Raw genomic sequence first — 56754 nt, forward strand, 5'->3', positions numbered from 1 at the left:
CCGCTGCCCGGCGGCTGGCTGGTCCGGCCCCGCTCGGAGGAGTCGGTCACGCCCACGACGGTCACGCTGGAACTGTCCCGGCCGACCTCCCCGGCGGTCACCGTCGCCGGGCCCAGCGGCGAGTGGACCCACCGGCTCACCCCGCGCCACGCCGAACTCCTGCTGATCCTGGCCGTCCACCGTGAGGGGCGCACGGCGGCCCAGCTGTCGGAGGACGTGTTCGGGGCCGCGGGCAACGTGGTGACCGTGCGCGCCGAGCTGTCCCGGCTCCGGCGCCACCTGGGCGGCATCCTGGAGAGCCGCCCCTACCGCTTCAGCGAGGAGGTGCAGGTGCGGGTCGGGTGGCCCAGCGACCGGGCGGACCTGCTGCCCGGGTCGCTCGCCCCCGGGGTGCGCGCCCTGCGGACCGCCGGTCAGGAGCGCTCCGGGGTCGTCGCGACGGGTGGGGGGATCGCAACCTAGTGCAACCGTTGCCTGGTCGGCGGGGATGGTGTGGACTGTTCCCGCACGGTCCGCACAGCCGGTCCTGCCGGGCGTGAGAGGGCGCGGCACGGACACACGGCGTACGCGGCGTTCGCGGCCATCGGAACCTTGAGGGGGGTTGCCAGGCCGAGCCGAACGCGCGGGCGGACCGCAGGTGGTCCGGGGCGACGGGGGGAGCTCCCTGGACACACCGACCGCACGGTGTGCCTCCGAGGTGGCTCCTCGGGGGCACACCGTCGCCTCGCGTCCGGTGTCAGTCGCCGGACACGGGGGCCGGGTCGGGCTCCCCGGCGCCGTCCGGTCCCCGGTCCGTCCCGGCGGGGGCGTGCGCGACCTGGGCGGGCGCGCACTGGAAGCAGTCCATGGCGAAGACCTCCGTGCCGCCGACGCTGCCGCTGAACGCGCCCGGCAACCCCTCGTCGCCCGCCTCCCGTTCGGCCAGGAGCTGTGGGCTGAGGCGCCCCTCGAAGCGCACGCTGCGGCCGTCGCGGGTCGTGCCCGTGCAGTGCACCCGCACGGTCCCGGCGTCGGTCGCGCGGTCCGCCCGTTCGTCGGCCTCCGCCGACAGCCCGTGCGCTCCGCCGTCCGGGGAGGCTCCGTCCGAGGGGTCGGCCGCCGGTCCGTTCGCGCAGGACAGGATCCCCTCGACCGGGTGGCCCGCGCGGGCGAAGGCGCGTTCGGCCGCCGGGCGCAGGGCGGTGACCGACAGCGCGCCGGCGGCCCGTGCCATCTCCTCCCTGGCGGCCTCGGCCCGTTCCACGCGTGCGTCGTCGGTGGCGCAGGCGGTGGTGAGCACACCCGCCAGGGCCATGCAGGCCAACGGCGTGAGGACGGCGGTGGTGCGGACTCCCATGTCTTCTCCCCGGGTCGCCGGACCGGGTGCGCGCGCACCCGGAGGTGTCCCACGAGACCAAGGTCACGCATATTCACTATGTGGCCTATGTCCGACTCGCGGTAATAGGTAAAAAAGTCCCTCATGTTCTGGTTATCGGGGTGCGCCACCCCCGCCCCGCCTGGGTACCTCCCCAAGGCGCGGCTCGAACGAGAGCGCGACCGGACAGGCACCGCACGTGTGGCGAACGGCGTGAAACGGGCGGCCCGTGGCGGGGACGCGACCCCGCTGGGCTACACTCGGTGCATTTACCGGTCCGGGCGCACCCCGGACCACCCGACCGACCGTCGCACGCGCGCCCCGGCACCGCCCGGGGCGCCGTGTGAACCAGGGGGCGGCGTACGGCGTCGAACGGGGGACCGTGATCGGCCCCGCGTTCCACCCGTGGGCCACCCGACCGACCTTCCTTCCGGAGGTGGACCGTGTCCGCTGACCACCGAGAGCAGCAGCCCACCCAGGGTTCGCGTATCGACCCGCACGTCGGCCGCTACGCACACCGAGCACAGGGCATGGTCGCATCGGAGGTCCGCGCACTCTTCGCCGTCGCCTCCCGTCCCGAGGTCGTCTCCCTGGCCGGCGGCATGCCCAACGTCGCGGCGCTCCCCCTCGACCAGATCGGCGAACTCGTCCGCGACGTGGTCGCCGAGGAGGGCCCGGCCGCCCTCCAGTACGGCTCCGCCCAGGGCGACCCCGTCCTGCGCGAGCAGATCTGCGACTACATGACGCTGGAGGGCATCACCGCCAGCCCCGACGACGTCATCGTCACCGTCGGCTCCCAGCAGGCCCTCGACCTCATCACCCGCGTCTTCGTCGACCCCGGCGACGTCGTCCTGTGCGAGGCGCCCACCTACGTCACCGCCATCAACACCTTCGCCGCCTTCCAGGCCGACATCCGCCACGTGGCCGTGGACGAGGACGGCGTGCGGCCCGAGGAGCTCGACGAGGCGCTCAACCGCGCCGCGCGCGAGGGCCGCAGGGTGAAGTTCTTCTACACCATCCCCAACTTCCAGAACCCGGCGGGCATCACCATGACCGCCCAGCGCCGCGCCCGGGTCCTGGAGGTCTGCGAGCGCCACGACGTCCTCGTGGTCGAGGACAACCCCTACGGCCTGCTCCGCTACGACGGCGAGGCCCAGCCCACGCTCTACTCCCAGGGGACGGGCAACGTCATCTACCTCGGGTCGCTGTCCAAGACCCTCTCGCCCGGACTGCGCATCGGCTGGGCGCTGGCCCCCGCGCCCGTGCGCGCCAAACTGGTCCTGGCCGCCGAGTCGGCGATGCTCAGCCACTCCACCTTCAACCAGCTGGTCGTGCGCCGTTACCTGCGGACCTTCCCCTGGCGCGAGCAGATCAAGGCGTTCAACACCATGTACGGCGAGCGCCGCGACGCCATGCTCGGCGCCCTGGAGGCGATGATGCCCGCCGGGTGCACCTGGACCCGCCCCGAGGGCGGCTTCTTCGTCTGGGCCACCCTGCCCGAGGGCATCGACGCCAAGGCCATGCTGCCCCGCGCCGTGGCCGAACGCGTCGCCTACGTGCCCGGAACCGGCTTCTACGCCGACGGACGCGGCCGCGCCGACATGCGGCTGAGCTTCTGCTACCCGACCCCCGAGCAGATCCGCGAGGGCGTACGCCGTCTCGTCGGCGCGATCGAGGGCGAACTCGACCTGCGTGATACCTTCGGCAGCACCCTGGCCCCGCCCGCCGAGGGCCACCAGGCACCCGCCCCCGACCTGCCCTGACACCCCCTTCCGTAAGGGCGCCAGCACCATGTCAGCACCACAAGAGGAGGTCCGCGCCGTGGCAGACCTTGACCGCGTTCTCGTTCTCGCCGGGGGACTGTCCCCCGAACACGAGGTGAGCGTCCACTCCGGGCGGAGCGTCGCCGAGGCGCTGCGCCGACTGGACGTGGAGGTCCAGGTCGCCGACGTCGACGGCACCCTGCTGGACCGGCTGTCCGACGACCCGCCGCAGGTGGTCTTCCCCGTCCTGCACGGCGCGGCGGGTGAGGACGGCGCGATCCGCGAGGTCCTGGAGCTGGTGGGGGCGCCCTACGTGGGGGCGCGTCCGGACGCGTGCCGCCTGGCCTACTCCAAGCCGGCGGCCAAGGCGCTGCTGGCGGCCGAGGGGGTGCGCGTCCCGCGCGGGGCCGCCCTGCCCAAGTCGGCCTTCCACGACCTGGGCGCCCCGGCGCTGCTGTCGCGGATGGCCGACCGCCTGGGCCTGCCGCTGTTCGTCAAGCCCGACCGGGGCGGATCGGCGTTCGGCGCCGCACCGGTCACGACGCTCCAGGACCTGTCGGCCGCCCTGGTGTCCTGCTTCGCCTACGGCGACTCCGCGCTCGTGGAGGAACAGGTCCAGGGCACCGAACTGGCGGTGGGCGTCCTGGACACGGGCGAGGGTCCCGTGGCGCTGCCCCCGGTGGAGATCGTGCCCGACGGCGGGGTCTACGACTACGCGGCGCGCTACACCGCCGGGCGCACCGAGTTCTTCTGCCCGGCCCGCCTGGACGCCGACGCCGTCGCGGCCGCCACCGAGGTCGCCCTGACCGCCCACCGCGTGCTGGGGCTGCGCGACCTGTCGCGCACCGACCTCATCGTCGGCGACGACGGCCGGGTCACCTTCCTGGAGACCAACGTCGCCCCCGGCCTCACCGAGACCTCGACCTTCCCGATGGCGGCCGCCGCCGCGGGGCTGGACTTCGCGGTCGTGTGCCGGGAACTGGCCCACCAGGCGCTCCTGCGCGGCTGACCGGGGGAAGGCCCCGACGTCCCCCCGCCCCACGAGGCGGGAGGTGTCGTTCGTTTGCTGATGGGTCGCAGGATCCGAACCCTTCGGGTGGTAGTGTTCGCGCCGCACGCCCCTCCACGCGGGGACGGCCGAGACGCCGCCGCCACGGCGCGCCCGCCCGGCCCCGCGCACCACCGAAGGACGAGAAGCCGCATGCGCACACGCCAGTTCCACGGGACGCCGGTCGGCCGGGTCGGGCTCGGCCTCATGGGTATGAGCTGGGCCTACTCCGCCTCCGAACGCGACGACACCCGGTCGGTGGAACTCATCCGCGAGGCCGTCGACCTCGGGGTCACCTTCCTGGACACCGCCCAGGTCTACGGCGGCGGCCACAACGAGGAACTGGCGGGCCGCGCGCTCAGGGGCATCCGCGACCGGGTCGTCCTGGCCACCAAGACCGGTCTGGTCATGGACGACGCCGCGACCCTGGCCATGCACCGGGACGGAACACCCGACCACGTCCGCCGCTCCCTCGACGAGAGTCTGCGCCGCCTGGGCACCGACACCGTCGACCTGTACTACCTCCACCGCGTCGACCCCGACGTCACCCTCGCCGAGACCTGGGGCGCCATGGCCGAACTGGTCACCCAGGGCAAGGTCCGCCACCTGGGACTGTCGGAGGTCACCCGGGCCCAGGCCGACGAGGCGCACGCCCTCCACCCCGTGGCGGCGATCCAGTCGGAGCTGTCGCTGTGGACCCGCGACGCCCAGGGCGCCGGGGGCGGCAGCGCGGACGGCGTCGCGGGGGCGGCCGACGGCGGCGAGGGCCCCGGCGACGTCGTCGGCTGGTGCGCCGAACACGGCGCCGCCTTCGTCCCCTTCTCCCCGCTGGGCCGCGGCTTCCTCACCGGAACCGTCACCGCCGACGCCCTGGAGGAGGGCGACCTGCGCGCCCGTCAGCCCCGCTTCCAGGAGGAGGCCATCCGCCGCAACCAGGCCCTGGTGGACGTGGTGCGGCGCGTCGCCGAGCGGCGCGGCACCACGCCCGCCCGCGTCGCGATCGCCTGGACCCTCGCCCAGGGCGACCACGTCATCCCCATCCCCGGCACGAAGAAGTCGGCCTACCTGCGCGACAACGCCGGGGCCGCCGACCTCGACCTGACCGACGAGGACCTGGCCGAACTCGACGACCTGCCCACGGCGGTGGGCACCCGCTACTGACCGCCGCCCGGGCCGGCCCCCGCGGGGACGGGCCCGGGGCAGCGCGCCCCGGTCGGACCGCGCACGGCCCAGGCGCGCGGCTCAGGCGCGCGCGAACCCCAGCGCCCGCTCGACCCCGGCACGTACGGTCTCGCGCAGCAACGCCACCTTGTACCCGGTCGCGGGCAACGGCGAGCACCGGGCGGCCAGCCCGTCCAACGCCGCCGCGAACCCCGCGCCGGGCTCGGCCCCCGGCACCGCGCCCACCAGCGAGGACTCCACCTCCGGCAGCCGCAGGGGGGTGCGGGCCACACCACCGACCGCGACCGCCGCGGAGGCCACCGGGCCCGCACCGCCCTCGGCGCGGACCAGACGCGCCGTCACCTCCACCAGCGGCCACTCGGACCGGGACCGCCCGGTCGCCCGCAGGTAGGCGGCCAGCTCCCCGGGCGCGGGCGCGGGCAGCGACACCGCCGTCACCACCTCCGACGGATCCAGCACGTGGTCACGGCTCGGGTCGGTCCCGTCGTAGAGACCGGCCACCGGACGCTCGGCGACCGCGCCGCCGTCGCCGGACACCTCCACCACGGCGTCGTAGGCCACCAACGCCAGCGCCACCGTCGACGGGTGCGGCGCCACGCACGGGCCCTGGTCCACCACCACCCCGTGCAGGTGGTCGCCCTCCCGCGCCGGACAGGAGCCACCGCCCGTCTGGAAGCAGTCGAAGGCCGGATTGCGCAGGTACCAGCACCGGTTGCGCTGCAACAGGTTGCCGCCCACCGTGGCCGTCCGGCGGATCTGGGGGGTGGCCAGCGCCCCCGCCGTGCGCGCCAGCGCCGGATAGGCCGCCCCCAGCCTGGGGTCGGCGGACACCTCGTGCACGCTCGTCAGCGCGCCCACCCGCGCCGAACCGTCGTCGCGCCAGTCGATCCCGCGCAGCGTCTCGATCCCGGTCAGGTCCACCACCGGCGCCGGGGCGAGCACGCCGTGGGCCACACACGCGGTCAGGTCGGTGCCTCCCGCGCGCGGCCGGGCCCCGGTCCCCGCCAGTTCGGTCAGGGCGGAGCCCAGGTCGGTCGGTCGTGTCGTGGTCATCGCAGCCCCTCGATCAGTCGGTCCGGGCGGATGGGCAGATCGCGCGGGCGCCAGCCGGTGGCGTCGAACACGGCGTTGGCCACGGAGGCCGCCACGCCGACGGTGGACACCTCGCCCAGGCCGACGCCGCCCCCGGGCACGTGCTCGAACCCCTCCTCGTGGAAGTACACCTCGGTCTCGGGCACGTCGCCCAGCCCCGGGATCCGGTAGTCCTCCATGTTGTCGGTCAGCACGGTCCCGGTCACCGGATCGTCGCGCCGCTCCTCGTGCAGCGCGTAGCCCACACCCTGCACCACCGCCCCCTCGCACTGGTTGCGGGCGAGCCGGTCGGAGTAGATCCGACCGGCCGCGATCCCGGCCCAGCAGCGGGTCGGGCGGACCCGGCCGAGCAGGGTGTCGACCTCCACCTCCATGACGTGCACGGCGCCGATGAGACCGCGTCCCACGGCGACGTCCCCGCCGCCGGACAGGAGCGAGGACATCCGCTCCCACCGGCCCAGGGAGCGTCCGCCGACCACCCTCAGCCCCTCGGCGGAGGCGAGCGCCTCCTTCAGGGCGAGTTCCGGGATCGGGCCCGACGCAGGGACCCGGGGCGAGTGCTCGCGCAGGGCGCGGCGCAGCCGGTCGGCGGCCTCGGCGGCGGCCGGGCCCATCGAGTTGGTGGTCCGGCTGCCCCCTGCCCCGGAGCCGTGCACCGACGTGCTGTCCCCGATCCGCACGCTGAGCGACGAGGGGGGCGCGCCGAGCCGGTCGGCGACCACGTCGCGCAGGACGGTGCGGATCCCGGTGCCGATGTCCTGGGTGGCCGAACGGACGACCACCACGCCGTCCTCGACCGTCAGCTCCACCTTCGATCTCGGGCTGACGATGAACAGCCAGTTGCTCGCGGCCAGCCCCACACCGCGCCGGAACCGGCCGGTGCGTTCGCCGCGGGGACGGTCGGTCCACAGCGGCAGGGCGGCGACCCTGTCGTAGAGGGCCCGTCGTCGCGTGTTGCCGTCCCAGCGCCGCCGCAGGCTCAGCGGGTCCTCGCCCAGGCGGTGCGCCATCGTGTCCACCGCCTGCTCCAGGGCGAAGGCCATCGGCGGCGCGCCCGGCCCGCGGAACGGAGCCCCCGGCGGATGGTTGGTGACCACGTCGTAGTCGCGGGTCCGGCGCGGCGTGCGGCCGTACATCAGCGCGGCCAGCGTGGCGGTCATGGACCCGTAGGACACACCGCCGTCGCCGTAGGAGTCCACGCTCATCGCCGCCAGGTCGCCCCTGTCGTCGGCGAGCAGGGCCACGCGGGTGCGGGTGCCGGGGCGGTAGCCGGCGTCGGTCAGCTCCTCGGCGCGGGTCAGCGCGACGCTCACCGGGACCCGGGCCAGCCGGGACAGCTCGGTCGAGGCGACGATGTCCGTCGTCAGCGTCGCCTTGGCGCCGAACCCGCCGCCGACGTACTCCGTGACCACGCGCACCCGGTCGCGGGGCAGGTCCCAGCGTTCGGCGACCGCGTCGGCCATGTCGCTGACGGCCTGGGTGGACATGTACAGCGTCAGCGCGCCCTCCCGCGACCAGTCCGCCACGCACGCGTGCGGCTCCAGCGCGGTGTGCAGCTGGGCGGCGGTGGTGTACTCCTCCGCGACCAGACGGGGATCTGCGGACCGCCCGGCGGCGCGCAGCCGCTTCAGGGCGGTCCCGGCCCGCCAGCGCAGGGTGAACGGCCCCCGGACGTTGCCCCGCCAGGGCGCGGCCGTGGCCGTGCCCTCGGCGTAGCTGGGGGCCGCCCTCCGCTCGTTCCGGCTGGGATAGAGCTCGGGAGCGTTCGGCGCCCGGGCCTCCTCCTGGGTCAGGACCGCGGGCAGCGGCTCGTAGTCCACGCGCACCGCCTCGGCGGCGGCCCGGGCCCGAGCACGGGTCGGCGCGGCCACGGCCGCGATCGGCTGGCCGACGTAGCGCACGACGCGGTTCTCGCCCAGCAGGTCGACGAAGACCGGCGCGGAGTCCGTGCCCGCCCCGGTCCCGGCGTCCACCCGGGCCCCGGCCGGGTCGACGGAGCGGATCCGGGCGTGCGGGTGGGTCGAGCGCACGATCACCCCCTCCCAGCACCCCTCGGGCGCGCGGTCGACGGTGAACATCGCGCGGCCGGTCACCTTGTCGTGGGCGTCGGCGCGCGGCGGCTCCCCCTCCGGTTCGGTGTCGAACTCCCCGGCGCAGGCCGCGGCCACAGCGGCGGCGATGCCCTCGTAGGCCCCGCACCGGCACAGGTGGCCGGCCAGGGCGTCGGCGATGGTGTCGCGGTCGGGGCGCACGTCGCCGTGCTCGGCGCGCCAGGCGTCGGTGAACGCGGCGGCCGTCATGACGAACCCGGGCGTGCAGTAGCCGCACTGGAGGCCGTCGTGGGCGGCGAAGGCGCGCTGGACGGGGTGGGCGCCGCCCAGGCCCTCCACGGTGGTCACCGAGCGACCCGGCAACGCGTCGGCGGGCAGGAGGCAGGAGACGGTGGGGGAGCCGTCGAGCAGCACCGTGCAGGCGCCGCACACACCGTCCCCGCACGCGATCTTGGTGCCGGTCAGACCGAGGCCGTCGCGGATGTGGTCGGCCGCGGTCGCGCCCGGCGTGTCCGGGTCCGGGGCGGGGGCGGGTGAGCCGTTGACTTCCAGGTCCATGTGGCCGTCCCTGGTCGAAACGTAAAGTTGTCAATGACAACTTAAATCGGCGTCCCACCCGTGTCAAAGGAATAGGCGGCACGCGTGCCGACCGTCCGGGCCGACACGCGCGCCGTGTGGTGTGTTGACCGAAACCTGACCGGTCAGTCCCCGGGCACGGGCCAGGACGGCTCGAAGACGGGACCGTCGAACGGGAGCGGCGAGAACTCCACGCCGTCCGTGGGGTCGTCCCCGGGGTCCTCACCTCCGGGCCCGTCTGTCGGATCCTCCCCGGCGCCGTCCCCGGGGTCCGTGCTCGGACCGTCGCCGGGGTCCGTGCCTCCGTCGGCGCCGTCGTCGGTCGGACCGTCGCCGGGCTCCCCGGTGTCCGCGCCGCCCTCGGGACAGCCGTCGGCGACACAGGGCTCCTCCGAGGGGCAGCCCGGCGCGTGGGGGTCGGCGGCGCAGTCCGTGCCGGTGTCCTCGCCCGGTGCGCCCGTACCCTCCTCCACGGGGTCCGGCTCCACGGCCCCCTCGCCGCCCAGCCGGTCCGCCTCCTCCACCGGCTCCTCCCCGGTGGTCCCGGGGGCCCCGGTCGCCGGCGCCTCGGACGGCGGGGCGGAGGGGACGGACCCGGTGGGCACGATCTCGGGGAACGCGCCCTGACGGTAGGCCACCAGCAGCAGGACACCGAGCGCGACCACGACCACCGTGGCGGCGGCCCGGGCCAGGGCCCCGCCGTGCGCCCCGCGCCCGTGCCGACGCCCACCGGGACGCCGGGGGAGCGGCCGGACACCCCGTCCCCCCGCTCCCGGACCGTTCCAGTCCCGATGGGGCGCGCCCTTTTGGACCGGACCCTTCGGGGGCGCTCCGTCCGTCCCCGCGGTGTCGGCGGGCGTGCCCTCCACGAGCGTGTCACGCGGGACGCCCCGCGCCCGGGACCCGTCCTCGGTGTCCTCGTCCACCGCCGCGCCCGCCGGGGCCGTACCCGGCAGGAGCCCGGTGGGGCCGCCTCCCGGCCGGATGACCGCCGTCCCCTCGTCGACCAGTGTGGCCGCCTGCTCCAGGACGGCGGTGGGCGCCAGGGGAGCCGTGGCCGGTCCGGTGCCGAGCAGCGTGCCCAGCACGTCCACGGCCCGGGGACGCGCCGCGGGATCCTTGTCCAGGCACCGTTCCAGCACCGGGCGCAACCGGTCGGGGACGCCCTCCAGGTCCGGCGCCTCACGCAGGACCCGGTCGACCACCTCCATCGTGGTCTCACCGGGGAAGGCGTGCCGCCCCGTGGCCGCGAAGGCGATCACGGCCGCCCAGGAGAACACGTCGCTGGCCGGGCCCACCGACTGACCCCGGACCTGCTCGGGCGACATGTAGGCGGGCGTGCCCACCACGCCCGTGGTGTGCCGGGTGGCGTCGTCCAGACGGGCGATGCCGAAGTCGATCACCCGGGGCCCGTCCGGACCGAGGATCACGTTGCCCGGTTTGACGTCGCGGTGCACCACCCCCGCCTCGTGCACCGCCGTCAGCGCGGTCACCGTGGCGATCGCCAGCCGGTCCAGCGCGGCGCCCTCGCGAGGGCCCCCGTCGCGCACCGCCGAGCGCAGGGTGGGGCCGGGCACGTACTCACTGGCGATGTAGGGCACCGGCCCGTCCACGTCGGCGTCCAGGACCGCCGCGGTGCAGAACGGCGCCACCCGGCGGGCCGCCGCCAACTCCTGGGCGAACCGCGCGCGCTGGCGCGTGTCGTCGCCCCAGGCCGGGGTCAGGACCTTGACGGCCGCGGGGGTGCCGTCCGGGGCGTGGCCTAAGTAGACCATGCCCTGGCCGCCGCCGTCGATGCGGGCCGAGAGCGTGTAGGGACCGATGCGTTCGGGGTCCGAGGAACCGAGCGGAGTGGTCATCGTTCGCGCCTGTCCGAGGGTGGGGGAAGCCGCCGGATCGCGGCCTGTCCCTTCCTGTGACGTCGCCCGGAGCGCTTTGGATCCTTACGCGGGGGTGGCAGTACCGTCACTTTTTCCCGTCAGGGGGGACGTTATCCCCGCATTTCGCCCGGACACGAGCGTCGGGCCGCCGCGTATCCGGTGATACGCGGCGGCCCGAGGCGTCGGGGGAGGGGAGAGGGCTACTCCAGGCCCAGGGCGTGCATCGCGAAGTGGAACGTGAACACCGCCGACAGGACCCACATCAGCCAGTGGACCTCCTTGTACCTGCCCTGGGCGGAGCGGACCACGGTGTAGGCGATGATGCCGATCCCGATCCCGGTCGCGATGTCGAAGGCGAACGGCATCATCGCGATCGTCAGGAAGGCGGGGATCGCGATCGAGATGTCCGACCAGTCGATGTCCCTGATGTGCATCATCATCATGACGCCGACCAGGACCATGGCCACCGAGGCCGCCTGCGTCGGGACGATCGCGAACACCGGAGCGAAGAAGATCGCGCTCAGGAACAGGGACCCCGTGACCACGCTCGCCAGACCGGACCGCGCGCCCTCACTCACACCGGCCGTGGACTCGACGAACACCAGGGTCGCCGAGGAGCTGGTCAGACCACCGACCACGGCGCCGGACCCGTCGGTGACCAGGATCTGGTTGACCCGGGGCATCTGCCCGGTGGAGTCGGCGATGTTGGCCTTGGCGCCGATCGCCAGGATGGTGCCCAGCGCGTCGAAGAACCCGGCCAGCACCATGGTGAAGAGGATGACACCGGCCGTGGTCGGACCGGCCGACGTCCAGGCGCCGAGCATGTCCACCTGGAAGAGCAGACCGAAGTCGGGCAGCGCCACCGGGTTGCCGGGCAGTTCGGGGCTGGAGCCGCCCCAGCCCGCCCCGCCCCAGGCGGAGGCGTCGAGGCCGAAGACGTAGTGGAAGACGATGCCCAGCAGGGTGGCGCCGACGATCCCGTAGAAGATGGCGCCCGTGACGTTGCGGGCCAGGAGTACCGCGGACAGGACCAGCCCGGCCACGAAGACCAGGATCGGCCAGCCGTTCAGGTGGCCGCCGGTGTCGGGGCCGCCGAGCGTCAGCAGCGCGCCGCCCGCGCTGACGAAACCGGCGTTCTTGAGCCCGATGAGGCAGACGAACATGCCGATGCCCACGCCGATGGCGATCTTGAGGTTGTGCGGCAGCGCGTTCATCACCGCCGTCCGGACACCGGTGACCACCATCAGGATGATGACGATCCCCTGCCAGACCACCAGGCCCATGACCTCGGACCAGGTCATGACGGGCGCGGCCACGTAGGCGACCACGGCGCTCACCCCGAGCGCCGCGGCACAGGCGATCGGGGCACGGCCCACCACGCCCATCATGATGGTGACCAGGCCCGCGGACAGCGCCGTCATCGTGGTCAGCTGCGCCGGGTCCAGGGTGTTGCCGGCGGCGTCCTCGACGCCGCTGAGGATGATCGGGTTCAGGACGATGATGTAGGCCATCGCCATGAAGGTGGTGAGCCCGCCGCGGACCTCCTGTCCGATGGTGGAGCCGCGCTCACCGATGAAGAAGAAGCGGTCGAGCCAGGATCGAGCCGGTACGGCCTGCGCGTCGCGCGAGCCGGAGGTGTCGACTTGTGTCATGTCCCCTCCTGGAGGGATATGAGCATGGGAAACACCATGCGTGGGGGGATTGCTACACGATGTAGCCAATCAATGGGAGGTGTAGGACGACGCTGTCCTACCGGGCACCCGCCCCGGGGCCGAGGGCGCCGGCGGATCCGGGGCGGGCGGTTCTGGGGGGCTGGGCGCGGTCGGCGGCCACCGGGCCACCGGCCGCGCCCCCTGAGGGGGCGGCGGGCGCACACCCGCCGCCCGCCTCAGAGCTCGATGCCGACGATGTCCTCCGGGCGCACCGGCGCGTGCGTGAGCGCACGGCCGGTGGCGTCGCGGACCGCGGCCACGATCGCCGGGGTCGAGGACAGGGTGGGCGGCTCACCCGCGCCGCGCAGCCCGTAGGGGGCGTGCGGGTCGGGGTGCTCCAGGACGTCGATCCGCATCGGAGGCGTGTCCAGGATGGTCGGGATCAGGTAGTCCGTGAACGACGGGTTCCGGATCACGCTGTCCTTGACCTGGATCTCCTCCATCAGCGCCAGGCCCAGACCCTGGGTCGAGGCGCCCTGGATCTGACCGGCCAGCTGCTGCGGGTGCAGCACCTTGCCCACGTCCTGCACCGCGTCCAGCGCCACGACCTTGACCAGGCCCAGTTCCACGTCCACGTCCACCACGGCGCGGTGCACGCACATGCCGAACTGGGTGTGGGAGGAACCCTGGCCCAGGACGGGGTCGAGCATCTCGGTCGGACGGTGGTGGTGTTCGCGGGTCTCCTCCACCACGGTGCCGCCGCTGGCGGAGTCGCCGAGCAGGTCGGCCAGCGACGTCAGCACACCGTCGGTCGCCGAGACCAGCTTGCCGCCCACCAGGGACAGGTCCGCGTCGTGCCGGTCGGCCGGGACCACACCGCGTTCGCGGGCGATCGCGAACACCGACGCGCGCACCGCCTCACAGGCCAGCTTCACCGCGCCGCCGGTCATGTACGACTGGCGGGAGGCGGAGGAGGAACCGGCCGAACCCACCCCGGTGTCGGACGGGTTGATGACCACCTTCTCCACACCCAGCTCGGTGCGGGCGATCTGGCCCTTGACGGTGACCAGGCCCTGGCCGACCTCGGCGGCCGCCGTGTGCACGAGCACGATCGGCTCACCGGCCACGATCTCCAGCCGCACCCGCGCGGTGGAGTAGTCGTCGAAGCCCTCCGAGAAGCACAGGTTCTTCAGGCCCACGCCGTAGCCCACACCGCGCACGACACCCTCGCCGTGCGTGGTCCCGGCCACGCCGCCCGGGAGGGTGCGCAGGTCGGCGGGGTCGGGCAGCTCGGAGCGGTCGACCGGCATCGGCAGGTCGCGGGCGCGCTGGAGCATCTCCGCCATCGGCAGCGGGCTGTGCAGCTCCTGGCCCGTGATGATCTTCGAGCCCTGCGACATGGCGTTCTTGATCCGCAGGTCCACCGGGTGCATGCCCAGCTTCTCGGCGAGCTTGTCCATCTGGGACTCGTAGCCGAAGCACGCCTGGACCGCGCCGAAACCGCGCATCGCGCCGCACGGCGGGTTGGTGGTGTACACCCCGTAGGCGTCCACGAGCACGTTCGGCACCTCGTAGGGGCCGATCCCCAGCGAGGAGGCCACACCCACCACGGCGGGCGTCGCCGAGGCGTAGGCGCCGCCGTCCACGATGATCTCCAGGGTGGCGTACAGCAGCGTGCCGTCGGCCTTGGCGCCGTGCTCGAACCGCATCTTGGCCGGGTGCCGGTGCACGTGGCCGTAGAAGGACTCCTCGCGGTTGTACACGATCTTGACCGGCTTGCCGGTGCGCAGGGCGAGCATGGCGCCGTGGATCTGCATCGACAGGTCCTCGCGGCCGCCGAACGCGCCGCCCACACCCGCCATGGTCATCCGCACCTTGTCCTCGGGCAGGCCCAGACAGGGCACGATCTGCCAGAGGTCGTTGTGCAGCCACTGGGTGGCGACGTAGATGTGGACGCCGCCGTCCTCCTCGGGGACGGCCAGACCGGACTCGGGTCCCAGGAACGCCTGGTCCTGCATGCCGACCTCGTACTCGGTCTCCACGACCGCGTCGGCCCGGGCGCGCAGGGTCTCCAGGACCCGCCGCTCCTCCTCCTTGCGCCCGGCCGCGTCCCGGAAGTCGCCGGTGCGGATGGGCTGGTAGCGGACCCGGTTGCCGGACTGGTGGTACTCCTCGTGGATCTTGAGGGTGCCCTCCTCGTGTACCAGCGGGTACTCGGGGTCGAGGGCGGCCCGGCGCGAGTCGCTGACCGGGGGCAGCACCTCGTAGTCGACCTTGATCCGCTCCATGGCGCGCCGGGCGGTCTCCGGGTGGTCGGCGGCCACGAGGGCCACGGGCTCACCCTTGTAGCGCACCTTGTCGAAGGCCAGCACCGGCTGGTCCTTGTACTCCAGGCCGTAGCGCTTGGCCCCGGGAACGTCCTCGTGCGTGAGCACGGCCTCCACCCCGGGGACCTTGAGCGCCTCGGTGATGTCGATGCCCAGGATCCTCGCGTGCGGGTGGGGGCTGCGCAGGGTCATCCCCCACAGCATGTCCTCCATCCACATGTCCGAGGAGTAGGCGAACTCCCCGGTCACCTTCAGGGTGCCGTCGGGGCGGAGCGGGCTGGAGCCCAGCCCGTCCTTGGTGGTGCTGGACAGGTCCGTGACCGTCCGGGTGGTCGTCGTCGCCATCTAAAGGCTCGCCTCCTGAAGCAGGGCGCGGTGCGCGGCTCGACCGCGCGCGGCCGCGGTGTCGGCGGAGAGGGTGCGGAGCTGGCCACGGTCGACGACGGTGTTCCCGCCGACGAGGAGCCGCTCCAGGGGAGGGGTGGGGCCGAAGACCGCGGCCACCACCGGGTCGTCGATCACGTCGTAGCCGAAGCCGTCCACCCGCCACAGGGCGATGTCGGCGACCTTGCCCACGGTGATCGAACCGAGTTCGGCGTCGCGGCCCAGGACGCGGGCGCCGCCCAGGGTCGCCATCTCCAGCGCCTGGCGGGCGCTCAGCGCCTGCGGGCCCCTGCGGGCGCGGGCCATGAGCAGCGCCTGGTGCATCTCACCGGCCAGGCCGGTGAGCTCGCTGGAGGCCGGGCCGTCCACGCCCAGGCCCACCCGGGCCCCCGCCTCCAGCAGCTCGGTCACCCGACAGATCCCCGCGCCCAGACGGGCGTTGGAGGTCGGGCAGTGCGCGACGCCGGTGCCGGTGGCCGCGATGCGGGCGATCGCGGCGTCGGACAGGTGCACCGCGTGGGCGAACCACACGTCCTCACCGAGCCAGCCGAGCTTCTCCGCGTACTCGACGGGGGTGCACCCGAACTCGGCCTGGCACTGGGCCTCCTCGTCGAGGGTCTCGGCGAGGTGGGTGTGCAGCCGCACGCCCTTGGCGCGCGCCAGCTCGGCGGCGCCGACCATCAGCTCCCGGCTCACCGAGAACGGCGAGCACGGAGCCGCGGCCACGCGGGTCATCGACTCCGGGGAGGCGTCGTGGTGGGCGTCGATCGCGGCCGCGGTACCCTCCAGGGCGCCGTCGGTGGTCTCCACGACGCTGTCCGGCGGCAGCCCGCCCGCGCTGTGTCCCCGGTCCATCGACCCGCGGGCCAGATCCAGGCGGATGCCCACCTCCCGGGCGGCCTCGACCTCGGCGGCCACGATGTCACCGCGGCCCGAGGGGTAGATGTAGTGGTGGTCGGAGGCGGTGGTGCACCCGGACAGGGCCAGGTGGGCCATCCCGGCGCTCGTCGTCCCCGACACCACCTCGGCGTCCAGCCGGTGCCAGATCTCGTAGGAACCCACCAGCCACTCGAAGAGCGTGCCGTCGGCGAACAGACCCTGTGTGGCCCACTGGTACAGGTGGTTGTGCGTGTTGACCAGGCCCGGGGTGGCCAGACACCCGCGACCGTCGATCCGCTCGGCCCCCGGGGCCTGGGGCGCCGGCCCCGCGCCGACCGCGCTGATCCGGCCGTCGGTGACCACGACGTGCCCGTCGGCGTACTCCGCGCCGTCCACCGTGACGACGTGGGCCCCCTCGATGACGATCGTGCGGCTCATGCGTTGCTCCCGGAGGCCGCCCGACGCTCGGCGGCCAGGTGCACCGCGTCGATGATCTTCTCGTACCCCGTGCAGCGGCACAGGTTGCCCGCGAGCGCCTCGCGGATCTCCGCGTCGTCCGGGGCGGGCTTGCCCTGGCCCACGGTGCGCTCCAGCAGGTCGTCGGTCTGCACCAGCAGGCCCGGGGTGCAGAAACCGCACTGGACGGCGCCCGCCTCGACGAACGCGTCCTGGACCGTGTCCAGCTTCTTGTCCGAACCCTTGCCCGACTCCTCGGCCAGGCCCTCCACGGTGCGGATCCGGCGGCCCTCGGCCTGCCCGGCGGCGATCATGCACGAGCACGCCGTCACACCGTCGAAGTAGACCGTGCAGGATCCGCACTCGCCCTGCTCGCAGGCGTTCTTGCTGCCCGGCAGGCCCAGTCGCTCACGGAGCACGTACAGCAGGCTCTCGCCCGGCCAGACGTTCTCGGCGGTCATGTCCTCGCCGTTGACGTTGAGGTTCACGCGCATCGCGTGGCTCCCTTCCGGTATTCGGTGACGGACCAGCTCAGCGCGCGGCGCGCCATGACCGACATCGAGTGCTTGCGGTAGTCGGCGCTGCCCCGCTGGTCGTCGATGGGGCGGGCGGCCGAGGCGACGAGCTCGCCGAAGCGCCGCACGGTGGCCTCCGAGGGCACCGAGCCGCTCTCCCAGTCGAACTCGGCGGTCAGGAACTCCTCGGCGGCCTCGGCACGCATCGGCGTCGGGCCGACCGAGCCCAGGCCCGTGCCCACGGTCCGGTTCTCCGCGTCCAGGGACAGGGAGAACCCCGCGACCGAGATCACCATCGCGTTGCGCGTGCCGATCTTGAGGAACTGCTGCGGCCCCTTGGGCGCGGGCAGCAGGATCGCGGTGATCAGCTCGTCGGGCTGCAGGGCGGTCGTACGGAACGACAGGTAGAAGTCGCGGGCGGCGACCGTGCGCCGGCCGCGCACCGACGCCAGTTCGATCACGGCGTCGGTGGCGAGCAGCGGCGGGTGCGTGTCACCGGCGGGGGAGGCGCCCCCGAGGTTGCCGCCGACCGTGCCCCGGTTGCGGATCTGCGGGGAGGCGACCGTCCGGGAGGCCCTGGCCAGGGCCGGGGCCTGCTTCTGCAGGTTCTCGATGATCCTGGTGTAGGGCACGCCCGCACCGAGGCGGGTGTACTCGCCGTCGGGACCCCACTCGGCCAACTCGGGGATCCGGGCCAGGTCGATCAGGGTCTCGGGGCGCCGCTTGTCGAAGTTGAGTTCCACCATGACGTCGGTACCGCCCATGATGGGCACCCCGTCAGGGTGGGCGCTCTTGGCCTCGAGCGCCTCCTCCAGTGTGGAGGGACTCAGGAATTCCATACTTGTCCTCGTTGCTCGCCACGGAGTTGGTTGGACGTCGGAAGGTGTGCACAACTCCTGGGTAATCCGGTAGTGATGTGAAGTACACCACCGACGAGCTGGGCCCTACTAGCACGTAAAGACATGAACTGCCAGTGAAACGGGCCACTATCGTTGGGATTTTCCTACAAGTGACGTCTGGGCGAACACCTCCCGATCTCCGGGTGGCCACCAGGCGGCGCCACTTCCCGGAAAAGATCACGTACCGTCCACTGGGACCACCCGCCCCACAAGCAACAGAGGAACGTTCATGCAGATCAGTGAGCTGCTCGCCGTCAAGCGACTGCACCTGCGGTTTCTGACCGGAGCCGAGCACGCCCACCGCACCGTGCGGTGGTTCTACACCACCGATCTGCTCGAACCCGCCCGCTACCTGCGCGGCGGAGAGTTCATCCTCACCGGCATGATGTGGCGTACCCGCCCAGAGGACTCCGAGACCTTCGTCTCCTCCATCGCCAGCGCGGGCGCCGTCGCCCTCGGCGCCGGAACGGCCCTGGGCGACATCCCGCCCGACCTGGTGGAGGCGTGCCGCGCCCACGACATCCCCCTCATCGAGGTGCCCTCGGAGACCTCCTTCGGAGCGGTCACCGAGGAGGTCCTGCGCGCCCTGACCCAGCACCGGTTCACCACCATCTCCGAGACCCGGGACCGGCACCGCCGCGTCATGGCCGAGGTCGCCGCCGGAGCCGACTTCGCCGAGGTCTTCGCCGGGGCGGCCACCCAGGCCGGGATCACCGCCTGGGTGATCTCCTCCACCGGACGCAGAGTCGCCTCCTCGGGCGCCCCCCTGTCACCCGACGCCAGCGAGTGGCTCGCCGCCAAGGCGCTCACCTGGCCGACCTTCCCCCGCACCGTGCGCCTGCCCGGCGGCGACGGCGCCGTCGTCACCGTCCTGCCCGTCCAGACCAAGGAGGCCCACCCCCTGGCCACCTGGCTGCTCGTGTGCGTGGGAGACCAGGCCGCCTGGACCGAGGAGGAGCACGAGTCGGTCGCCGAACTCGTCTCCGTCGCCGTCCTCGCGCGCAGCCGCAGGGAGGAACGCGCCCTGACCGACGCCCGCCACCTGGAGGGCCTGCCCCGACTGCTGGCCGCCCAGCGCTTCGACGAGGCCGGGGCCCTGCTGAGCGGGCTCGGCCCCGACCAGGACTTCGCCGAGCGCGGCCGCGTCGTGGTCCGGGCCGTCATGATGCCCGAACCCCGCATCCCCGACCTCACCCGCCGGGTGCTCACCGAACTCGTCGCCGACTGGCCCGGCGCCGTGGTCACCGGCGACACCGACTCCCTGGCCGTGGTGCCCGTCCCCGAGGGGGCCGACCCCCGGCGCGGCGGCGAGGAGATCCGCGCCCGCCTCGTCCGCAGGGCCCGCGTCCTGGAGGGCGGCCTGCTCGACTACCGCATCGCCCTCGGCCTCAGCTCCGCCGCCCACGGGGTGTCCGAACTGCGCGGCGCGGCCGTGGAGGCACGCCACGCCCGACGCCTGGCCGAGCTGCGCGGCGGCCGCTCGCGCGTGATCGCCGGAGCCGAGATCGACTCCCACGAACTCCTGCTCGCCTCCGTCCCCGAGGAGGTCCAGTCCTCCTACCGCGAACGCCTGCTGGGCCCGCTCATCGCCTACGACCGCGACCACCGCTCCGAACTCGTCTCCACCCTGGAGCAGTTCCTGGAGCACTCCGGCTCCTGGCAGCGCTGCGCGGCGGCCATGCACGTCCACGTCAACACCCTGCGCTACCGCATCGGCCGGGTCGAGGAACTCACCGGGCGCGACCTGAGCAGCCTGGAGCACCGGGTCGACCTGTTCCTGGCCCTCAAACTCCGCGACTGAGCGCGCCGCCGCGCCGAACGTCACCGGGGGCCGCTAGGGTCCGCGCGATGAGTACCGAACACACCAGCAACGAGATCGTCGACGCCGACCTGTCCGGCGTCGACCGGCGCGCCCTGCCCCAAGCCCGCACGTTCGTCCGCTGCGACCTGACCGAGGCGGACCTGCGTCAGGCCGACTTGGCCGACGCCGTCTTCACCGACTGCCGACTCGACGGCGCCCGGCTCGATCACGCGCTCCTGGACGGGGCCCGCTTCCAGGGCGGCAGCGCCGCCGGGGCGTCGTTCGCCGGGGCGGACGGCCCGGACACCCGCTTCGAGCGCGTGGACCTGGCCAACACCCGCTGGCAGCGCGCGCTGCTCACCGACGCGGTGTTCACCGGCTGCCGGCTGACCGGCGCCGGGCTCACCCCTCTGCGAGGCGTCGGCTACACCTTCGCGCACTGCAACCTGATGCTCGCCCGGTGCAAGGGCATCGACCTGCGCGGACGGACCCTGGAGGGACTGCGCCTGGACGAGGCCGACCTCGCCGCCGCCGACCTGCGCCAGACGGTGTGGGTCGAGTCCCGGCTGCGCGGCGCCGGGCTGGTCGGCGCCAAGCTCACCGGGGCCGACCTGCGCGGCGCCGACCTGGGCGAGCCCACCCTGGACCAAGCCGGTCACCTGCGCGGGGCCACCATCGCCCCCGCGCAGGCCGGGACGATCCTGGCCGCCCTGGGCGTCACCGTCGCCGAGCCGCCGGGCTAGGAGCACCGACCGGGCGGTCAGGCGGTGCGGCTCAACCGCCGCAGGGCCAGCGCGACCTGGAGGCGCAACCGTCCCGCCACGTCCCGCACCGGCCACCCCAACACCCGCTCGGCCCGGGCCACACCCTCCTGAACGGTGGAGTGGTGCATCCCCAGCACGGCGGCGGCCGCCCGCAGGCTGGGCGCCGCCGCCACCGCCTCCAGGACCTCCAACGACGCCGCCCCGCCGTGCGCCACGCGCTCCAGGGCCACCACGTCGGGCACCGGCTCCCACCCCCGGCCGACCGCGTCCGCGAGCACCAGCAGACCCCCCAGCTCCTCGGCGCGGACCACACGCGGCCCAGGATCCACGCCCCTACCCTCGGCGGTGAAGCGCAGCGCCCGCGTGGCGTCCCGCCACGACCCCGGCAGGTCCACCACACCCACCACCGGCCCCACCCCCGCGCGCTCGGCCCCGTCCACGGGCGCCTCGTGCTCGGCCACCACCCGGGCGCGTTCGCCGTACACCGCCACCGCCCGGACCCGGGCGCGTGCGTCGATCCCCGACCTCCTGGCGGCGCGCAGCCGCATCGGTGCGGCCACGCGCTCGTCGACCAGCACCTGGACGAGCGTCTCACGGTCACCGCCCCTCGGACCCGTCAGCTCCAGGTGCAGACGCAGAGCGGCCGCGCCCCGGTCCAGCACCACGGCCTCGACCGGGCCCGGATCGCCGGTGCGCTCCAGCCACAGCGTGCCGCCGCCCTCACCCACCCGGACGGAGCACCAGGACGCGTCGGGTCCGGACACCCCCCGGTCCACCGCGCCGTCCGGGCACACCCGCACGGCGACCGCGCGCTCCGGGTCCACGAACCCGGCGGGCAGACCGGTCAGAACGGCCGCGCCCCGCACGATCGGCTCCACCCCCGCGCCCGCCAGGGAGTCGAAGTAGGTGATCACCCTGACGGCCGCGCCCGCCTCCGGATCCAAGGCCGTGATCCTGCCCAGCAGCTCCCTCATGTGCGTATTCTCCCCCAGTCCTGCTCAGCGGGGTTCAGGTCCCCATGACCCGGCGCAGCCACGGCAGCCGCTGCGCCGCCGCGCTCCGGCTCAACGCCGCCTGGGGCGCGAACCCGTCGAAGCCGTGGAACCCGCCCGGCCACACGTGCAGTTCGGCGGATCCCCCCGCCCGCCACAGGCGTGAGGCGAACTCCACCACCTCGTCTCGGAACGTCTCGGCCGACCCCACGTCCAGGAACGCCGGGGGCAGCCCCGACAGGTCCTCGGCCCGGGCCGGGGCGGCGTAGGGGGGCACGTCCGGTCCGCCCGCGGCCTCGCCGAGCAGCGCACCCCAGCCCGTCTGGTTGGAGACCCGGTCCCACAGGCCCACACCGGCCATCTGGTGGGCGGAGACGGTGTCGTTGCGATCGTCCAGCATCGGGTACAGCAACAGCTGCCCGACCGGCCTGGGTCCGCCGCGGTCACGGGCCAGCAGCGCCGTCGCCGCCGCCAGGCCGCCGCCCGCGCTCGCACCGCCGACCACGACCCGGTCGGGATCGACCCCCAGTTTCTCCGCGTTCTCGGTCACCCACACCAGCCCCGCGTAGCAGTCCTCCACGGGCGCCGGGTGCGGGTTCTCCGGCGCCAGCCGGTAGTCCACCGACACCAGGGCCGCGCCCAGCTCCCGCGCGTACTCCAGCAGCAGGGGGATCTCCTCGCCCCTGTGGGTGCCCAGCACCATGCCGCCGCCGTGGATCCAGTACAGCACCCCGGTGGGGGAGGGGACCCCGGTGGGCCGCCACGCGATCAGGGGCACCTCCGGCGCGCCCTCCGGGCCCGGCGCGGTGTGCGGCTCTTCGGTGAAGGCCCCGCCCAGGGTCAGGTCCGCGGGGACCCGGCCGGGCAGGGCCTCGGCCCTCTGCCGACGAACGGCGGGGATCATGTCGGGCGTGAGGGAGGGCGGGACGTTCTCGTTGATCACGGACAGGGCGGCGGCCAGCTCCGGGTCGAACGGGGGGCGGACGGGGTCCGTCATGGGAGCCTCCGGGTATCGGTGGTGACGTGGGTCACCATTGTGGCGTCCCAGGTCAGCGCGGTACAGCGCCGGACGGCGGGGTCCGCCCGCCACCCGGCGGGGCGCACCCCTCACCCGCTCAGCGCGTCGGCGACGGCGACGTGCGCGTCCGGCAGTCCGTCCTGCTCGTCCTCCACCCACCACACGCACTGCTGGAGCACCCGCACCAGGGTCCACGCCCGGGCGCGGTCACGGTCCAGGACCGCCACCTCCGTCAGCGCGTCGAACCTGCGGCGCGTCTCACGGCGAACGTCACCGGTGGCCACCGTCTCCTCCCACCGATTGAACAGCGCGGGCAGCAACTCGAACGCCGGGTCGCCAGCCAGCGGCTTGGGGTCGATGGCCAGCCACGCGTCCCGCCCCGAACCGGGCAGCGGGGCCAGAACGTTCCCGTGGTGCAGATCCCAGTGCAGGAGCCGGTCACCCGGATCGGCAGCCACCTCCCGCGCCCGCGCGGCCAGGTCCGACAGCCGGTCCCGGTCACCTCCCGCACGCACGGCGGCCAGCCGGTCGGCCCGCTCCGCCAGGTCCAGGGTCACCGGCCCCAGCCCCGGCAGGCCCGCGGGGGCCGGGTGGGCGTTCAGGCGCGCCAGTAGCCTCCCGATCACGGTCGACGCCTCAGGCAGTCCCACGTCCAGCAGGGAGCGGGAGGAGTCGAGGGCCTCCAACAGCATGGCCCCGTTGCCCGAATCGTGCTCCAGGAGCCGGACCGCGCCGTCACCCGCCCAGGCGCGCAGCGCGACGGGCTCACCCGCGGTCTCCTCGTCCACCGGCTGCATCTTGAGCACGGCGGGGGTGCCGTCGGCGCGCCGGACGGGCAGGGCGAGCGCCACCACGCCGTGCATGGCCGGGCCGTCGGGGCGCAGCCCCCACCGGTCGCACTGGCGCGCGGTCAGCTTCGGCAGGGCCGCCGCCCACTCCGGACCGAAGAGGCCGGTGACGCTCTCGGCGAGCGCCGCGGGCACGGCGACGGGCGGTGTGGTCTCGTTCATCTCGGGGTCTCTTCCTCGTCGTGGGGTTTCGTGGACGAAGAAGCGACGGGGGAGCACGGACCTAGGTCATACCGAACACCTCGGGGTCGTTGTCCTGATCTCTCCCCGACCCTACGCCGTCGCGTCGCGCCATGGGAGGTGACCGCGGCCGGCCCCGGAGGAGAGAAGGACGGACGAACCCATCGGAGGGCGGCGCGGCGTCCGCGCGTGCCGCTAACCGGGAAGGGTGAGCGGACCCCCGCCGTACACCAGGGACCACGGCCGTCCCCCGGCCTCCCCGGCCACCGACCCCACCCGGTCGGGGGGATCGGCCAGCACCCGCGCCGCCACCCGCGCGAACACCGACGCCGCCGGGTGGGCGCCCCGGTCGGGACGGACCGCCTCCGTACGCCGGTGCAGCGGCTCCCCCTCCAGGGGACGCCAGGTCAGGCGCGGTTCCCGGGCCGCGGTGGCCTCCGCCGCCAGAGCCACCCCCCGTCCCGCCAGCACCAGCCCCAACAGGAACTCCGCGTCCCCGGCCTCGCGCACGCGGGGAGGCACCCACCCCCGCTCCCGGCACACCGCCAGGATCCGCTCGAACCACTCCGGGGCGTCCGCGCGCGGCTCCACCACCAGATCCGATCCGGCCAGATCCGCCAAGGCCACCGCACCGGCACCCGCCGACGGCGCTCCGCGCGGCACCACCGCGCCCAGCGCCACCCGGTGCACCGGCTCGCTCACCAGCCCCGAACCGTCGAACGGCGCCGTCGCCAGGCCCGTGTCCACCGACCCCTCACCCAGCGACCGCACCAGCTCGGCACCGGCCATCTCACACACGTCCACGTCCAGACCGGACGCCGCCTCGGCCATCCCCTCCAACAACCCGCGCAGCGCCACCGCCGACGTCCCCGGCGGTACGCCCACACGCAGGGTGCCGATCTCGCCGTCGCGCACCCGCCGCATCGTCTCCCGCAGCCGGGTCTCACCGGCGACCACCTCGCGCGCCTGGTCGACCAGCAGCCGCCCGGCCTGGGTCAGCTCGACCCGGCGCCGCGACCGGTCGAAGAGGGTCACCCCCAGCTCCGCCTCCAACCGCCGCACCGACTGGCTGAGCGCGGGTTGGGCGATCCCCAACTCCAGCGCCGCGTCCCCGAAGTGGCCCTCCCGCGCGACCACCAGGAAGTACCGCAGATGACGTCCAAGATCCACGGCCCGACCCTACCTGCGCCCCCGCTACCGTGGCTCGGTGACCACGACCGACACACCCGCCCCACGCCTGCACGTCCGCGAGATCGACGGCACGGCGGAGGTGGCGCACCGCGCGGACGAACCCGTCGTCCTGGCCTCCGTCGCCAAGATCCTCATCGTCCTGGAGTTCGCCCGCCAGGCCGCCACCGGCCGGATCGACCCCGCCGAGCGGGTCGTCGCCCGCCGCGCCGACCGGCTCGGCGGAACCGGCATCGCCGACTTCGCCGACGACGTCGAACTCTCCCTGCGCGACTGCGCGTCCCTGGCCATGACCGTCAGCGACAACACCGCCGCCGACCTGATCGTGGACCGGATCGGCGTGGAACCGGTCCGGCTGCTGACCGAGGAACTCGGCCTGGACCACACCCGCTTCACCGGCGGCCCCCGCAGCCTCCTGCACGTCCTCATGGACGGTTCCGGAACCGGGGACGGCCCCGCCCTCCACCTCCCACGCACCTACGACCCCGCCCGCGCCACCTCAGGCTCCATGCGCGACCTCACCCTCCTGCTCAGCCTGATCTGGACCGACCGGGCCGCGCCCCCCGACGCCTGCGCCTTCGTCCGCGCCCTCATGGCCCGCCAGCTCGTCCGCGCCCGCATCGCCTCGGGCTTTCCGCCTCCCACCCGCGTCAGCGCCAAGTCCGGAACCCTGCCCGGACTGCGCCAGGAGGCGGGCGTGGTCGAGTACCCCGACGGACGGCGCTACGCCGTGGCCGTCTCCGCCACCGTCACCGACCCCGACCACCCTCCCCTGGAGACCGACCTGGCGCTCGGCCGGGCCGCCCGCAGCGCCGTGGAGCGTCTGCGCGACCAATCCCGGACGGACCCTCCCACCACCGCGTCCGTCTGACCGCGACCGATAGGCGTTCGCCTGTCACCGGACGCGTCCCGGTTATTGGACGCCTGGTCGGAGCCCGTGTTCGACTGTGCGCCGTTCGACCGACCCCGGCCAGAGACCAGGAGACGAACATGACGATCGGACGACGGGGATTCCTGCGCGGAGCCGTGGCGGGTGGCGCTCTCACACCCCTGCTGGCGGGCACCACCAGCGCGGCGTCGGCCTCGGCCACCGCCGCACCACCTCGCGGCCAGGGCCCCACCTTCCGCTGGCTGGGCACCAGCGGATGGCGCGTCGACCTGCCCGAGCGCACCATCCTGGTGGACCCCTACCTCACCCGCTTCGAGACCGGCATCTTCCAGGAAGGCCGCAGCTTCGACCCCGCCACCCCGCTCACGGTCGACACCGCCACCGTGGACGAGCACACCGCCGACATCGGCGAGGACGGGCTCATCCTGGTCAGCCACACCCACTGGGACCACTTCGGCGACGTCCCGCACATCGCCACCACCACCGGCGCCCGCGTCCTGGGCACCCTCACCACCTACCACGTCGCCCAGGCGATGGGGGTGCCCGCCGCGCAGCTGTCCCCGGTGCGCGGAGGCGAGGTGCTCGACTTCGGCGGCGACGTCGTGGAGGTGGTCCGCTCACTGCACAGCCGCAACAGGAACCACTCCGTCCTCTTCCCCGGCATCCGCGTCGGCGTCCCGGACACCCCGGCCACCATCGCCGACCTGCCCGAGGGCGACACCCTGGCCTTCCACCTGACCCCCGCCTCGGGCCCCTCCGCCTTCCTCATGGGCGCCAGCGACTTCGACGAACGCGCGGTCCGCGGCCTGGCACCGGACGTGGCCATGATCGCCCTGCCCTCCACCTCCAGCACCCACGACTACGTGCCCCGCCTGCTGGAGGCCCTCGACCGCCCCCGGACCGTGGTCCCCGTCCACTGGGACCACTTCGAGCGGGAGCTGACCAACCCGCCCGTCGACGGCACCGGATCGGGGATGGGCGTCGCGGACTTCACAGCCCTGGTGCGCCGCGTCTCACCCCGCTCGCGCGTCGTCGTCCCCGAGTACCTGACGCCCTCTACCTTCGACTGAACTCCACGGCCCACCGACCACAACGCTCCGGGTATCCGCGCCCCCTCCCGGGGCGCGGGCGCGGCCGTCAGGTCCACACCAGCAGACAGGCCAGCAGCAGGACGAGCGCTCCCGTGTAGGTGGCCGGGATCCGCACCGCGGCCGCGACCGGGGCCTCGCGCCCCCGCAGCGCCCACGCGTGCGCGGTGACGGCGAGCACCGACTGCGCGGTGAGCACCGCGGCGGCGGCCAGGCCGACGGGGGGAAGGCGGGCACCGGCGAGCAGACCCACCGCGCCCGCGACCTCCACCAGTCCCGCCGCGCGCAGGACGCCCGCTCCCACCGGCAGGTAGGAGACCCGGTCGAGCAGCCTTCGCGAACCGATGGCCTTCGCGCCGCCCGTCACGGCGAACGCGACCGCCAGCACCACTGACAGGACCGTCACGACCAGGGGCATGACCATCCCCTCCCCTCAGAGGAACAGTGACGCGTTCTTGGTCAGGAGCACGCTGTCGGCGAGGTAGACGGTCCGCTCCGCCAGCAACAGTCCGTCGGGGCCCCGGCGCAGGACGTCGGCTCGGAACCCGGTGAAGCGGTCGGTGTCGTCGGCGAGCCGGTTGCGGTAGGCGTCCACGACGCTGCGGACCGCGAAGGCGCCGTCGCCGGTCTCGGGCCGCCGCGTGGCCTGGACGTTGGTCACCGCGCGCACGACCCTCGGCGGGGGGTTGTCCGACCAGGCGACCGTCTGCTGCACCCGTGCCACCCTCAGGCGCAGGGTGGCCAGGTCCTCGTCGTAGTGGCCCAGATCCCCGGTGCCGCCCGCCTCCCTGGCCAGGTCGCGGTGCATCCGGTTGCTACGGGAGGGCATCCGATAGCTGACCTCCTCGGCGAGCAGGTCGAGCCAGTCGGAGTAGCGTGCCTCGTCCAGTAGCTGGGCCTCGAAGTACAGGAACTGCTCGATCTCGCGCTGCTCGTCGGCGTTGACGGGGACCGGCCGTTCCACGGCCCCGGCCTCGGGAGGCCGGGGCCGGAAGGACTGCGTGGAGATCGTGGTCGTCATGGGGGCTCCTTAGGGTCCGCTGAGGCGGCGTCAGTGCTGGCTGGGTGCGGGCATGGGGGCGGGGGCGGTCTGGGGCAGCTCCGGGACGGGGCCCTCCATGAGTTCGAGCCACCGCCGGTAGAAGGCCCGGGCGCCGACGTCGTTGAGGATGTGGCCGACGTCGCCGGTGAACCCGGGGACGGCCGGGTCGCCGGTCGTGGTGGTGCCCAACCCCATCTGGTAGTTGAGCGCGGTCCGACCGGTGACGTGGCCGCCGGCCACCGCCTGGATCTCCGACCAGTTCTCGCTGTCGTCGGTCTCGACGATGCCGGTGCTGGAGAAGGTGAGCGTGGCCATCCGCATCGCCTGTCGGCGCTGCTCGACCGACCAACCCGAGTCCACCATCACCCAGGACCAGATCTCCATGTCGTCGACGGACCGGGGGTGCCACACACGCAGGACACGGTCCGCGAGCATGGAGAAGTTGGGGAAGACGGTGCCGTGGATGAGCGCCTGGTGTCCGGGCGCCGCGTCCTCGGGGGTGCGTCCGAAGGTGAAGGCCGTGTAGTTGGGGTCCTCGGGCAGGATGATCGTCCACCCGTGGCCGTAACGGCTGCCCAGCTCCCGGCCCTGGGAGGGCATGTTGACGTCGAGCAGTGAGGTGGCGGACAGATGGGCGGTCTGCGGGTGGTAGGTGTCGTTGGCGAACTGTTCGGCGGCCAGCTTCCAGTTGCCCTGGAGCCGCCACTTGATGGGGCCGACCAGCTCGGGCCGGTCGAGACCGTCCACGGCCCAGTCCAGGACGCCCCGGTAGGCGTCGAGGTAGTCGTGTAGCGTCGGCGCCTCCGCGTCCCAGCAGCCGAAGACGAAGCCGCGGTAGGACTCCACCCGGGTGACCGGGACCAGGCCCCAGCGGTCCAGGGGCAGGCGTCCCTCGTAGCCGTCGTCGTGGTTGGGCACCTCGACCAGCGCGCCTGTGCCGTCGTAGGACCAGCCGTGGTAGGAGCAGGTGAACCGTGGGGTCGATCCCGAGTCGGCGCGGCACACGCGCATGCCGCGGTGGCGGCAGACGTTGAGGAAGGCGCGGATCCGCTCGTCCCGGCCGCGCGTGACGATGACGTGGTCCTGGCCCATGACGGCCGTGATGAAGTCGCCGGGGCGGCGCAGCTGGGACTCGTGTCCCAGGAACAGCCAGCTCCGGGTGAAGACCGTGGCCAGCTCCGTGCGCAGGAGGGGCTCGGACTCGAAGACCTCGCGGTGCAGGGTGCCCGTGTCGAGGTCGATCAGCTCCCCGGGCGCGGTCGAGGGGCCGGTGGAGGACGTGGTGCTCATGTTCGCTCCGATCGTCGTGTTGTTGATGTGGTGGTCAGTCGCGGTTCGTCGGTCTCTCGTCGGGACGGGCGGACCCGGAGTCGTCGAGCACGACGCCGACGGTGTCGCCGCGCACCTCGACTCGGTAGGCGGTCGCGGGCGCGCTGGCGGGGCCGGAGCGCACCTGGCCGGTGCGCACGGAGAAGACGGCCAGGTGGGCGGGGCACTCGACGGTGCCGTCCTCGACCCAGCCCTCGCAGAGTGAGGCCTGGCCGTGCGGACACGTGTCACCGAGGGCGAACAGCCCGTCCGGGGTGTCGAAGACGGCGATCGGTCCGTCGGGTCCCGCGACGCGGACCGCGCCCGCGTCCGCGACGTCCTGGCGGGTACCGACCGGCAGCCAGCCTGTTCCGCGGATCCGTTCGGTCACCGGTGTCCCTCCCCTCGTCCGCCGTGCGGGGCGATCCCGTCCGCGACGAGGGCGGCGAGACCGCTGACGTGCTGCTCGGCCAGGCGGTCCCACCGTTCGTCGTCGCCTCGGTGTTCGAGGAAGAAGAACGACAGGGACGAGGTCACCGCCGAGGCCGCCGCCTCCACGGGTGCGTCGTGGGCCACGGACCCCTGGTCGACGGCGTCGGCGAGCCAGAGAGCCAACTCCGTTCGGAACTCCCCGACCAGCTCCCAGAACAGACCGGCCAGCTCGCCGTCGATCTGACCCTCGGCGGCCAGGACCGCCATGAGGTCGGAGTGTTCGCGAAGGTGGGCCAGAAGCGCGGTGCCGAAGGCGCGCACCCCCTCGCCCGGGCTGGCGGGGTCGCAGGCGTGCAACGCGCCGGTGACGGCAGCCCGGTCCAGTTCGGGGGAGTCCGCGATCGCGCGGAGCAGCTCCAGCTTGTTCCCGAAGTAGTGGAAGAGCAGTCCCTCCGCCACCCCGGCCTCCTTCGCGATGAGCTTGGTGGTGGTCGCCGCGAACCCGTACCGCGCGAACAGCCGCAACGCCACCTCGCGGATGTGTCGGCGCCGCTCCGCGGCCGCCTGCTGTCGGCTCGTCGCCATCGCTGCCTCCCGTGCTCGGAAGATTTATTGAGTGAACACTCATTGAGTGATTGCTCATTGAGCGTATACTCAATAAAAGTTCCGGTCAAGGGAACGGTCCGACACGGCCGCGTTCCCGTGGAGACGAGGAGGGTCCCGATGCACACCCCAGGCGACGTCGTCGTGGTCGGAGGAGGGATGGCCGCCGGATACCTGGTGGCGTCGATGCACCGGCTGGGCCAGGCTCACCGGGTCACGGTCCTGGGGGCCGAGCCCCACGCGTCCTACGAGCGCCCGCCGCTGACCAAGGACGCACTCACCGGAGCCACCACGGTCCCCACCGCCTCGGAGGCGGACCTGGCGGCCCGGTTGGCGATGCACACCCCCGCCTGGCTCGCCGAACAGGGCGTGGAGGTCCGCGTCTCGGCCCGGGTCAGCGGAGTCGACCGCGCCCGACGGACGGTGACCGTGAACGGGGGAGCGACGGTGTCCTACCGTCACCTCGTACTGGCCACCGGCTCCCGCCCGCTGCTCCCCCGGCCGTGGGCGCGGCGGCCCGGACTCGTCCACACCGTCCACACGGTCGCCGACTGCGCCCTCCTGCGACCGCTCCTACACGGCGGGCGCGTCGTGGTGGTCGGGGGCGGCTTCGTCGGGCTGGAGGTCGCGGCGGCCGCTCGTGGCAGAGGCTGCCCGACCACGGTGGTCGAGGCCGGTCCCCGGGTCCTGGGGCGTGTGTGTACGCCGGTGACCTCGGAGGCGGTCGCCCGTCTGCACCGGGAACACGGGGTCCGTGTACTCACCGGCACGATGTGTGTCGATGTCGAGGCCGGTGACGGCGGGGATCCGGCCCGCCTGGTCCGCCTCGACGACGGAACGGTGCTGGAGGCGGACCTGGTCGTCGCCGGTCTCGGAGCGCGCCCCGAGACCGGTCTGGCCGAGGCCGCGGGCCTGGAGCCGGACCACGGCACCGGCGGCGTCGCGGTGGACGGCGCGCTGCGCACCACGCGCGACCCGTCGGTGAGCGCCATCGGCGACGTGGCGGCGTTCCCCGTGCCCGGAGCCGACGGTCGCGTCCGTCTGGAGTCGGTCGACCACGCGGCGGCCTCGGCCGCCCATGTCGCCGCCCGGCTGGCGGGAGAGGACCCCGGAGACTACACCGCCCGGGGCTGGGTGCCCACCTTCTGGTCGGACCAGTACCGTCACACGCTGCGGATCGCCGGACTGTCCGCCGGATACGACACGACCGAGCTGAGCGGTGTCCCCGGCGCCGAACCGTTCAGCGTGCGCTGCCTGGCGGGGGACCGGCTCCTGGCGGTGGAGAGCCTCGACCGCCCCCGCGACCACTCGGCGGCCCGTCGCGAGCTGCGGACCCATCCCCTCACCTGATCCCTGACGGGCGTCCGCCCGGCCCCCTCCGGGCGGACGCCGCAGACCTCACCCGGAGGAGGGCGGCGTCGGGCGCCGCGACAGCGCCTCGACGATCCCCTCCAGCGCGGGCTTGGGCCGGTGGTCCTCGTCGAACGGGGTGGCCGACGTGTACCCCGGGAACCACTCCGGGATCCACGAGTGCCCGTCATCGACCCCCCACACGGTCACCCCCACGCACCCGGGCACGTCCAGGCAGGACTCGACCACGCGGCGGTACTCCCCGGCCTGCGCGTCCAGCTCGGCCTCGGTGACCGGCTCGGGCACCCGCACGTCCAGCTCGGTGACGGCCACCTCCAGCCCCAGGTCGGTGAAACGGCGCATGGTCGAGGCCAGGTCCTCGGGCACCTGCCCGTGGACGAAATGGCCCTGGAAACCGATGCCGTGCAGCGGCACACCCCGGTCCACCAGATCCTCGGCCAACGCGTACAGGGCGTCGGCCTTGGCCCCGCCGCCCTCGATCCCGAACTCGTTGATGTACAGCCGCGCCTCGGGATCCACCTCGTGCGCGGCCCACAGGGCCTCGGCGATGTAGTCCTCGCCCAGGACTCCGTACCACAGGTTCTCCCGCAGGGCCGCGCCCTCGTCCACGAACGGCTCGTTGACCACGTCCCAGGCCTCGACCCGGCCCTGGTACCGGCCCACCAGCGCCCCGATGTGCTCGCGCATGATCCGGCGCAGCTCCGGCGGATCGAACGACCCCCGTTCCAGCCACGCGGGCAGCTGGTTGTGCCACAGCAGCGTGTGACCCCGCACGTCGAGCCCCTCGGCCTCGGCGAAGTCCATCACCGCGTCCGGGCCGCTCCAGTCGAACCCGCCCCGCTCGGGCTGCACCGCGTCCCACTTCATCGTGTTCTCCGCGGTCACCGACGTGTAGTTGCCGGTCACCACGTCCCGGTACCCGCCGTCCCGCAGCAGCGGTTCCACCGCGACCGCCACCCCCAGGTCCAGTCCGTGCACGGCGGCCAGCGCCGGGGGCCCGCCCTCCGGTTCCCCGTCCTCGGGCAGCGCCACGGCCAGCGCCGCCGCCACCACGAACACCACCGCGCACCCCGCCAGCACCGCCAACGCCACCGCGCTCCCCCGTGACGGGAACCGCCCCCCGGCGGCCCCGCTCCCCGTGCCCCCGCGCACGGCTACCGCGCGCCGGTCGTGACGGGGAAGGCCGACAGCGCGCGCACCGAGATCGTCGGCCGCCGGGTGGGCATGGCGGCGGGTCTGAGGCCGGGCGCCCGTTCGGCGAGGGCGCGCAGGGCGATCCGACCCTCCAGGCGGGCCAGCGGCGCGCCCAGGCAGTAGTGGACCCCGCTGGAGAAGGACAGGTGGTCGGCCGCGTCGGCCCGGGTGATGTCGAACCGGTCGGGGACGGCGAACCGGTCCGGGTCGCGGTTGGCCGAGCCGATCAGGCACACCACCTGCTCCCCGCGCCGCAGGGGCTCGCCGAGGACGTCGGTGTCCTCCCGGACCCACCGCGAGGTCACCTGCACCGGCGAGTCGAACCGCAGGATCTCCTCCACGGCGCCGTCGACCAGGTCCGGGTCGGCGACGAGCCGCTCCCACTGCTCCCGGTGGCGCAGCAGGGCCATCACCCCGTTGCCGATGAGGTTCACCGTCGTCTCGAACCCGGCGACCAGCAGCAGACGGCACATCGCCGACAACTCCGCGGACGAGAGACCTCCGCCGTCGTGCTCGGCCACCAACGCCGACACCACGTCCTCGCGCGGGCGGACGCGCCGCTCGGCCGCCATCCGCGCGAACATCGCGTCGAGCTCCCCGTTGGCCTCGCGGATCTCCCCGAGCTGGCGTGCCGACCGCGCGCCGTCCAGGGCGGTCCCGATCACCGTGCCGATCCGCACGAACGCCTCGTTGTCGGCCTCCGAGACCCCCAGCAGCCGGGAGATGACGGCGATCGGCAGCGGCTGGGCGTAGTCGCGCATGAGGTCGAAGTCGCGCCGCCGCAGAGCCGAGTCCAGCAGTGCGGCGGCGATCTTCTCGATCTCGGCCCGGTACCCGGCCACCCGGCGCGGCGCGAACGCCGGGCGCGCCATCCTGCGCAGACGCGTGTGGTCGGGCGGGTCCCTCTGGAGGAAGGACAGGTCGATCACGTCGAACTGCTCCCGGGGCGCGAACCCCTCCGGGGGTTCGACGCCGAAGGCCCGGTCGGTCAGGACCCGCGCCACGGTGGCGTGGGTGTGCGTGACGCGAACGCCCAGACGGCTGGCCCCGAACGGACCGGCGGCACGCAGCCGGGCGTAGGTGGGGTAGGGGTTCTCCCGCCAGGGCCAGTGCAGGAGACGACTGAAGTGGTCACCGGTCTGCGCGGACGTCCACGACAGGGCGTTGACGGCGCGCAGTCGGGCGTCGAAACGGAGCGAGTCGAGCATCCGCATGGCTGTGGTCCTCTCGTGACGTACACGACACTAGGGGCACGGACCCGCTTCGCTCGGTCACTCCCCGAAAAATGGCCGAACACGGACGCTGGGGAACTCCACCGGCGCCTTGGTCGTTGCCGCACCAGCACGGACCGGAACCAGTGGCCGTGTCCGGTTCCCGACCCCGGCCGCACCCGCTCCCCGGCCTGTCCGGCCCGGCCCTAGACTGGGGCCTCCGCGAGCGGCAGAGTCGGAGGATGAGGACGTGGGCGCCTTGGACAGCAACGACCCGGAGCGCGTCGGCCGGTACCGGCTGATCAGTCGCCTGGGCGCCGGGGGGATGGGCCAGGTCTACCTCGGCCGCTCCGCCGGCGGCCGGGCCGTCGCCATCAAGCGCATCCACCCGCACATGGCCGCCGACGCCTCCTTCCGCCAGCGCTTCGCCCGCGAGGTCACCGCCGCGCGGCAGGTCAGCGGCGCCTTCACCGCCCCCGTCATCGACGCCGGACCCGACGACGAGGTGCCCTGGCTGGTCACCTCCTACGTCCCCTCCCTGCCCCTGGACGAGGCGGTCCGCGACCACGGCCCGCTTCCCGAGGCCAGCGTCCACGTCCTGGCCGCCGGTCTGGCCGAGGCGCTCGGCGAGATCCACCGGGTCGGCCTCATCCACCGCGACCTCAAGCCCGGCAACGTCCTGCTGGCCGAGGACGGGCCGCGGGTCATCGACTTCGGCATCGCCCGCGCCACCGACGGCACGGCGGTCACCCAGTCGGTGATCGGCACCCCCGGCTTCATGAGCCCCGAACAGGTGGAGGGCCGGGAGCTGACCCCCGCCAGCGACCTGTTCGCCTACGGGGCGGTCCTGGCCTTCGCCGCGACCGGCACCGGGCCCTTCGGGGAGGGCAGTATGCCCACCATGGTCATGCGGATCGTCAGCGCCGACCCCGACCTGTCGGCGGTCCCGGAGTCACTGCGCCACCTGGTCGCGGCCTGCCTGTCCAAGGACCCGGCGGGTCGGCCCGGCCCCGGCGAGATCCTCGACCACCTCGGCGACGTGCACGCCGGACCGTCCTGGCTGCCTCCGGCCGTGGCGGCGGACGTGCGCGACCGGACGGCGGCCGTGAACCGGGCGCTGGCCGCGCCCGGCGGCGCGGTCGACCCGGGGAACACCGGCGGCCACCGGCGCACCGAGGTGCTGGGCGTGGGAGGGGCCGCGGGCGGTGCCGGGGGAGCCGCCGCGGGCGCCCTCGGTGACGATCAGGCCACCCGCATCGCACCGCCCACGCCACCGGCGGCCGACCAGGGGGCCACCGCCGTGTACGGCCAGCGGGGGTACCAGCCCACCCGGCACATGCCGACCGCCCCGCCTCCGGTGAGCCCGCCCACCGCCCACCACGGGCAGGCCGCGCCCGGCACCGACGACCCCTACGCGGACCTGTACGGCGGCCGACGCCCCGCCGCCGACGCCCGGCGCCACCAGTGGACCCGGGAACGCGACGGGCGGGAAGACCGGTTCGCCGAACAGGAACGCCAGCGGCACCAGGAGCAGTACCGGCAGCAGGAGGAACAACGCCGCCGGTACGAGGAACACCAGCGCCGTCAACAGGAGGAACGTCGCCGGCAGGAGGCCGAGCACGCCCACCGCGAGCGCGTGCGCGCCGAGCGCCAGGCCGCCCAGCGGGCCCAGGCCGAGGCGCGCACCGCCAACCAGCCGGGGGTGTGGGGCTTCGTCAAGCTGATCCCGCTGCTCATCCTGCCGCTCGTGCAGATCCCCGTCGGCTACGGCGCGGCGCTGGCGTGGTCGTGGTTCACCACCCAGACCCAGGTGTGGACGGGCGCGCCCTACGCGTTCGAACCGCTGAGCACGGACGCGTTCTGGCACGCGACCATGCTCGGGTACTTCCTGTTCAACAACCTGGTCTGCGCCGAGTACCTGGTCCGGTCGCTGCGCACCTCGTTCGTCACCGGATCGGTGCTCGCCCTGGCCGCCATCGCGGCCACCAACGGGCTGCTGTACAGCTTCGGCTTCTGGGGCTGAGCCCGAGGCCGGGACACCGAACCCGGACCGGAAGGGGGAGGGGCGCCAGCTCCCTCCCCCTCCCCGTGGACAGGTGGACCCGGGCCGGGGAAGGGGCCCGGGTCCACCGCCGAGGCCCCTAGAACGAGGCTCCGACACGGCCCTCGGTGATCTCCGTGACGCGGTGGTGCACGGGCCTACTGGGTGCGATGGCCGAGCAGGTCGTGGCGCACTCCGGGCCCTCCTCGACGGTCACCGACACCGTGTACACCCCGCCGCCGTGGCCCAGGGTCACCCGTACGCCGTCGGCGCCGTGGTCCTCGTCGAGGTGGGTCACCGCGTCCACACCCACCGTACCCAGACGGGACCGCAGCGCGGCCTCGGCGGCCTGGGCCGCGGAGGAGTCGGTGCACCGGCCGCGGTAGTTGTCGGGGACGACGTCGCCGCGCTCGAAGGCGGTCACCGTGCGCACCGCCGACTCCGGGTCCAGGCGCCCGAAGTAGTGGCCCTGGGGGAGGGCCACCAGGTTGGCGGCGAACCGGTCGCCGCCCACGTGGGTGGTCTCCCAGACCTCGGCACGGCCTCCGGCCAGCGCGGCGGCCACGGGACGGCCCAGCACCGCGCAGCACGGGTCCTTCTTGGCGTGTGTGCACACCAGGTACAGGCTGTGCTCCACCGGGACCCCGAACTCCGGCGGCTCGGGCTTCTCCACGGCGGTGACGTCGTACTCCAGCAGTTCGGCCAGGTCCTCGAACTCGACCATGCGCACCCACGGCGTGGTGCGGCTGGTGTGGACGTAGTAGGCGCGGCGCGGACCCTCGTCCCCGCCCGCGCGCCTGCCTCCACCGGGGCGCTTGATGAGCTGGGGCTTGACGTCGCGGCCGACGATGCGCTCGGCGAGCCTGGAGACGACGGCCTTGTCCAGGCCGGGGCTGGAGAACGCGGGGTGGCGCCAGGGACCGGAGTGCTCGACCAGCAACCAACCACCGGTGGTGCCCGCCGTTCCGGCGATCTGCTCACCGGTGTAGCGGGCCAGAGCCGAGCAACCGCGGCGGCCGTCCGGAGCGGTGGGTAGACGCACGCTCTTGGCTCCAATCAGGTGTGGGGACTCCGTCGGGCATACGGACACACGGGTCGGGACGCGGCCACACGCCCCGGAGGCGTGTGCGCGAAGGTTAGGCTAGCCTATCCAACCCGCCATCCCGGTATGCAACACGGGGTGCCCGAACGGGTCGTTCCGGGATGTTCGACGGCCCCCGGGTCGGGGCGCCGGTGACCCCCGGTCCCGGTTGTCCGCCCGTCGGCTCCGTCCCGCGGGTGCGGCGCTCCCGGGGCGCCGTCGGGCGCCGACGTGGAAGTAGTGAGAAATCTACGCCGTAAAGGTGACGCTGCCGATCCTCCCCGGCCCGCCCCCGATACCGCCCGCCCCGGCCCCCTCCTTTGCCAGCCGATTGCCGTGTCGGTCGACAGGGCCGGTCACGGTGCCGCCACGATGGCACCACGGCGTGCGTCGCGACGGAGGGAGCACACGGGTGGGCGCGGAACGAGGGGCGGGGGACGGTCCGGCTCCGGTCGCACGGGCGCTGGCTCCCCTCGTGCTCCCCGCGCTGCTGGTCGGGGTCGGCTCGGCCCTGGTCCTGTTGGCCGTCGACGCGGCGGCCGAACGCATCCGGGAGTGGGTGTGGACCGCGCTGCCCGGCGCGTTCGGCGTCGACGGACAGGACGGGCCGTGGACGGTGGCCGTGCTCACCCTGTCCGGGCTCGCCGTGGGACTGGTGGTGTGGAAGGCGCCCGGCCACGCCGGGCCCGACCCGGCCACCGTGGAACTGGTCGAGGAGCCGCTGGAACCACGGGCCCTGCCCGGGCTGCTGGCCACCATCGTCCTCGCCCTGGCCTGCGGGGTCAGCCTGGGACCGGAGAACCCCGTCATCGCGACCACCGTCACCCTCGCCCACTGGGCGGGCCGCCGGCTGATACCCGCCGCCCCCGCGGCGACCTGGGTCGGGCTGGCCACCGCGGCCACCGTCGGGGCGCTGTTCTCCACCCCCGTGGCCGCCGCCCTGCTGTTGACCGAGGCGGCTGCGGGCGAGCGGGAGGAGCCGCTGTGGGACCGGTTGGTGCTCCCGCTCATCGCCGCCGGGGCCGGGGCGGTGACCACGTACGCGCTCGCCGGGCCCGAGATGTCCCTGGCCCTGCCCGCCTACGCCGGTCCCAGCCCGGGCGACGTGCTGTCCGGTTCGGTCATCGCCCTGGCCGGGGGCCTGGCCGGACTGGCCCTGGTCTACTCCTTCCCGGTGGTGCACGGCTGGTTCCGACGGCTGCGCCACCCCGTGCTGACGGTCGGTGCGGGCGGTCTGGTGCTGGGCCTGCTGGGCGCGATCGGCGGGCCGCTGACCATGTTCAAGGGCCTGGAGGAGATGAAGGAGCTGGCCGACCGCAGCGCCGACCTCGGGGTCGCCGCGCTGGCCGTGATCATCCTGGTCCGGATGGCGGCCCTGCTCACCGCGGCCTCGTGCGGCTTCCGCGGCGGACGGATCTTCCCGGCCCTGTTCACCGGGGTGGCCCTGGGACTCCTGGCCGCGAAGCTGGTCCCGGCCGTGCCGGAGCCGCTGGCGGTGGCGTGCGCGGTGCTGGGGATCCTCACCGCGGTCACCCGGCAGGGCTGGCTGAGCCTGTTCGTGGCGGTGACCGTCGTGCCCGATCTGGGCCTGCTGCCAGTGCTGTGCCTGGTGGTGCTGCCGGTGTGGCTGTTGGTCAGCGGACGCCCGGAGATGGTGGTGGCCGCGCAGCCCGACTCCGAGCGGGGCTGACACGGGGCACGGCCCCGGACCGTTCAGGCGGTCCACGGCCGGGCCGCCATCCGGCGCGGGGAAACGGACCGGGTCCTTTCCTGCCGGGGCCGGACAGCGTGAACGGAAGGGTCCGGCGGTGAACGGGTCGTGGACGGCGGCCGCCACCGGGAGCATTCGGGGCCTGTGACGCGGTGGAAAATCCACGCCGTGAAGGCAGTGCCGTGGACACACCCACAGGCCCGGCGGTACCGGCCAGAGCGCCACCACCGTCCGCCCCACCCCCGTGACCAGGGCGACCGGTCGGGCGGGGGAGGAGTCGTCGTGTCCGTTCGTCATGGCCCGCATCCTGGCGCGGGGCCACCTCCGCCGCAACGGGGTTTCGGCCCCGCCCCTCAGCCCGTCAGGTCGGGGATGAGGCTCGGCCCCACCCGCCGCACGTGGTCGCGGAACAGTCCCACCGCCGGGGGCTCGTACCCGCCCCCGGACCCCTCCTCGGGCCAGACCACGCCGATCGGGCGGGTGGTGTCCGCCCCGCGGATCGCCAGCTCCACCGTCCCACCCAACGGCCCCCGGGGACGCGCGGGCAGCACCGACACCCCCAGCCCCGCCGCCACCAGACCGCGCGCCGTCGCGATGTCGTCGGCCTCGAAGGCCACCCGGGGCGTGAACCCCGCGCGATCGGACAACCGGTCGGTCAGGTGGCGCACCCCGCGCCCCGGCTTGAGCAGGATGAACTCGTCCCCGGCCGCCTCCGACACCCGCACCCCGCCCACCGCGGCGGCCAAGGGGTGGTCCTCGGGCACCACCAGCCGCAGCGCCTGCGTGTGCAGCGTCGCCGACACCAGCCCCGGCCCCGACGGCAGCGGAGAGGTCAGCGCCAGATCCGCCTCGCCCGAGGAGACCCTGCGCAGCGACTCCGCCCACGCCTCCTGGGTCAGGGTGAACCGCACCCCGGGGTGCCGTGCCCGGAAACCGCGCAGCAGCGCCGGAACCACCTCCACGCCCAGCGTCGGCAGGAAGGTCAGCGCCACCCGACCCTCCTCGGCGTCGGTCAGTTCCGCCAACCCGACCCGCAGGTCGTCCAGGGCGCGCCGCACGTGCGGCAGCAACAACCGTCCGGCCCGGGTCAGCCGCACCCCGCGCCCCGTGCGCTCCACCAGCGCCATCCCCAACTCCTCCTGGAGCCGGGCCAGCGCGCGGCTCAACGTCGGCTGGGGCATGTCCAGCGTCTCGGCCGCCTGGGTGACGTGCTCGGTCTCGGCCACCGCCGCGACCATGCGCAGCCGCGGCGCCAGGACGCCGACCAGGGAATCAGGAGTATCCATACCTTTCAGTATGGAACAACGACAACACATGCATTGGACGTATGAAACAGGTCTTCCTAGCGTGGAACCATGTCCGCGACCAGCGACACCGCGCCTCTCCACGACACCCGCCCACGCGCGGGCACCCGCGCCTACCGGCGCACGGTCGTGGCGATGGTCGCCGCCGCCGTGGCCACCTTCGCCCAACTGTGGTCGGTCCAGCCGATCCTGCCCGCCATCGCCACCGGCTTCGACGCCTCCGCCGCCGAGGCGGCACTGGCCGCGTCCCTGGCCACCGGGGGCCTGGCCGGGTTCACACTGGTCTGGGGCGGGGTCGCCGACCGGATCGGCAGGGCCCGGGTCATCACCCTCTCCCTGCTGGTGGCCACCCTCCTGGGCTGTCTGGCGCCCCTCGCGGCCGACCTGCCGGTCCTGCTGGTCGTGCGTGTCCTCCAGGGGGCGGCCCTGGGCGGTGTGCCCGCGGCCGCCGTCGCCTACCTCGCCGAGGAGATCCACCCCCTCGACGCCCCGCGCGCCACCGGACTGTACATCGCGGGAAACCCGCTGGGCGGCATGGGCGGGCGCCTGCTGGCCGGGTTCGCGGCGGACCTGGGCGGCTGGCAGTGGGGGATCGCGGCCAACACCCTGCTCGGGGTGCTGGCGCTGACCGTGTTCGTGCTGGTCCTGCCGCGCCGGCGCGGCAGCGATGACCGCGCGCCCGACCGCGGCGCGGCGCCCCGGCCGAGCGGACGGCTGCGCGCCGCGCTCACCACGCGGGGACTGCCCGCCCTCTACGCCCAGGCGCTGCTGCTCATGGGCGCGTTCATGACCGTCTACAACCTGCTCGGATTCCGGCTGGTCCAGGACTTCGGGCTGTCCCAGTCGGCGGCCTCCCTGCTCTTCCTCGCCTACACGGCCGGGATGCTCGGTTCGGCCGTGGCCGGGGCGGCCACCGTCCGCTGGGGCGGATACGCGGTGCTGCTGGCCGCCAGCGCGCTCATGGCGGTGGGCCTGTCCGGCCTGGTCACCACGTCACTGGTGGCCCTGGCCGCCACGCTGTTGGTGCTGACCTTCGCGTTCTTCGCCGCCCACGCCACCGCCTCGGCGTGGGTGGGCCGTCGCGCGGTGGCCGGGCGGGCGCGGGCGATGGCCGTGTACACGCTCGCCTACTACCTGGGCGCGAGCCTGTTCAGCTGGTGCGGCGGACTGGTCTACGACGCCGCGGGCTGGGGCGGCGCGGTGGCCTACGCCCTGGGGCTGGTCGCACTGGCGGCGCTGGTGGCGCTGCGCCTGCGCCGCCTTCCCGACCCCGCCGGGGGCACGGCTTCGACGGGGGAGGGGAGAGCGTGACGCGGTATTTCGTTGAAAATTAAACTATAGTGGACGAATCAGCCCAGGAGCCACGGGAAGGTGACGGCATGGACGTGCGCCCCACGGGCCTGCACCACGTGACCGCGATCGCGACCGACCCCCGCGCCAACGCCGACTTCTACCGCGACGTGCTCGGACTGCGCCTGGTCAAGCGCACGGTGAACTTCGACCGCCCCGACACCTACCACCTGTACTACGGCGACCGCGCGGGCAACCCCGGCACCGTCCTGACCTTCTTCCCCTGGCCCGACGCCCCGCGCGGGCGCCCCGGCGCTGGACAGGCCACCACCACGACCCTGTCGGTGCCCGAGGGGTCGCTCGGCTGGTGGGCCGACCACCTGGCCGCCCTGAACGTGGCCACCACCCGCCCCACCGAGCGCGCCGAGGAGGACGTCCTGGCGCTGCGCGACCCCGACGGCCTGGTCATCGAACTCGCCGCCAGCGCCGACCCCCACGACACCGACCCCTGGGACGGGGGAGCGGTGCCGGTCGACCACGCCGTCCGGGGCATCCGGTCGGTCACGCTGACCGAACACGACGCGGAGGAGACCGCGCGCATGCTCGGCGACCAGCTCGGCTTCCGCCTCGTGGACGAGTCCGGCGACCGCCTGCGCCTGCGCACCGGCACGGCCGCCCCCGGGGTGGGCACCATCGTCGACGTCGTGGCCGACCCCGCGGCCGAGCCCGGCCTGGTCGCGGCCGGGACCGTCCACCACGTCGCCTACCGGGCCCCCGACCGCACCGCCCAGGACGCCTGGCGGCTGGCCCTGGCGGACGAGGGCGTGGACGTCACCGAGGTCCGCGACCGCCGCTACTTCACCTCGGTCTACTTCAACGAACCCGGTGGAGCGCTGTTGGAGATCGCCACCGACGGCCCCGGGTTCGACGTCGACGAACCGCTGCTCGAACTGGGCCGCGCCCTGCGGCTGCCGCCGTGGCTGGAGCCGGACCGCCGGAGCATCGAGCGGCACCTGCCGGACATGGGGGAGGGGGCGTGACCGCCACCCGCCCCACGGCCGGGGCGGAGCGCGGTCGAACCCGCCTCTGACCGGCCCCCACGGACCGCGGTGGCGCCCCCTGACCCCGGACGCCACCGCTTCCACCGCCGCCGTGGTCAGCCGTCGGTGTCGGGCCCCACGATCTCGGCCCACACGCACAGACCCGCGTCCGCGAAAGCGCCCCAGCGGTCACTGCACGCCTCGACGAGCATCAGGCCCCGGCCTCCCTCGGCCCAGCCGTCGCCGAACCCGGCGCCGAGCCCGGAGAGCCCCGACGTCCCGCGATCCAGGACCTCCACACGCAGCCTGGAGCGGTGCGTGCGGCCGTCCATCCAGGTCAGCGTGAGGTCGACGGGCGGCTGACCGTGCCGGACGGCGTTGGCTACCAGTTCGGAGACGATCAGGTGAGCGGCGTCGCCGAGGGCGTCCCCACCCCGGTCGCGCAGGAAGTCCTCCACGGCCCTGCGCGCGCGCCCGGCGGCGCACGGCGTGTGGGGGAGTCGGCGCCACAGGCGCGCGGGCAGGTCGGTGGCACCGCTGGCGCGGGGGAGACCGGCGGTGGGAGGAGCGGAGTTTCCGGGCACGGCGGCCGTGCTGGCGACTGTGGGCATGACGGCTTCCTCAGCAGAAACGGGACAGGAGCGACGCGTTCGGCCCAGACTGCGGCCGAGAGAGTCCCCGAACACCCGCGGTCGGGGAGTGGGATGTGAGGTCCCACACTCCTGCTACTCCCTTCACCTTCGTCAACGCCACGGTATTTGGCAAGGGATTCCTTCGTAAAATATCGAGGAAGCCAAGGATTCAGTTGCGGTAAGTGCTTGTGGCGGGAAAATCAGTCGTGGGTCGGAGTGGTGCTCATCGGTTGGCCGACCGGCGGGAGCCCCTCGGTGTGTGAATCTACAACGTAAAGGTGGCGGACGGCGGAGTCACGGCACGCAACCACACCGAACTCTCCTCCGCGGCCGACGTCGTCCGGACCGGAACGGTCCACGACGGCATCCACCGCCATGCGCCGACACCCCCAACCTGCTGGGTTCAGGGCATCGACCTCCAGCCGATCCTGGCCGCCGCCGACGAGCGCGACGACCGGGCAGGCTGGTCAACCCGCGCACCCGCGTGCTCATCCGCCCGCTCACCCTCTACGGGCTCCGAGCCTCCACGACCCCCTGGCCCGCCATCGGCGACCTGGTCGACGCCGCCCACGACACGCAGCCGCGGGTGCGCGGCAAGAGCGACCACGTCGACCTGGATCAGGACACCTCCGACGCTCGGCCGTATGGCTGATCGAGCGCGCCGTTCTCCTGCGCCGGACCGGACCCGAACCCGAGGACCCCGCACTGCCGTCTCCCGCCAGGGCGCGGGCATCCACCGCCAGACCGTGTCCGACGTCGTCACCCGCCTCACCGGGCGCGCTCTCGGTCGGCGACTCGCCCCGTGGCCGCTGCGCAGGTCGACCGCGGTGGCGTTCCACCAGGCCGGGTACTCCGATCGCGACCTGAAGCGGTGGGGGCGGTGGCGGACGTTGAACACCGCCCCCACCCCCGTGGAGGTCGCCGACGAGGACGGTCACCCCGACCTGGTCGCCGCCCAGGCGATCCTCCTCCTTCGGCGGTCAGGCGTCGAGATCGGCGGCGGCGGTGACGTGCACGGGAGAGGTCAGCAGGCCGAGTTCGCGGGCGATGGCCGGGACTTCGGGGTCTGCGAGGAACCCCTCGTAGTCCTCGGTGTCCCAGTCGAAGAAGGACCACACCCGGTGCGTGTCCTCGGGGTCGATGTAGGCCCGCGCCGCGCGGCAGCCGTGCTCCCGCCGCTTCCGCGCGCCGACGGTCCGGAAGATTTCCAGGAACCGGTCGGGGTCGGTGACCCGTGCGACGGTGACGATCATGCTCTACTCCTCGAAGCGCGTGAGCTTCGTCGCGGGGACCGAAACGCCCCACGGTCTCCACCCGGTCGGAGGCCCAGTCTGCTGGGAACGGCCCGTCACCGAAGCCCGGCGCGAGGTCGCCGCCAAGAGCCGCAAGCGCGTGAGCTGCTCAGGGCTCTATGGATCTATGACGTAAAGGTGGCACTCGTGAGTGTCAAACACACATACCACTGGTAAGGAACAAACCTCTACTCGTCTAGACTCGGCGAACGTGAACCCCAAAGGCCCCATCACCCCCTCTTCCGTCCTCGGCGCGGGCTGACCGTGGACCCCGAGATCCTCGGCCTCCTGATGCTGGTGGCCCTCGGCGCGGGCTGGGTCGACGCCGTCGTCGGCGGGGGAGGGCTCGTCCTCCTGCCCGCGCTCCTGGTCGCCTCGCCCACCTCGCCCCTGGCCACCCTGCTGGGCACCAACAAGCTCGGCTCCGTCTTCGGAACCGCCTCGGCCGCCGTCGCCTACGCCCGCCGCATCAAACTCGAACCCCGCCTCGTGTGGCCCACGGCGGGCCTGGCCCTGGTGGGCTCCGGACTGGGCGCCCTACTGGCCACCGCCCTGACCGCCGACGTCCTCAAACCCGTCATCATGGTCGTCCTGGCGGGCGTGGCCCTCATGGTCTACTTCCGGCCCGGCATGGGCACGACCCCCGACCCGCGTCTGCGCACCCGCAACCGGGCCCTGGCAGCCGTCACCCTGGCCGGGCTCGTGATCAGCTGCTACGACGGCCTCATCGGCCCCGGCACCGGCGTCTTCCTCATCATCGCCTTCACCGCCCTGCTCGGCATGGACTTCGTCGCGGCCTCCGCCTCGGCCAAGATCGTCAACACCGCCACCAACCTGGGCGCCCTGGTCGTGTTCGCCCTGGGCGGCCACGTCCTGTGGGGGCTCGGCCTGGCGCTGGGCGTGTGCACGGTCACCGGCGCTCAGATCGGCTCGCGCATGGCCCTCAAGCGTGGCTCGGGGTTCGTGCGCGCGGTCCTGCTCATCGTGGTCCTGGCGCTGCTGGCGCGCCTGGGCTGGGATCTGTTCGTCTGACCGTCGCGCCCCCACCGCCCCCGCCTCGCGAGGTGGCCGCGTTCGGGGTCAGTACGGCCACCGTGCGGCGGTGCGCGCGCCAGACCACCGGACTCCTCGGGTCGCGCTCGCACTCTGGAGGTCGAACACCTCGCTGCCACCGACCGCCGGGACGCTGCCGGCGCGCCTGGGCTGGGACGTCCCGGCCCCTGACCCGGCCCGGCGGCGTTTGGGTCCGCCGCGCCCCCGGGTAGGGTCCCGGCGGATCCGCACGGGGAGAGGGGCGCACATGGCCACGCTGATCGAGCTGCACGCCACGGCGATGGGGGAGTTCGACCGCCGTGTGCGCGACGTGGGCCCCGACGACTGGGGGCGGCCCACCCCGTGCGCCGAGTGGACCGTGCGCGACCTGGTCGACCACCTGGTCACCGAACAGCTGTGGGTCCCCCACCTGCTCGGCGGCGCCCGCGTCAAGGACGTGGGGGATCGTTTCGAGGGCGACCAGCTGGGCGATGACCCCGTGGCGGCGTGGTCGGCCGCGGCGCACGCCGCCCGGGAGGCGTGGCTGGCGCCCTACACCCTGGAACGCACCGTGCACCTGTCCCACGGCGACGTGCCGGGCGAGGTCTACCTGTGGGAGATGACCTTCGACCTGGCCGTGCACGCCTGGGACCTGGCCCGGGCGCTGGGGGTCGACGAGCGCCTCGACCCCGTTCTGGTCTCCGAACTGCGTGACTGGCTGGGCGAGCGGGGCTTCGGTCCGGGGCCGATGTTCGACGCGCCCGTGGCCGTGGGGTCGGAGGCCGCGCCCCAGGACCGGCTCATCGCCCTGACCGGACGCAAGCCGTGACCCCGGTGGGCCGTCGGCGACATCCCCGTCGCCGACGGCCCACCGGGGTCGGTCAGGTCCGAAAGGCCGCTCAGACCGCGCTGGTGGTGCGCTCCTCCAGGACCTTCTCGTCGAAGGTCATCTGCGGGGGCGCCTGGCGGAACCCGCGGGTGACGTAGGCGAGCTGGACGAGTCCGGACGCGGCCCACACGCCGCCGATGATGAACGCCAGACCGCTGAGGTTGGTCCACAGGTAGACGGTCAGGCTCAGGCCGATGCCCGGGACCAGGCCGTACTTGAGCAGGTCGGCGCGGGTGCGCATGCGCTCGCGGACCACGAAGTGGATGATCACCGACAGGTTCACGGCGGAGAAGGCGACCAGGGCGCCGAAGGAGATGAACGAGGCGACGGTCTCGATGTCGAGGAAGATCGCTCCGACGGCCACCCCGCCCACGATCAGGATGTTGGCCGCCGGGGTGTTGTAGCGCTTGCTCAGGCGGCCGAAGACGCTCTTGGGCAGGCTGCCGTCGCGGCCCATGGCGTAGAGCACGCGCGAGACGCTGGCCTGGGAGCTGAGCGCGGACCCGAACGAACCGATGATCAGCGCGAGGGTGAGCAGGGCGGCCAGGGCGTCGCCGCCCACGGTCCGCATGATGTCCAGCGCCGCGGAGTCCACGTCGGTGAACCGGGTGTAGTCCGGGAAGACCATGTGGCCGAACCAGGAGGCGGCCAGGAAGATGAGGCCGCCGCACAGGGTGACCAGGAGGATCGCGCGGGGGATGTCGCGCTGGGGGTTCTCGGCCTCCTCCGACAGGGTGGTGACCGCGTCGAAGCCCAGGAAGGACTCGGTGAGGATGGCCGCGGCGCTCAGGACCGGCAGGATCTCCAGCCCGCTGCCGACGAACGGGGCCAGCGGGTGGATGTCGGTCATGCCGACCAGGTGCCGGGCGCTCATCGCGAAGAACAGGAGCAGGAACGCCACCTGGGCGCCCACGATCACGGTGTTGGCCTTGGCGACCAGGGCGATGCCGCGCACGTTCAGCGTGGTGATCACGACGAGGAAGCCGACGATCCACACCCAGTCGGGCACGGCCGGGAACTGGGCGTTCAGGTACAGGCCGATGGTGATGTAGTTGATCAGCGGCAGGAACAGGTAGTCCAGCATCATCGTCCAGCCGACCATGAACCCGGTGCGCGGACCCAGGGACCTCTGGGCGTAGACGTAGGCCGAACCGGTCGAGGTGTAGACCCGCGAGAGCCGCCCGTAGGAGTAGGCCGTGAAGAGCATGGCCACCAGGGCCACGAGCACGGCGGTCGGCAGGCGTCCGTGCGACATCGCCGTGGCGACCCCGTAGACGGTGAGGATCGTGGTCGGGACCAGGTAGGCCAGACCGAACAACACCAGGTGGGGCAGCTTGAGGACGCGCGCAAGCTTCGGGGCCGTCTCAGACAACAGACCGACCTTCTTCCTGAGGGTGTGCCGACGATTCGTGTGCTCCGGATCTCCTGTGAGCAAACCCACCATGACAGGCGTCACTGTCAAGTGCAAGTGATTCCATCGTAAAAAGTGGGCTCAGCAACTGATCTGTGACATCTGACGCCCATGAACAATGAAATCAGTTGATCCTCGTAGGTTGTGCCACACGGATCACCCACCGGTGCGCCCACCGTCACCCCGAGCCCCCGCCACACGGGCGATCCGGCCCCGCACACGGCGACGCCGCCACCCCCGACCTCGGGGGCGACGGCGTCGCCGCACACTCACGGAGGGTCGCAGAGAGGACCCGGCCCCACACACGACGAAGGGACCCGCGCCCACCGGCGCCAGGCCCCCGCCACCGCACCGGACACCCCTCAGGCGCCCGACAGCTCCCACCGCAGCACCAACTCGACCAACTCCACCACCACCTCCTTGGCCGACTGCCGACTGCGCGCGTCACACAACAGCAACGGCACCGGATCCTCCAGGTCCAGCGCCACCCGCACGTCATCCGCGCGGTGCGTCCGCTGCCCGTCGAAACAGTTCACCGCCACCACGAACGGCACCCGCCGCTCCTCGAAGAAGTCGATCACGTCGAAGGAGTCCGTCAGACGACGCGTGTCCGCCAGCACCACCGCCCCCAACGCCCCCCGGGTCAACTCCTCCCACATGTACGAGAACCGACGCTGCCCTGGCGTCCCGAACAGGTACACCACCGTCGACTCGTCCAACGTGATCCGACCGAAGTCCAACGCCACCGTCGTCGTGGTCTTGTCCTCCACCCCCGCCAGATCGTCCAACCCCACGCTCTCGGTGGTCATCACCTCCTCCGTGTGCAGCGACTCCACCTCACTCAGAGCCGACACCAGCGTCGTCTTGCCAGCACCGAAACCACCGGCCACCACGATCTTCAACGTGTCCGGCACCGGTCCCGCCACCTCAGCGGCCATCCGCCCCATCCACTCCACCTACAACTCCCGGATCCGCTCCAGCACCGATCGCAACGTGGCCGCGTCCGGCCGGGCACGCTCCCAGTCCGAGGTCCGCACCACCACACGCCCCTGGTCGACCAGATCCGCCAGAAGGATCCGCACCACTCCCAGCGCGAACCCCGTACGCGAGGACACCTCCGCCACCGACAACGGCCGCGCGCACAGCGACAGGATCAACTCCACCTCCGGGTCGACCTCCGGCGCACGCACCGCCGGGACCGCCACCACCTGCGTCGTCACCGTCAGATCCGACCGCGACGGACGGGTACGACCCCCCGTCAACGCGTACGGCCGGATCAGGTTCGACTCCCCACCACCCCCACCGGGCGGCCCCGCACTCACGTCCCGCCCCCACGCCCCCGCGGCAACGCTGACAGATGCGGCCCCACCTGCCGGACCAACCGGTTCAACTCGAACGCCGCCTGCCCCATGTCACACGAGGACTCGGCGACCAACGCCAGCGACGCCCCACGGCCCGCCGCCAGCACGAAGAAGAACACACTGTCCATCTCCACCACCGTCTGACGCACCTCACTGGCCCCCAGCTCCGCCCTGGCCCCACGCGCCAGACTCGCGAACCCCGACGCGATCGCCGCCAACCGCTCACCCTCCTCCCGCACCACCCCCGGCGAGGACGACAACAGCAACCCGTCGGCCGACAGCAGCAGAGCGTGCCGCGCACCCGCCACCCGCTCCACCAGGTCGGCCAGCAGCCAGTCCAACGACCCGCTCACCGCGACACCGCCACCGACCGCTCGGCCATCACCAGCCACACCAGCCGACATCCACATCACCCTTCCGTCTCCTCACCGGGACGCGCACCGCGCGCGTCCCCCGCACCCTCGCCGCCACCGGACCCCGCGCGGCCGCGCAGCGTCCCCGACTGGAAGGCGCTCATCATCGACCGGATCTCCGACAGCGACCGCTGACCCCCGGTCTCCCCGGCCACGCCCCCCGGCCCTCGCCCCCCGTGCGCGTCCCCCGACACCGCCGCCGACCGGCTCCTGCGACCACGCCGCCGGGGCAACCCCATGTAGGTGTCCCCGTCCGGCTCCCCGGCGGGCGGATCCGGCTCCGCCACCGGAGCCGCCACCGCCGCCGGACGCGTGTGCGGACCGGTCTCCTCGGGCGTGCGCCCCTCCTCCGGTTCGGTCAGCGCCTCGGAGGGGATCACCACGACCGCGCGCGTCCCTTCGGCGCCGTTGGGCTCCAAGTGCACCCCGAACCCGTGACGGACGGCGATCGTGGCCGCCACGAACAGCCCCAGGTGCGAGTCCTCCCGCATCCGGGCCAGGTCGAACCGGGGCGGATCGGCCAACAGGGCGTTGGCCGCCGCCCGTTGCTCCCCGGTCATCCCCAGCCCCCGGTCCTCGACCTCCAGCACGTACCCGCGCGGCCCCTCGCACCGGCCCCGCACCGTCACCATCGTCTCCGGGGGCGAGAACGCCGCCGCGTTCTCCAACAGCTCGGCCAGCAACCGGACCGTGCCCGCCCCCACCTCACCGCGCAGCCACACCCCCGGCACCTCCAGCACCCGCACCCGCGTGTAGTCCTCGATCTCGCTGGCCGCCGCCCGCACCGCCTCGTGCAGCCCCACCGGTCCCAATCCCGCGCGCACGGGCGCGTCACCGCTGAGCAGCACGAGGTTCTCCGCGTTGCGCCGCATCTGCGTGCTGAAGTGGTCGATCCGAAACAGCGACGACAACACCTCGGGGTCGGTCTCACCGCGCTCCAGCGAGTCCAACAACCCCAGCTGCCGGTGCACCAGCGACTGGGTGCGCCGCGCCAGGTTCCGGAACATCGCCCGCACCCCCGCCCGGACCTGCGCCTCCTCCACGGCCGCGGTCACCGCCGCGCGCTGGGCGTCGTTGAACGCCTCGGCCACCTCGCCGATCTCGTCGCGCCGCTCCACCCGCAACCGCGGCACCTCGGCGTCCACGTCCACGCTCCCGCCCGCCCGCAGGCGCGCCGTCACCTCCGGCAGCCGCACCCGGGCGTGCTCCAGAGTGAGCGTGCGCAGCTCCTGGAGCCTGACGCCCACCCGTTGGGTCCCGACCACCGCCACCGCCGTCGAGGCCAGGGCCGCCAGCAGGACCAGGACGCTCGTCGACATCACCACGCGGGTCAGCCCGGCGGCGTGCTCGTGGCTCAGCGCCGCCACGCTCTCCATCCGGGCCTGTTCGGCCTCGCGCATGCGCAGGTCGACGGCCTCGGCGGCACCGCGCCAGGAGGGGGCGTTGACCGGGACGGTGTCGTCCTGCCCCGGCGGCCTGCCGACGATGGTGTCCTGGAGCAGGTGCAGCGTGGCCAGCCCGCTGTAGGAGTTGACGCGCACGTACTCCCGCAGGTCGGCTTCGCTGAGTTCGGCGCCGACGCGGTCCCAGAGGTACTCCTGGGCTCCGACCGCGGCGGAGAAGCGGGCGTGGTCGTCGGCGGTGAAGGCGTCCACGGCCACGGCGTGGGCCACCACGGTGTCCTGCTGGTTGAGCAGTTCCCGGGTGCGCATCAGGGAGGTCAGCGACCGCAGGTGGGGGGTCTGCTCGGGGTGGGCGCGGGCCACCTGGCCGTCCCAGAACCGCAGGCCCGTCTCGATCACCTGGTCGTAGTAGGCACCCGCCACCAGGGGGGTGCGCCTGGTGCGGGGGAGCGCGTCGACCCGGTCGCGGTGGTCGTCGAGACCGTCCAGGAGGCGCCGCAGGCCCAGGGCCTGGGCGGGCAGGTCCTCGGCGACGAAGTCGTCCATCCGGCGCCGCAGGAGGTTCACAGCCTCGTCGGTGTCCTCGCGGGCGAGCGCTAGGTGCACGACGCTCTGCTGCGTGGGGCTGGCGGTGTCCATGGTGGCGCGGCGCTCGCGCTGGAGCCGCCCCACCACGTCGACGACGGGTCCGCCGATCTCCTCCGTCAGCGCCGCGGTCGTGCGCAGCTCGTCGATCTCCAGGACCATGACCGTGGTCATGCCGGCCCACAGGGCGAGCAGGGCGGTGCTGGGGACCAGGACCAGCGTGATCATGCGTGCGCGAAGCGAGCGGCGCTTCTCATGGGGCATCGATGCGCTTCCAGGGGGAGGGGAGCGTGCACGGGGGACCCGCGGGCCGCGGGGGAGGGCCGGAGTTCCCCCGAGTGAACCGTTTCGAGGGGGATCGCGCAAGGGTCGACGGCCACCCGTTACGGTCGGGAGACCAAAGAGCGCTGCTCACCCCGGGGGATCGCCGGAACTGGTCCACTCATAGAAATCTACGATGTAAAGGTGGCGGTGTGATTCCATCACCACAAAAAACAAAGACAATCGCGCGGCTCCGCCGCACCGACCACCACAAAGTTCACCCCACCCGGAGAGGGAGGCGTGAGACCCGCCGACCACCGGGGTACGGTTCCCCTGCGCCGATGGAACCGACACGGCGCGGCACCCTTCGGTCACCGATTGGCACCGACACTGGCACCACCGAGGCGGGACAGGTGGACGCCACCACGCGGCGGCGTCGCATCCACCGAACCCGTCACGACGGGGGAGAGGACACCATGAAGCTCACCGACGAACAGATCCGTGAGGGTCTCGACCGACTCACCGACTGGGAGTGGGACCCCGACGCCCCGAACATCCACCGCACCGTCCGCCTGCACGACTTCGTCGCTGCCATGGCCTTCGTCAACGAGATCGCCCAAGCCGCCGAACAGGCCGGACACCACCCCGACATCGACATCCGCTACAACAGGGTTCACCTGTCCCTGTGCACCCACGCCGTCGGAGCCCTCACCGAGAACGACATGGCACTGGCCGCGCGCATCGACGAACTCGTCCCGTCCCACCCCTGACACGTGGAGGGTGCCCCTGGTGTTCTCGGGGCGGGGGTGTCGACACCCCCGCCCCGGTCCAAAAGCGCCTTCCGTGCGTTCGCCGGAGGCTGCGTCAGGGTCCCCGGCGGCGGTCCGAGGTCAGCCTCCGTCGTTCATGAGCATGCGGGCGCGCGGCAGGGTCGTGTCGCAGATGGGGTTCGGAACCCCGTCCGTGGTGCAGACGGCGACCGTGCTCCGCCTCCCGTCCGTGTTGTCCTTGGCAGGAACGGTCGCGGTACCCGCCCCGACCCAGAAGTCACCCCTGTCGGTCGTGATCTCCCACGTCCCGTTCATCGTCTTCATCAGTTGGGCCCGGGCGACCCATCCCGTCTCACCGCTCCGGATCGGGTAGGTGACGCTGTCCGACACCGCGGTCTCCTCACCCCACTGGCGGTCGTAGTGCACTTCGATGCCCACGGTGACCGACGCCTGGACGGGTGAGGCCTCACCCGTGCCGACCGTCGTGGACAGCGACAGGGAGCCACCGACGGTGTTGGTGTAGCTCGTGGTGTGCGTCCACGAGAATTCGTGGGACGTCTCCTGTGAGGTTCCGTTCTGCCACACCTGACTGAGCCCTTTTCATCCTGAAGCTGCTGGTCACAGCCTCGTACCGACCGCGCGGAACCACCCCTGACAGCAAGAAGCCCCTGGTAGGTGGGTTAACGACCAAGAAAACCTGCCACACCAAGGGCTCTGATGCTGTTGTACCGTGCCGCTCTGCCGTTGTCACGCCGGACCCCGAACCTGGCTGCCCGCACCATCCGCGCCCACCGCGAGAACACCCGCTCCCGGTGGCGGCGCCTGGACCCGGCTCAGCAGGCCCTGCTCGTGTTGGTCCACCTGTACAAGGGCGAGCCGTTCGCCCAGGTCGCGGCCGGTTTCGGGGTGGGTACCACGACCGCCTGGCGCTACGTACGCGAGACCACGCGCCTACTCGCCGAGCAGGCACCCACGCTCGAACAGGGGCTACGCCGTGCACGGCGTCACGGGTGGGCCTACGTGATCATCGACGCCCGCTCTGATCGCCTGCGACCGCGTGGCGGCCGACCGCCCCTTCTACTCGGGCAAGCACAAGCAGCACGGCATGAACATCCAGGTCGTCGCGGCCCCGGGCGGCGAACCCCTGTGGACCTCATGGTCGCTGACCGAATCCGTGGTCCGACCGCGGACCTCCGGGCGGGGGTATCGGCACTGATGTCGAGCGTGATTGCCGTGGCCGAATATCCGGTTGGCTACGTACTTTCTGTTCGGCCCGCGGCTCAGCGCAACCGCGCCCGCCGCATCTTGCCCGAGGCCGTACGCGGCAGCTCCGGAACGAAGTCCACCACCCGCGGCGCGGCGTGCGTCGCGTACCGGCTCCGCACCCACTCCTTGAGCTCCTCGGCCAGCTCGTCGGTGCCCTCGTGGTCCGGGGCCAGAACCACCCGGGCCCCGATCACCTGCCCGGCCAACTCGTCGGGGATCGAGTACACCCCGCACTCCTCCACGGCCGCGTGCTCGTTGAGCACCGCCTCCACCTCGGTGGGGCCGATCCGGTACCCGTGCGACTGGATCGCTCCGTCGTCCCGGGTGGAGAAGAACAGCCACCCCTTCCGGTCCATGATCCCGGTGTCACCCGTCAGGTAGTAGGCCCGGTCCGGTGTGAACCGCACCTGCGAGGCGCCCTCGTTGTCCAGGTAGCCCTCGAACCAGGCCAGCGGGCTGCCCGCCAGGTCGATGGCCACCCGCCCGTAGGCGCCCACCGGAGCCGGCTCGTCGGAGATCGCCTCCAGCACCCGCACGTCCCATCCCGGCAGGGCGGGACCGATCGCGCCCGGCACGATCTCCGCCACGTCCTCACCCGTGTCACCGTTGGGCACGCCCACACACCATCCGAGCTCCGTCTGTCCGTAGTGGTCGCGTACCGGCACCCCGAACACGTCGTTCACCCACTCGATGACGTCGGGGGCCAGCGGCTCCCCGGCGCTCGACAGGCGCTGCACCATGACCTCCGGGGGTAGCGTCTTGGTCGCCGCGCGCAGCGTCCGGTAGGTGGTGGGGTCGGCGGCCAGGTTGGTGACCCCGAACAGTCCCAGGACGTCGAGGGTGAGCTCGGGGTCGAAGAACCCGGCGCGCAGGGCGAGGGAGTTGTGTCCGGCCAGCAGCGGCGAGATCACCCCGTGGTAGAGGCCGTAGGCGGTGCCGGGGTCGGCGGTGTTCCAGTACACGTCCTCGTCGTCCACCCCCAGCCCGTAGTGGTGGTGGGCGTGCATGGCCGACAGGGCCCGTACGGGTACGGGCACCCCCCGGGGCGGTCCGACGGGGCCGGAGACGAACAGCAGCGCCAGGTCGCCGGCGCCGCCGACGGCGACCTGCGGCGCCGGGGCGGTGGCGCGGTCGACGAGCGAGGTGAGGGTGTGGTCGCCCTGGCGCAGGGGCCGGTCCCCGGTGGTGGCCACGCCCCAGCGGGGGGCGGTGGTGTCGGGGAGGGGGTCGAGTTTGGTGCGGTACTGGTCGTCGCACACGACCAGGCGCGCCTGGGAGTGGGTGAGGCGTTCGGCGATCGCGGAGGGGGCGAAGGAGGGCAGGAGGGGGACCAGGACGGCTCCGAGGCGCCAGGTGGCCAGGGCGGTGACGGTCAGGTCGATGCCCTTGGGAATGAGGGTGGCGATCCGGTCCCCGCGGGTGAGGCCGAGGTCGGCGAGTCCCGCGGCCAGGGCGCGGGAGCGTTCGGCGAGTTCGCCGTAGGTGAGGGTGGTGGCTTCGAGGGTGGGGCCGATCTCGGTGGTGGCCACGGCGTCGGGGTGGTGGCGGTCGCAGAGCAGGTGGGCCACGGAGGTGGTGGGTGTGTCGTAGGTGGCGATCCAGTCCTGTATGCGGTGCGCCGGGTCGGGCATCGGTTGTCGTCCTCGTTTTCGGTGTTTTTGTCGTGGTCGGGGATGTACGTCAACACTATGCCCCACTGTGAGGCTGGCCTCACTCGACCGTCGGATGCGGTCTCGGACATGATGGTGCGCATGGATAGCGCGGCTGTGGTGGAGCGGTTCGGTCTGGGCGCGGAGGAGCGGGCGTGGTTGGCGGAGGCCGAACGGCTTCCTGAGCCGGGGCGGGCGTTGGAGGTGCCGAAGGACCCGGTGGAGGTGCTGGAGCTGTTCGCGTTGGCGGACGCGGACCGGGACGAGGTGGCCTCGTTGTGGCCCGACGGTTCCTGGCCCGCGGAGTTGTGGCACCTGGTGGAGTGCATGTACCGGCGGTTGTGCGCGGACGCGGAGTTGCCGCTGGGGGAGTGGCGGGACTGGCCGACCCTGGTGGGGGCGGAGGATCCGCGGGTGCGGGTGGCGGCACTGTGGGCGTTCGCGGCGTGGGTGCCGGAGCACTTCGAGCGGGGCGCGGCGAGGGGGATCGACCGGGCGGTGACGGCGCGGACGCTGGCGGACGTGGGTGTGCAGATGGCGCGGTCGCGGCGGATGTTCGGTTGGTTGAGTCTGGAGACGGCGGCGTGGGTGGCGTCGCAGCTTCGGGGTCGGTTGTTCTGGGTGGGTGGTTTGCAGGTGGAGCCCGCGTTGTTGGGGGATCAGGGCGCGGTGGAGTGGTATCCGGCGGGGGAGGCGGCCGTGTTGGGGCCGGGGATGGGTGTGGGGGATCCGGCGCTGCGGTTGCACATTCCCACGGGTGGGTTGGATCCGGTGGCGGTGGACGAGACCTTGGCGGTGGCGCGGGAGTTCGCTCGGGCGCATCTGGGGATGGATCCGGCGGTGGCCACGTGTACGTCGTGGTTGTTGGATCCGGCGTGGGCCGAGGTGCTGGGGGAGGGGTCCAACATCGTGCGGTTTCAGCGGCGGTTCTCGTTGGTGGGTCGGGGGGTTCCGGGGGAGGCGGACGTGTTCCGGTTCGTGTTCGGGATGCCTGAGGTGGATGTGTCGGCGGCTCCGCGGGGGACGCGGTTGGAGCGTGCGGTGGTGGAGAGGTTGGAGTCGGGGGGCGCGTGGTGGGTGCGTACGGGGTGGGTGCCGTTGGTGTGAGTGCGGGGGCAGGGGGTTCGTTCCGGGGGGACGGGCCCCTTCGTCGTGTGCGGTGGGGTGGGTTGGATCGCCATGAGGGCTCGGGGGTCGTCGCCGATGTCGGCGGGGCGCCCGGGTGTGTGCGTGCCGCCCCCTTGGGGGTTGGTGTCGGGGGCGGCTGGGGGTGGGGTGTCGGGTCGTTGAATTCGGTGGGGTGAGGGGCCGCTCATGTTTTACTTGACATAATGTG

50 protein-coding genes and 1 pseudogene (1 of these 51 only partly in view) are annotated in these 56754 nt (G+C 73.2%); 20 read left to right on the forward strand and 31 right to left on the reverse strand.

Annotation, left to right across the window (positions count from 1 at the left end; genetic code table 11):
- Nucleotides 1–462: the end of a helix-turn-helix domain-containing protein gene (locus DVR05_RS17230; protein ID WP_116246907.1), read on the forward strand. 861 nt of this gene lie to the left of the window's left edge; 462 of the gene's 1323 nt are visible here — the last part of the coding sequence; its start codon lies off the left edge, out of view; the stop codon is at nt 460–462.
- A 274-nt stretch (nt 463–736) separates the two neighbouring features.
- On the opposite strand, the gene DVR05_RS17235 is transcribed toward DVR05_RS17230, so the two are convergent.
- Nucleotides 737–1336: a hypothetical protein gene (locus DVR05_RS17235; RefSeq protein WP_116246908.1), complete on the reverse strand. Its 600-nt coding sequence runs from the start codon at nt 1334–1336 to the stop codon at nt 737–739.
- Nucleotides 1337–1884: 548 nt separating this feature from the next.
- Between DVR05_RS17235 and DVR05_RS17240 the strand changes: the two genes are divergently transcribed.
- From DVR05_RS17240 to DVR05_RS17250, 3 genes are all read left to right on the forward strand, one after another.
- Nucleotides 1885–3117, forward strand: coding sequence for a PLP-dependent aminotransferase family protein (locus DVR05_RS17240; protein ID WP_116246909.1), 1233 nt, complete (start codon nt 1885–1887; stop codon nt 3115–3117).
- Nucleotides 3118–3175: 58 nt separating this feature from the next.
- On the forward strand, nt 3176–4126 hold the full coding sequence (locus DVR05_RS17245; RefSeq protein ID WP_116246910.1) for a D-alanine--D-alanine ligase: 951 nt from the start codon (nt 3176–3178) through the stop codon (nt 4124–4126).
- A 192-nt stretch (nt 4127–4318) separates the two neighbouring features.
- Entirely contained in the window at nt 4319–5326 is a 1008-nt protein-coding gene (locus tag DVR05_RS17250; RefSeq protein WP_116246911.1) for an aldo/keto reductase, read from the forward strand.
- An 81-nt stretch (nt 5327–5407) separates the two neighbouring features.
- Here the strand turns inward: DVR05_RS17250 and DVR05_RS17255 are convergent, their stop codons facing one another.
- The 8 genes from DVR05_RS17255 to DVR05_RS17290 all read right to left on the reverse strand — a co-directional run bounded on the left by DVR05_RS17255 (nt 5408) and on the right by DVR05_RS17290 (nt 17998).
- Entirely contained in the window at nt 5408–6400 is a 993-nt protein-coding gene (locus tag DVR05_RS17255; RefSeq protein ID WP_116246912.1) for a xanthine dehydrogenase family protein subunit M, read from the reverse strand.
- Nucleotides 6397–9048 (reverse strand): molybdopterin-dependent oxidoreductase, encoded by a 2652-nt coding sequence (locus DVR05_RS17260; protein ID WP_116246913.1) that lies wholly within the window; start codon nt 9046–9048, stop codon nt 6397–6399. Before DVR05_RS17260 ends, DVR05_RS17255 begins: the two co-directional genes overlap by 4 nt.
- A 143-nt stretch (nt 9049–9191) precedes the next feature.
- Nucleotides 9192–10925 (reverse strand): protein kinase, encoded by a 1734-nt coding sequence (locus DVR05_RS17265; protein WP_116246914.1) that lies wholly within the window; start codon nt 10923–10925, stop codon nt 9192–9194.
- 221 nt (nt 10926–11146) lie between these two features.
- The gene (locus tag DVR05_RS17270) at nt 11147–12598 is read right to left on the reverse strand and encodes an NCS2 family permease (RefSeq protein ID WP_116246915.1); all 1452 of its coding nucleotides are present in this window, start codon (nt 12596–12598) and stop codon (nt 11147–11149) included.
- Between the two features lie 236 nt (nt 12599–12834).
- Nucleotides 12835–15270: a xanthine dehydrogenase subunit D gene (gene pucD / locus DVR05_RS17275; protein WP_116246916.1), complete on the reverse strand. Its 2436-nt coding sequence runs from the start codon at nt 15268–15270 to the stop codon at nt 12835–12837.
- A complete protein-coding gene (locus tag DVR05_RS17280; protein ID WP_116246917.1) occupies nt 15271–16626 on the reverse strand; it encodes an 8-oxoguanine deaminase in 1356 nt (451 codons plus the stop codon).
- Nucleotides 16623–17138 carry a (2Fe-2S)-binding protein gene (locus DVR05_RS17285; protein WP_116246918.1) on the reverse strand — a complete coding sequence of 172 codons (516 nt, stop codon included), beginning with the start codon at nt 17136–17138 and terminating at the stop codon, nt 16623–16625. Before DVR05_RS17285 ends, DVR05_RS17280 begins: the two co-directional genes overlap by 4 nt.
- A complete protein-coding gene (locus DVR05_RS17290) occupies nt 17129–17998 on the reverse strand; it encodes a xanthine dehydrogenase family protein subunit M (RefSeq protein ID WP_116246919.1) in 870 nt (289 codons plus the stop codon). Before DVR05_RS17290 ends, DVR05_RS17285 begins: the two co-directional genes overlap by 10 nt.
- 289 nt (nt 17999–18287) lie before the next feature.
- Between DVR05_RS17290 and DVR05_RS17295 the strand changes: the two genes are divergently transcribed.
- On the forward strand, nt 18288–19859 hold the full coding sequence (locus DVR05_RS17295) for a PucR family transcriptional regulator (protein WP_116246920.1): 1572 nt from the start codon (nt 18288–18290) through the stop codon (nt 19857–19859).
- A 47-nt stretch (nt 19860–19906) separates the two neighbouring features.
- Nucleotides 19907–20602, forward strand: coding sequence for a pentapeptide repeat-containing protein (locus tag DVR05_RS17300; protein ID WP_116246921.1), 696 nt, complete (start codon nt 19907–19909; stop codon nt 20600–20602).
- Nucleotides 20603–20619: 17 nt separating this feature from the next.
- On the opposite strand, the gene DVR05_RS17305 is transcribed toward DVR05_RS17300, so the two are convergent.
- The 4 genes from DVR05_RS17305 to DVR05_RS17320 form a co-directional block, all read right to left on the reverse strand.
- Complete coding sequence (locus DVR05_RS17305) at nt 20620–21597, reverse strand: helix-turn-helix domain-containing protein (RefSeq protein WP_116246922.1); 978 nt, start codon at nt 21595–21597, stop codon at nt 20620–20622.
- Nucleotides 21598–21631: 34 nt separating this feature from the next.
- A complete protein-coding gene (locus DVR05_RS17310) occupies nt 21632–22612 on the reverse strand; it encodes an alpha/beta hydrolase (protein ID WP_116246923.1) in 981 nt (326 codons plus the stop codon).
- A 110-nt stretch (nt 22613–22722) separates the two neighbouring features.
- On the reverse strand, nt 22723–23643 hold the full coding sequence (locus tag DVR05_RS17315) for an aminoglycoside phosphotransferase family protein (protein ID WP_116246924.1): 921 nt from the start codon (nt 23641–23643) through the stop codon (nt 22723–22725).
- Between the two features lie 213 nt (nt 23644–23856).
- Nucleotides 23857–24831 (reverse strand): LysR family transcriptional regulator, encoded by a 975-nt coding sequence (locus DVR05_RS17320; RefSeq protein ID WP_116246925.1) that lies wholly within the window; start codon nt 24829–24831, stop codon nt 23857–23859.
- Between the two features lie 37 nt (nt 24832–24868).
- Between DVR05_RS17320 and DVR05_RS17325 the strand changes: the two genes are divergently transcribed.
- On the forward strand, nt 24869–25720 hold the full coding sequence (locus DVR05_RS17325; RefSeq protein WP_116246926.1) for a serine hydrolase: 852 nt from the start codon (nt 24869–24871) through the stop codon (nt 25718–25720).
- Between the two features lie 119 nt (nt 25721–25839).
- The gene (locus DVR05_RS17330; protein WP_116246927.1) at nt 25840–26808 is read left to right on the forward strand and encodes an MBL fold metallo-hydrolase; all 969 of its coding nucleotides are present in this window, start codon (nt 25840–25842) and stop codon (nt 26806–26808) included.
- A 67-nt stretch (nt 26809–26875) separates the two neighbouring features.
- Here DVR05_RS17330 and DVR05_RS17335 read toward each other — a convergent pair whose 3' ends face one another.
- From DVR05_RS17335 to DVR05_RS27085, 5 genes are read right to left on the reverse strand one after another with little or no spacing between them, the layout of a single operon-like run.
- Nucleotides 26876–27244: a DoxX family protein gene (locus tag DVR05_RS17335; RefSeq protein WP_157982467.1), complete on the reverse strand. Its 369-nt coding sequence runs from the start codon at nt 27242–27244 to the stop codon at nt 26876–26878.
- Nucleotides 27245–27259: 15 nt separating this feature from the next.
- On the reverse strand, nt 27260–27847 hold the full coding sequence (locus DVR05_RS17340; RefSeq protein ID WP_116246929.1) for a 3-phenylpropionate/cinnamic acid dioxygenase subunit beta: 588 nt from the start codon (nt 27845–27847) through the stop codon (nt 27260–27262).
- Between the two features lie 30 nt (nt 27848–27877).
- Nucleotides 27878–29158 carry an aromatic ring-hydroxylating dioxygenase subunit alpha gene (locus DVR05_RS17345; protein WP_116246930.1) on the reverse strand — a complete coding sequence of 427 codons (1281 nt, stop codon included), beginning with the start codon at nt 29156–29158 and terminating at the stop codon, nt 27878–27880.
- 34 nt (nt 29159–29192) lie between these two features.
- On the reverse strand, nt 29193–29567 hold the full coding sequence (locus DVR05_RS17350; protein WP_116246931.1) for a non-heme iron oxygenase ferredoxin subunit: 375 nt from the start codon (nt 29565–29567) through the stop codon (nt 29193–29195).
- The gene (locus tag DVR05_RS27085) at nt 29564–30193 is read right to left on the reverse strand and encodes a TetR/AcrR family transcriptional regulator (RefSeq protein ID WP_198659223.1); all 630 of its coding nucleotides are present in this window, start codon (nt 30191–30193) and stop codon (nt 29564–29566) included. The genes DVR05_RS17350 and DVR05_RS27085 overlap by 4 nt, the downstream gene beginning before the upstream one ends.
- A gap of 138 nt (nt 30194–30331) precedes the next feature.
- On the opposite strand from DVR05_RS27085, the gene DVR05_RS17360 reads away from it, so the two are divergent.
- Nucleotides 30332–31561 (forward strand): NAD(P)/FAD-dependent oxidoreductase, encoded by a 1230-nt coding sequence (locus tag DVR05_RS17360; protein WP_116246932.1) that lies wholly within the window; start codon nt 30332–30334, stop codon nt 31559–31561.
- A 48-nt stretch (nt 31562–31609) separates the two neighbouring features.
- On the opposite strand, the gene DVR05_RS17365 is transcribed toward DVR05_RS17360, so the two are convergent.
- Entirely contained in the window at nt 31610–32674 is a 1065-nt protein-coding gene (locus DVR05_RS17365; protein ID WP_116246933.1) for an endo-1,4-beta-xylanase, read from the reverse strand.
- Nucleotides 32675–32736: 62 nt separating this feature from the next.
- Nucleotides 32737–33990: a cytochrome P450 gene (locus tag DVR05_RS17370; protein ID WP_116246934.1), complete on the reverse strand. Its 1254-nt coding sequence runs from the start codon at nt 33988–33990 to the stop codon at nt 32737–32739.
- 247 nt (nt 33991–34237) lie between these two features.
- Between DVR05_RS17370 and DVR05_RS17375 the strand changes: the two genes are divergently transcribed.
- A complete protein-coding gene (locus tag DVR05_RS17375; RefSeq protein WP_116246935.1) occupies nt 34238–36010 on the forward strand; it encodes a serine/threonine-protein kinase in 1773 nt (590 codons plus the stop codon).
- Between the two features lie 118 nt (nt 36011–36128).
- Here DVR05_RS17375 and DVR05_RS17380 read toward each other — a convergent pair whose 3' ends face one another.
- A complete protein-coding gene (locus tag DVR05_RS17380; RefSeq protein ID WP_116246936.1) occupies nt 36129–37070 on the reverse strand; it encodes a sucrase ferredoxin in 942 nt (313 codons plus the stop codon).
- 451 nt (nt 37071–37521) lie between these two features.
- Between DVR05_RS17380 and DVR05_RS17385 the strand changes: the two genes are divergently transcribed.
- Nucleotides 37522–38799, forward strand: coding sequence for an ion channel protein (locus tag DVR05_RS17385; RefSeq protein WP_116246937.1), 1278 nt, complete (start codon nt 37522–37524; stop codon nt 38797–38799).
- A gap of 374 nt (nt 38800–39173) precedes the next feature.
- On the opposite strand, the gene DVR05_RS17390 is transcribed toward DVR05_RS17385, so the two are convergent.
- On the reverse strand, nt 39174–40106 hold the full coding sequence (locus DVR05_RS17390) for a LysR family transcriptional regulator (RefSeq protein ID WP_116246938.1): 933 nt from the start codon (nt 40104–40106) through the stop codon (nt 39174–39176).
- Nucleotides 40107–40175: 69 nt separating this feature from the next.
- Here DVR05_RS17390 and DVR05_RS17395 point away from each other — a divergent pair, with 69 nt between their 5' ends.
- A complete protein-coding gene (locus DVR05_RS17395; RefSeq protein ID WP_116246939.1) occupies nt 40176–41435 on the forward strand; it encodes an MFS transporter in 1260 nt (419 codons plus the stop codon).
- Between the two features lie 68 nt (nt 41436–41503).
- The gene (locus DVR05_RS17400; RefSeq protein ID WP_116246940.1) at nt 41504–42454 is read left to right on the forward strand and encodes a ring-cleaving dioxygenase; all 951 of its coding nucleotides are present in this window, start codon (nt 41504–41506) and stop codon (nt 42452–42454) included.
- A gap of 116 nt (nt 42455–42570) precedes the next feature.
- On the opposite strand, the gene DVR05_RS17405 is transcribed toward DVR05_RS17400, so the two are convergent.
- Nucleotides 42571–43065, reverse strand: a complete 495-nt coding sequence (locus DVR05_RS17405; protein WP_116246941.1) for an ATP-binding protein — start codon at nt 43063–43065, stop codon at nt 42571–42573.
- A 505-nt stretch (nt 43066–43570) separates the two neighbouring features.
- Between DVR05_RS17405 and DVR05_RS26645 the strand changes: the two genes are divergently transcribed.
- Nucleotides 43571–43738, forward strand: coding sequence for a hypothetical protein (locus DVR05_RS26645; protein WP_157982468.1), 168 nt, complete (start codon nt 43571–43573; stop codon nt 43736–43738).
- 328 nt (nt 43739–44066) lie between these two features.
- Here the strand turns inward: DVR05_RS26645 and DVR05_RS17410 are convergent, their stop codons facing one another.
- A complete protein-coding gene (locus tag DVR05_RS17410) occupies nt 44067–44339 on the reverse strand; it encodes a hypothetical protein (protein WP_116246942.1) in 273 nt (90 codons plus the stop codon).
- A 303-nt stretch (nt 44340–44642) separates the two neighbouring features.
- On the opposite strand from DVR05_RS17410, the gene DVR05_RS17415 reads away from it, so the two are divergent.
- Both DVR05_RS17415 and DVR05_RS17420 read left to right on the forward strand, forming a co-directional pair.
- Nucleotides 44643–45410, forward strand: coding sequence for a TSUP family transporter (locus DVR05_RS17415; RefSeq protein ID WP_116246943.1), 768 nt, complete (start codon nt 44643–44645; stop codon nt 45408–45410).
- A 268-nt stretch (nt 45411–45678) separates the two neighbouring features.
- Entirely contained in the window at nt 45679–46239 is a 561-nt protein-coding gene (locus tag DVR05_RS17420) for a TIGR03086 family metal-binding protein (RefSeq protein WP_116246944.1), read from the forward strand.
- A gap of 70 nt (nt 46240–46309) precedes the next feature.
- Here DVR05_RS17420 and DVR05_RS17425 read toward each other — a convergent pair whose 3' ends face one another.
- The 5 genes from DVR05_RS17425 to DVR05_RS17445 form a co-directional block, all read right to left on the reverse strand.
- Entirely contained in the window at nt 46310–47671 is a 1362-nt protein-coding gene (locus DVR05_RS17425) for an APC family permease (RefSeq protein ID WP_116246945.1), read from the reverse strand.
- A gap of 401 nt (nt 47672–48072) precedes the next feature.
- Nucleotides 48073–48648, reverse strand: coding sequence for an ATP/GTP-binding protein (locus tag DVR05_RS17430; protein WP_369974548.1), 576 nt, complete (start codon nt 48646–48648; stop codon nt 48073–48075).
- A gap of 18 nt (nt 48649–48666) precedes the next feature.
- The gene (locus tag DVR05_RS17435) at nt 48667–49032 is read right to left on the reverse strand and encodes a DUF742 domain-containing protein (RefSeq protein WP_198659224.1); all 366 of its coding nucleotides are present in this window, start codon (nt 49030–49032) and stop codon (nt 48667–48669) included.
- The gene (locus DVR05_RS17440; protein ID WP_369974549.1) at nt 49029–49475 is read right to left on the reverse strand and encodes a roadblock/LC7 domain-containing protein; all 447 of its coding nucleotides are present in this window, start codon (nt 49473–49475) and stop codon (nt 49029–49031) included. The genes DVR05_RS17435 and DVR05_RS17440 overlap by 4 nt, the downstream gene beginning before the upstream one ends.
- A gap of 5 nt (nt 49476–49480) precedes the next feature.
- A complete protein-coding gene (locus DVR05_RS17445) occupies nt 49481–51736 on the reverse strand; it encodes a nitrate- and nitrite sensing domain-containing protein (RefSeq protein ID WP_198659225.1) in 2256 nt (751 codons plus the stop codon).
- 473 nt (nt 51737–52209) lie between these two features.
- Here DVR05_RS17445 and DVR05_RS17450 point away from each other — a divergent pair, with 473 nt between their 5' ends.
- Nucleotides 52210–52503, forward strand: a complete 294-nt coding sequence (locus tag DVR05_RS17450) for a 4a-hydroxytetrahydrobiopterin dehydratase (RefSeq protein WP_116247071.1) — start codon at nt 52210–52212, stop codon at nt 52501–52503.
- Between the two features lie 120 nt (nt 52504–52623).
- On the opposite strand, the gene DVR05_RS17455 is transcribed toward DVR05_RS17450, so the two are convergent.
- Nucleotides 52624–53088, reverse strand: coding sequence for a hypothetical protein (locus DVR05_RS17455; RefSeq protein WP_116246947.1), 465 nt, complete (start codon nt 53086–53088; stop codon nt 52624–52626).
- Nucleotides 53089–53220: 132 nt separating this feature from the next.
- Between DVR05_RS17455 and DVR05_RS27950 the strand changes: the two are divergent.
- Nucleotides 53221–53415: pseudogene (locus DVR05_RS27950) on the forward strand (transposase family protein); the annotation flags it as partial.
- Between the two features lie 145 nt (nt 53416–53560).
- On the forward strand, nt 53561–53719 hold the full coding sequence (locus tag DVR05_RS27955) for a hypothetical protein (protein WP_369974553.1): 159 nt from the start codon (nt 53561–53563) through the stop codon (nt 53717–53719).
- A 64-nt stretch (nt 53720–53783) separates the two neighbouring features.
- Here the strand turns inward: DVR05_RS27955 and DVR05_RS17465 are convergent, their stop codons facing one another.
- Complete coding sequence (locus DVR05_RS17465; RefSeq protein ID WP_116246948.1) at nt 53784–55400, reverse strand: AMP-binding protein; 1617 nt, start codon at nt 55398–55400, stop codon at nt 53784–53786.
- Between the two features lie 120 nt (nt 55401–55520).
- Here DVR05_RS17465 and DVR05_RS17470 point away from each other — a divergent pair, with 120 nt between their 5' ends.
- On the forward strand, nt 55521–56525 hold the full coding sequence (locus DVR05_RS17470) for an acyltransferase domain-containing protein (RefSeq protein ID WP_116247072.1): 1005 nt from the start codon (nt 55521–55523) through the stop codon (nt 56523–56525).
- The last annotated feature ends 229 nt before the right edge of the window (nt 56526–56754 follow it).

It is taken from the genome of Nocardiopsis sp. FIRDI 009, from assembly GCF_003386285.1.
GTDB lineage: Bacteria > Actinomycetota > Actinomycetes > Streptosporangiales > Streptosporangiaceae > Nocardiopsis.

What these genes read in the sequence shown, in the direction of transcription:
- DVR05_RS17235 (WP_116246908.1), bottom strand. Translation starts at nt 1,336, where the DNA reads ATGGGAGTCCGCACCACCGCCGTCCTCACGCCGTTGGCCTGCATGGCC.
- DVR05_RS17240 (WP_116246909.1), top strand. Translation starts at nt 1,885, where the DNA reads ATGGTCGCATCGGAGGTCCGCGCACTCTTCGCCGTCGCCTCCCGTCCC.
- DVR05_RS17250 (WP_116246911.1), top strand. Translation starts at nt 4,319, where the DNA reads ATGCGCACACGCCAGTTCCACGGGACGCCGGTCGGCCGGGTCGGGCTC.
- DVR05_RS17255 (WP_116246912.1), bottom strand. Translation starts at nt 6,400, where the DNA reads ATGACCACGACACGACCGACCGACCTGGGCTCCGCCCTGACCGAACTG.
- DVR05_RS17260 (WP_116246913.1), bottom strand. Translation starts at nt 9,048, where the DNA reads ATGGACCTGGAAGTCAACGGCTCACCCGCCCCCGCCCCGGACCCGGAC.
- DVR05_RS17265 (WP_116246914.1), bottom strand. Translation starts at nt 10,925, where the DNA reads ATGACCACTCCGCTCGGTTCCTCGGACCCCGAACGCATCGGTCCCTAC.
- DVR05_RS17270 (WP_116246915.1), bottom strand. Translation starts at nt 12,598, where the DNA reads ATGACACAAGTCGACACCTCCGGCTCGCGCGACGCGCAGGCCGTACCG.
- pucD (WP_116246916.1), bottom strand. Translation starts at nt 15,270, where the DNA reads ATGGCGACGACGACCACCCGGACGGTCACGGACCTGTCCAGCACCACC.
- DVR05_RS17280 (WP_116246917.1), bottom strand. Translation starts at nt 16,626, where the DNA reads ATGAGCCGCACGATCGTCATCGAGGGGGCCCACGTCGTCACGGTGGAC.
- DVR05_RS17285 (WP_116246918.1), bottom strand. Translation starts at nt 17,138, where the DNA reads ATGCGCGTGAACCTCAACGTCAACGGCGAGGACATGACCGCCGAGAAC.
- DVR05_RS17290 (WP_116246919.1), bottom strand. Translation starts at nt 17,998, where the DNA reads ATGGAATTCCTGAGTCCCTCCACACTGGAGGAGGCGCTCGAGGCCAAG.
- DVR05_RS17295 (WP_116246920.1), top strand. Translation starts at nt 18,288, where the DNA reads ATGCAGATCAGTGAGCTGCTCGCCGTCAAGCGACTGCACCTGCGGTTT.
- DVR05_RS17300 (WP_116246921.1), top strand. Translation starts at nt 19,907, where the DNA reads ATGAGTACCGAACACACCAGCAACGAGATCGTCGACGCCGACCTGTCC.
- DVR05_RS17305 (WP_116246922.1), bottom strand. Translation starts at nt 21,597, where the DNA reads ATGAGGGAGCTGCTGGGCAGGATCACGGCCTTGGATCCGGAGGCGGGC.
- DVR05_RS17310 (WP_116246923.1), bottom strand. Translation starts at nt 22,612, where the DNA reads ATGACGGACCCCGTCCGCCCCCCGTTCGACCCGGAGCTGGCCGCCGCC.
- DVR05_RS17315 (WP_116246924.1), bottom strand. Translation starts at nt 23,643, where the DNA reads ATGAACGAGACCACACCGCCCGTCGCCGTGCCCGCGGCGCTCGCCGAG.
- DVR05_RS17330 (WP_116246927.1), top strand. Translation starts at nt 25,840, where the DNA reads ATGACGATCGGACGACGGGGATTCCTGCGCGGAGCCGTGGCGGGTGGC.
- DVR05_RS17335 (WP_157982467.1), bottom strand. Translation starts at nt 27,244, where the DNA reads ATGCCCCTGGTCGTGACGGTCCTGTCAGTGGTGCTGGCGGTCGCGTTC.
- DVR05_RS17340 (WP_116246929.1), bottom strand. Translation starts at nt 27,847, where the DNA reads ATGACGACCACGATCTCCACGCAGTCCTTCCGGCCCCGGCCTCCCGAG.
- DVR05_RS17345 (WP_116246930.1), bottom strand. Translation starts at nt 29,158, where the DNA reads ATGAGCACCACGTCCTCCACCGGCCCCTCGACCGCGCCCGGGGAGCTG.
- DVR05_RS27085 (WP_198659223.1), bottom strand. Translation starts at nt 30,193, where the DNA reads ATGGCGACGAGCCGACAGCAGGCGGCCGCGGAGCGGCGCCGACACATC.
- DVR05_RS17360 (WP_116246932.1), top strand. Translation starts at nt 30,332, where the DNA reads ATGCACACCCCAGGCGACGTCGTCGTGGTCGGAGGAGGGATGGCCGCC.
- DVR05_RS17370 (WP_116246934.1), bottom strand. Translation starts at nt 33,990, where the DNA reads ATGCGGATGCTCGACTCGCTCCGTTTCGACGCCCGACTGCGCGCCGTC.
- DVR05_RS17390 (WP_116246938.1), bottom strand. Translation starts at nt 40,106, where the DNA reads ATGGATACTCCTGATTCCCTGGTCGGCGTCCTGGCGCCGCGGCTGCGC.
- DVR05_RS17395 (WP_116246939.1), top strand. Translation starts at nt 40,176, where the DNA reads ATGTCCGCGACCAGCGACACCGCGCCTCTCCACGACACCCGCCCACGC.
- DVR05_RS17400 (WP_116246940.1), top strand. Translation starts at nt 41,504, where the DNA reads ATGGACGTGCGCCCCACGGGCCTGCACCACGTGACCGCGATCGCGACC.
- DVR05_RS17405 (WP_116246941.1), bottom strand. Translation starts at nt 43,065, where the DNA reads ATGCCCACAGTCGCCAGCACGGCCGCCGTGCCCGGAAACTCCGCTCCT.
- DVR05_RS17410 (WP_116246942.1), bottom strand. Translation starts at nt 44,339, where the DNA reads ATGATCGTCACCGTCGCACGGGTCACCGACCCCGACCGGTTCCTGGAA.
- DVR05_RS17420 (WP_116246944.1), top strand. Translation starts at nt 45,679, where the DNA reads ATGGCCACGCTGATCGAGCTGCACGCCACGGCGATGGGGGAGTTCGAC.
- DVR05_RS17430 (WP_369974548.1), bottom strand. Translation starts at nt 48,648, where the DNA reads ATGGCCGCTGAGGTGGCGGGACCGGTGCCGGACACGTTGAAGATCGTG.
- DVR05_RS17440 (WP_369974549.1), bottom strand. Translation starts at nt 49,475, where the DNA reads ATGTCGGCTGGTGTGGCTGGTGATGGCCGAGCGGTCGGTGGCGGTGTC.
- DVR05_RS17445 (WP_198659225.1), bottom strand. Translation starts at nt 51,736, where the DNA reads ATGCCCCATGAGAAGCGCCGCTCGCTTCGCGCACGCATGATCACGCTG.
- DVR05_RS17450 (WP_116247071.1), top strand. Translation starts at nt 52,210, where the DNA reads ATGAAGCTCACCGACGAACAGATCCGTGAGGGTCTCGACCGACTCACC.
- DVR05_RS17465 (WP_116246948.1), bottom strand. Translation starts at nt 55,400, where the DNA reads ATGCCCGACCCGGCGCACCGCATACAGGACTGGATCGCCACCTACGAC.
- DVR05_RS17470 (WP_116247072.1), top strand. Translation starts at nt 55,521, where the DNA reads ATGGATAGCGCGGCTGTGGTGGAGCGGTTCGGTCTGGGCGCGGAGGAG.